The following is a 47383-nucleotide window of genomic DNA, read 5'->3' as shown; positions in this document are numbered from 1 at the left end:
AGCCGGTGGGTTGAGCGAAGCCGGTGGGTTGAGCGAAGCCGGTGGGTTGAGCGAAGCCGGTGGGTTGAGCGAAGCCGAAACCCACCAGCATACCAGGAGCGTGCCATTGCTCCTAAGAAGCCGCCTTAGCTGCTGTGCGCTGACGCCGACGTCCTACCGTTTTCACAGGTGCTTCCTCTGGATTTTGTAGTAAGAAAACCACTAGAGGACGGCTTTGAAGTTCGCGGCGAGTTAACCGTTCTAAATCCCGCTCAATTTTCTGTTGCAATCCTGTCCAGTCAATTTCTGGTTGTTTTTTGTCATCAAAGGATTTGGCAAAGTCTGTCCACCCATCGCTCAATGTTCGTTCAATCGTCTTAATCACTAACTGCTGAAGCAAGGATTTCTCCACACTGGCGACCACACCCCGCAGGTGTATTTCCGGTTGGGCGAGGAGTTTACCCTCCCAACTTACGGCGGCGGCGACAGTCACTACACCATCTCCTGCAAGCTGCTGACGTTCCTTAAGCACTTCATGATGCACGATACCTGATCGATCCACTAGCTCAATACCAGAGGGGACTTGACCGACAACGCTAATACTATCCTCAGTTAATTCCACCACATCCCCGTTATCGGTAATCACAATATTTTCCGCTGGTATACCCATACTTTGTGCCATTTTCCCATGTTGGATCAGCATCCGATGTTCCCCGTGAACGGGCATGAAAAACTTGGGTCGCGTCAAGGCGAGCATCAGCTTATGATCTTCTTGAGCGCCATGACCCGAAACGTGAATCCCTTGATGGCGTCCATAGATCACGTTTGCCCCTTGCATCATCAGGCGATCAATGGTGTTGACAACGGCGATTGTATTACCGGGAATGGGATTAGCAGAGAAAACAACCGTGTCACCTTCTTGAATTTTCAGTTTCCGGTGTTCTCCTTTGGAAATACGGGTGAGAGCAGCCAGGGGTTCACCTTGAGACCCAGTGGTTAAAATTAACACTTTTTCTGGGGGTAAACTATGGGCGGCGTGGAGTGGCTCAAATAAGCTATCGGGACATTTTATATACCCCAGATTCCGAGCTTGAGCAATAACATTGAGCATGGAACGACCGACAACCGACACCACTCGGTTTTGTTTTTGTGCCAGATTTAAGATGAGTTGCACTCGATGAACCGATGAGGCAAATGTGGTGACCAGGATTCGTCCCGGTGCTTGGGAGAAAATGCGATCCAGGTTGGGATAGACGGACGCTTCGGAAGGGGTGTGTCCGGGAACTTCAGCGTTGGTAGAATCGCTGAGGAGACAAAGCACTCCTTTTTCACCGTGTTCGGCTAACCTCTGGAGATCAAAGTATTCACCATCGACCGGGGTATGATCAACTTTAAAGTCTCCGGTGTGGATAACAACCCCAACGGGCGTGTGAATCGCTACGGTAAAACTATCGGCAATGGAGTGAGTGTTGCGAATATATTCAACCATAAAGTAAGAACCGATCCGCACCATGTCACGAGGACTAACCGAATTTAACTTTGTGCGATCGGCAACTCCTGCTTCCTCGAGTTTGCCTTTCAGCAGCGCCATCGCCAGTCGAGGTCCGTGAATGACGGGAATATCAAATTGCTTCAAGTGATAGGGAAGTCCACCAATATGATCTTCGTGACCATGGGTGACAATCATGCCCTTGATTTTATGGCGATTTTCCCGCAAATAGGTCATATCGGGCAGAACGATATTAACCCCGTGCATTTCATCATTAGGAAATCCTAATCCTGCATCCAAGAGAATAATTTCATCGTTGAACTCGAAAATACAGGTATTTTTGCCAATTTCATGCAGCCCACCTAAGGGAATTATTTTTAGAGCGGCTGAAGATTTATTACTAGTCAATTTGCCTCCTTTGAGATTTCTATTTCTCATTAATTACAACGTTAAACCTGAATTGAAAATTGCCGTTTTTTAGAAAATAAATTTTGGGCAATAAACTAATCTTAATCTAATCTAGACTAACTCAAGTTTGTTAGAAGTGGTAGTCATTCTTATTCGAGTTATGCGTGAACCTATCGAAAAGAAAGAACATAAGATCTGATCAATAATTGAAAACGGCTATCAAAAACCGACATGAAAGAACAAGGGGTTACCATTCAAAACGATATCCTTGGCTTAATGCCTGCTGTCATGAATTCAACTGGACTAACAAGTCGTTTTATTATGAAAACTGAGCTTGTTTCTAGAGTTTATCGATAAAAATATGGAATTATCTATCAATGATCACTCTAGCACCTCAATGGGCAAGGGGCAGATAATAGGCTACTTTAGCCAAACAATTAAGAGCCGTTCATAGATAAATGTTTTGTTTTATTTTAAGGGCAATTTAACTCTCCTAATATGAACATTGATGAGAATTTATAGTAAAGAAAGCTCTTGGAGAACCGTCTTGACTTGTTGTTGCAATTCCATAGGCAGATCACTCAATGGTGGACGCGGTGAACCGACATCCCATCCTTGGAGTTTTAATGCAGCTTTGAGTGGAATAGGATTGGCAGTACAAAACAAGACTTTAAATAAAGGAAAAAGCTTTAAGTGAATGTCTTTAGCTAGGTCTGTTTGACCCGCTTGGAAAGCCTGGATCATCTGCTGGAGTTCTCGACCAACTAGATGGGAGGAAACACTGACTACGCCACTTGCCCCTAGTGCTAATAAAGCTAAGGTAAAGGAATCTTCTCCTGAGTAAATGGCAAAATCCGGTGGTGTTAAACGTCGCACTTGACTGCCTTGCTCGAAGCTGCCACTTGCCTCTTTAATCGCTACAATATTGGGAATTTCCGCTAAACGGGCAACGGTTTCCGGTTGGAGGTTTTGACCCGTGCGGCTAGGTACATTATAGAGCATCACAGGCAAGTCAGGACTGGATTTGGCAATTGCCTGGAAATGATTATAGAGTCCCTCTTGTGGGGGTTTATTGTAATAGGGAACGACTTGTAATGAACCATCTACCCCTAGTTTAGCGACTTTTTGGGTAGCTGAGATCGCTTCTTGGGTGGAATTTGACCCTGTGCCAGCAATTACCTTGGCTTTACCCGCCACCGCTTTTTGCACCACCTGAAATAACTGGCACTCTTCATCCCATGTCAATGTCGGTGATTCACCCGTCGTACCACAGACGACGACGGTATCGGTACCCTGCTGTACTAAATGAGCCGCTAATTCCTCAGCAACCTGATAATTCACACTGCCGTCTTCTTTAAACGGCGTAATCATTGCCGTTAATACACGTCCAAAATTGACCACCCTTATTTCACTCCTCTTTGGTCATTAGTTATTGGTCATTGGTCATTAGTCATTAGTTATAAGCCATTGGTCATTAGTTATCGAGCTAAGCAACTCTCAACTAACGACAATAGACGCACAACTGCTTTGCCACAGGATTGAACAAAGGACAAATGACCAAGGACAAACAAATTAATAAGCCATCATTGCTGTTGCTGGCTTTAACCAATTCCGTTCCACCAACAACTCGGCAATTTGTACGGCATTCAAAGCTGCCCCTTTGCGAATTTGGTCACCACTCAACCAAATCTCTAATCCACACGGATGAGACAAGTCTTGTCGAATGCGTCCCACCAGTACATCGTCCTTACCCGTAGCATCTATAGGCATGGGGAAATAATTCGCCTGCCAATCTTCCACCAGTCGCACTCCCGGTGCATTGGCAAGTAGATCCTTGGCTGTGGCGACAGACATGGGTTGAGCAAACTCTAGATTAATCGCTTCTGAGTGAGCTCGCAGCACAGGAACTCGAACACAAGTAGCGCTGATTCGGATCTGGGGATCATTGAAAATCTTGCGGGTTTCATTAACCATTTTCATCTCTTCCTCACAATACCCCTGATCATTCAACGGAGAATTGTGGGGAAACAGGTTAAACGCCAAGGGGTAGGGAAAGCTTTCCGTTGGTGGCGTTTGCTCCTGCAAAATTGCCTGCGCCTGTACTTTTAGTTCTTCCATCGCCCGTCTACCTGCACCGCTAGCCGATTGATAGGTAGCGGCAATAATCCGTTGGACGGGTTGCACCCGATGCAGAGGCCAAACGGCTACTGCCATTAGTATTGTCGTGCAGTTGGGATTGGCAATAATCCCTTTATGCTTCGCCGCCGCTTCCGGATTGACCTCAGGAATAACCAGTGGTACATCAGGATTCATGCGAAAAGCACTGGAATTGTCAACAACCACAGCTCCCTGCTCAACTGCTTTAGATGCCCAAGCTTTAGATGTTGAACCACCAGCCGAGGCTAAAACCAAATCCACCTCTTTAAATGAATCTTCCCCCACGGCTTCCACCGATAGGGATTCGCCTCGAAACTGGAGAGTTTGTCCCGCCGACCGGGGTGAGGCTAAGAGTTTTAGATGGGTAAGGGGAAAGTTGCGGGTTTCTAGTAATTCCAGTAACTCGGCGCCGACTGCACCCGTTGCGCCCAGTATAGCAACGCGAACTTGACTAGACAAATGATCTACCTCCAATTTTTTTTAACACATCGATCCTGTTGAGAGTGATTTAACTGAGCCAGAAAGACCAAGTGAACTACCCAGCGCTCACCCTATCGGGTATAGCATGGGCTTCTGATTTCATTGGGGAATGCCTTAGTTTAGTACAGACCCGCCATGGCGCGTCTGTACGTCCACGCTTCGGTCTTATTTCCCCTCCCTCAGCACAGACGGCTGTCCCATCCGCCTGTATTATTCTGATGCCTTCAGCTCGGATATTTGCTGAAGCGTTACCATCTCTATCATGGTGAGTACCACAACCAGGGCAAGTCCACTCCCTCACTTCTAGCGGCATTTCATCAACCTGGTAGTAGCAGTTTGAACAGAGTTTAGAACTGGGAAACCATCTATCAATCTCTACCAAGACCTTACCCTCTTTCTCTAGTTTGTACGATAGAAAATTGACAAACATCCCCCACCCAGCATCCGATTAAGGAAATTATCTAATCTATATCCTGACAAAATCCATAAGATTTTAACAAAAAAGATGTTTATCTGTGATAACACGACAGACCTAGGTTCGCGCCAATTGACTGAGATATTGCCGTTGGCTTGCCCTTAAAGGGACAGATTAACGATAACAGTTCTCGTTCGGACTTGATGAGTAGGCTAGCTCAATGCATTAGTACAGGGTGACATAGATAACTCATTCGTCAAAATTATTTCCCAGCTTCCAGACGAAGCCGACTACGTCTGCTGGAGAAGGCTGCCCCAGTTCTCCCGGCTTCGACAGTGGAAAACGTCTGCCGAGCTGGTCTAGAGGGTAGATTCGCTGCTGTAGACGCTCTGAATGTACTATCATCAGATACGGAAACCCCTCCAGACAGACTCCATCTATGTCTCTTTTATACCCTGAAACAATGACTAGAACTCAAATTAACTAGTTGTCAGACTAGCATATCATGAGGTGTTTGGATTAGCCTGTGACAGCTCTACACACTGACTCTTACGAGTACAGCGTGGGCTTGTAGAGGAGCCTTTGTCATTAGCCTGAGTGTTTCGCTCTCTTACACAAGCACGCTCGTTATCCCAGGATAGATACTTGGTGAACGTACAGACTGTCTATGTTTGGTCGGGAACTTGTTCCAGTTTTGAACAATACGGTTCTTTGATTTTACATTCGGCGCTGTGGAGAGGGGAAGTGTTGAGAACAGAAAACTTAGGGATAACATGGGCGAGGAACACCACATCCATTCTGGATGCCATGCCACTATGATTGGCATTACTGGCGATTTATCCCACCTCTGCAACAGCAGTAGGGCGTGGGAAACCTATCGCCGGATTCGCTAAAGAGCTAAAATTCAGTTGTCTCCAAAAAAAGCGTCAATGAAAGTTACTCAGGAAAAACTCCCCAAGAGCCAACTCGGTCTGGAAATTGAGATTCCCGCCGAAACGACCAAGAAGGTCTACGAGAAGGTCGTGCAAAATCTTGCCCGCTCTGCCAACATTCCTGGGTTTCGCAAGGGAAAGGTGCCGCGTCAAATTTTGCTCCAGCGCCTCGGTCCGGGACGGATCAAAGAAGCAGCGCTGGAAGATTTGGTACAAAATAGTTTACGGGACGCCCTGAGCCAAGAAACCATTGAGGCACTGGGCAACTATAAGTTGGTTTCCACCTTTGAAGAACTGCTGAGTCAGTTCCAGCCGGGACAACCGTTAACATTCTCGGCATCGGTGGATGTGCCTCCAGAAATCAATTTGGGAGACTACAGGAATCTCAGCGTCAAAGCCGAAGAGGTTAAGTCAGACCCTGAGGCGGTGGATAAATTTTTGGCAGAACGTCAGGTTCAGCACGCCACGCTGATTCCCGTCGAATCGCGCCCCGCCCAAATGGGTGATGTGACGGTTGTGGATTATAAGGGTCGTTTGACACCTGAGGGAGAGGAATCTGTTGATATTTCTGGCGGTGAGGCGACTGACTTTCAGCTGGAACTCGAAGAAGGACGGTTTCTGGCTGACATTGTGCAGGGAATTGTGGGCATGACACCGGGGGAAACCAAAGAGGTGCCGGTGACGTTTCCGGAGGATTATCCGCGAGAGGATTTAGCCAGCAAGAGTGCTGTCTTTACTCTTACCCTCAAAGAACTCAAGGAAAAAGAGTTACCCGAACTCGACGACGACTTCGCCCAAGACATTAGCGAAGAGGAAACCATCAGCGAATTGCGCGACTCCTTGGCAGAACAATTTACCGAAAAAGCCGAGCAAGAAACCAAAACCAATAAAGAAAACGCTCTGATCGAAGCGCTGGTGGCACAAGTTGAGATTGACCTACCCGAAACCCTGATTGAGCGGGAAGTCCAGACGATATTAACCCAGACTGCGATCCAGATGGAGAACTACGGGATGGATCTGCAGAAAGTGTTTACAGCGGAAATGATGCCCCAACTGCGTCAGCGTTCGCGTCCCGATGCGATCGCACGCCTGCGCCAATCCCTTGCCCTTGAGGAACTGGCTAAACGGGAATCACTTACTGTGGATGATGAACAGATGGATGCCAAATGTCAAGAAGTGATGAAACAATTGGCAGGGCAAGATGTCGATCCGCAACGCTTGCGGGAGTACGTTAAAGCCGATTTGCTCAAAGAGAAAGCCCTTGAATGGTTGGAAGAACACGCTACCATTGAACTGGTTCCTCAAGGCTCACTAGCGACAGAAGAAACAACGGATACACCGGAAAATATCTCTGAGGCAAGTGAAGACGCCGCCGATCAGCCTGAAGCCACGGCTGATCAAGACAGCGAGGAAACATCACCCACCCCTGATGCTTCTGAACAAACGGCAGCGAGCGAATAAACTTGGGGTTTGGGGAGTTAACCCAGACAAAGCAGGAGCTCTCAGTCTTGGGAAAAAGATTTAATCGCCAACCTCAGCACTTATTGATGTTGCTAAGGCATAATGGTGAGTAGAAGTTAACGTGGGTTAACTCCCGCCCAATGTGTTCAAACCTGCCCGCCGGGAAAAACATTCACTTGTTGACACCAATACTTTACTCCTTGTTCTATGCTGCAATCCCAGTTCCCTGACCACTCATTTACAAGCTGGAGTTCCCCGGAAATTGACTCGGTTAGTACAAACAGTCATTCAAGCAACGTCGTACCGATGGTGATTGAACAGTCTGGCGTAGGGGAACGGGCGTTTGATATTTACTCGCGGCTACTGCGGGAGCGGATTGTGTTTCTGGGAACAAGAATCAATGATGTGGTGGCTGACTCGATCATTGCCCAGCTCCTGTATTTAGAAGCCGAAGATCCAACCAAGGATATCCAAATTTACATTCACTCCCCCGGCGGACCTATTCTCGGATTAGGGGGAGTGATTGCTGGGATGGCAATTTATGACACAATGCAACAGATTCGTCCCGATATTGTCACAATATGTTTTGGTGCGGCGACAGATATGGGCGTGATTCTGCTAACGGGAGGAACACCCGGAAAACGCATGTCCCTGCCCAATGCACGGATCATGATCAGCCAACCCCTAGGCGGCGCCCAAGGACAAGCCGTTGACATCGAAATCCAAGCCAAGGAAATTTTATATCATAAAAATCAGCTCAATGAGCTAATGGCGTATCATACAGGTCAACCTTACGAAAGAATCGCCACGGACACTGAGCGCGACTTTTTTCTGTCAGCAGCGGAAGCCAAAGAGTATGGTTTAGTTGACCAAGTTATCTCGCGAGAGAATCTCAAGAGCGACGCCACCGTCACTTCTATTAAGTAAGAGGCTCCTTATGTCTAAATACGACTCCCATCTAAAATGTTCATTTTGTGGCAAGTCTCAAGAGCAGGTTCGCAAGTTAATTGCTGGACCGGGAGTCTACATTTGCGACGAATGTGTAGATTTGTGTAACGAAATTTTAGATGAGGAGTTGCTCGATTCCAGCGCTCCGGCTCCCCAGCAAGTTCCTCGCTCGGAACCCCCACAAAAACGTCGCACTCGCACATCAGCTTTGTCACTGAATCAGATTCCTAAACCTCGGGAACTGAAAAAGTATCTTGATGAACATGTCATCGGTCAGGATGATGCTAAAAAAGTCCTCTCTGTAGCTGTTTATAACCACTACAAGCGCCTAAGTTTTCTCGAAGCCAAGGCAAAGGGTAAAGCTGGGGTAGACGATGCGGTGGAACTGCAAAAGTCTAATATTCTGCTCCTCGGACCCACTGGTTGTGGTAAAACATTACTGGCTCAAACCTTAGCGTCTGTACTCGATGTCCCCTTTGCTGTCGCCGATGCAACAACGCTGACGGAAGCCGGTTATGTGGGTGAAGATGTGGAGAACATCTTACTGCGGCTGTTGCAGGTGGCGGATTTGGATGTTGAAGAAGCGCAACGGGGAATTATTTATATCGATGAAATCGATAAAATTGCCCGCAAGAGCGAAAATCCTTCGATTACGCGGGATGTTTCTGGGGAAGGGGTTCAGCAAGCTTTACTGAAGATGCTAGAGGGAACCGTTGCCAACGTGCCACCTCAGGGCGGACGTAAGCATCCCTATCAAGACTGCATTCAGATTGACACAGGCAATATATTATTTATCTGTGGTGGTGCCTTTGTCGGCTTAGAGAAGGTGATTGAACAGCGTTTAGGGAAGCGCTCAATCGGCTTTATTCAACCGGGAGAAGGTCACTCGAAAGAAAAACGTGCGGCGGATTTACTGCGACATTTAGAACCCGATGACTTGGTGAAGTTCGGGATGATTCCGGAATTTATCGGTCGTATCCCGATCGCGGCTGTGGTTGATCCTTTGGATGAAGAAGCTCTGATCGCGATTTTGACTCAGCCGCGCAATGCTCTGGTGAAGCAATATCAGAAATTATTGAAGATGGATAACGTGCAGCTTGGGTTTACTGAAGACTCGCTGCGAGCCATTGCTCAGGAAGCGTATCGGCGAAAAACGGGAGCGCGAGCGCTTCGGGGTATTGTGGAAGAGTTGATGCTAGAGGTAATGTACGAATTACCCTCGCGTAAAGATGTGACTCGCTGTACGATTACCCGGGAAATGGTGGAGAAACGTTCGACAGCCGAACTGCTGGTGCATCCGTCATCCCTACCCAAGCCGGAATCGGCATAAACTTATCAGTGGTGGTATCAAAACGAATTAAGAATGCCTCTAGTTAACGTTCGCGGCGTCGATCATTACTATGAGTGGATTGGTGCGTCTCAGTCGTTGGATGATAAGCCTGTAATGGTTTTCATTCATGGGTGGGGCGGTTCGGCTCGGTATTGGCAAAGTACGGCTGAGGCGCTGTCGGATCAGTTTAATTGTTTGCTTTACGATTTGCGCGGATTCGGGCGATCGCGGCTTCCTCTAGAACCAGTCGGGTTACTCTATGAAATGGAGGACTATGCCCAAGATTTGGCCGCGTTGTTAGAGAAGCTCGCTCTCAAGCGCGTCTATATTAATGCTCATTCTATGGGCGCATCCGTGGCGACGATGTTTCTCAACCGCTATCCGGAGCAAGTGGAACGGGCAATTTTAACTTGTAGCGGTATTTTTGAATACGAGGAAAAATCCTTTGCCGCTTTTCACAAATTTGGCGGTTATGTGGTAAGGTATCGCCCACGCTGGTTTTTACGCATTCCCTTTGCTGGGGCGTTATTTATGGCGCGATTTTTACATCGTCCTCTACCGGGAACGGTGAGTCGGGCATTTTTGGAAGATTTTATCATGGCGGATTATGATGCCGCCTTGGGGACGATGTTAACGTCGGTGAGTAAGTATGCGGCGGAGGTAATGCCATCGGAATTTGCCCAGTTAACAGTACCGACGCTATTAGTGGCGGGGGAATATGATCAAATTATTCCCTCTGCCTTAGGACAACGGGCAGCCGCTTTGAGTGACAAGGTGGAGTATTGGGAAATTCCAAATACGGCTCATTTCCCGATGTTGGAAGCCCCGGATGTTTATCTCAAAGGGGTGCGGCAATTTTTAAAGGGTGATCAAGAGATAAAAATTTGACAATACGCGATGTAAAAATTGTTGTAGAGACGTTCCGGCGGAACGTCTCTATTATTAGGTGCGGTCAAAATATCAATAAACGTAACGTTACTTTACGCCATCAATAAGAGTGAGTTATGAGAATATAGGGCTTTATGAAGAGCGGGTTTTTCAGGGAAATGAGCGGATTATCTCGCCAATGCTGCCAGATTTGGAGTTAATGACTGAGATGGTGCTGAATGCGGGAGGATGAGATGAGGAATTGCTGTGATCAATATTGCTATAAATCCAGCTTGTATCGGTCGGTTGATTGGCTAATTCATTCTGGCATCTCTCTTATTTGATTCTTCGATAAATTTAGTTGTCTCAGCCTCGATATAAAAGTGTTTTTGGCAATACTTTCTGGTATCTCTCTTATCTGATTGTTCGATAAATATAGCTCTTTCAGGCTCAGCAGGGAAGTACTTTGAATAATACATTCTGGTATCTCTCTTATCTGATTGTTTGATAAAATAAGCCACCACCGGTTAGTGAGTTTGGTAATAAATTCTGGTATCTCTCTTATCTGATTGTTCGATAAAATAAGCCATTCTAGGTTAGCGAGTTTGGCAATAGTTTCCGGTATTTCCCTTATTGTTGGCTAAATTCAGCGATCGCAGATTCGTGAGTTGGGAAATTCCTGCGGGAATCTCTGTTAGGTGACTATTGGCTAAATTCAGCGATCGCAGATTAGTAAGGTGAGCAATTTCATCAGGAATTTTGGTAATACGTTTGTTTGACAAATTTAGTTCCGTTATTCCCTGGTGGATAGCTTGAGTAATAATTTTGAGTAATTCTGCACGAGTTAGTCCGCCCACTGTATCAATTAATACATTATTCTGTTCATATTCTTCTTGGTTAGTCATGCTGTTATAACATCAGTATTACCCGTGAAACCCTCGTTCTATCTAGTTTATTTCTGGCATCTGCCTCAAATTAGATAATACCCCTTGGAGCCTCTCCTTTTCTAGATATTGGTATACTACCCACAGGCATGAGCCACGTTTTGACCTGAATTGACCTAGGCACATTGATATGGAAACACTGGTAAGAAGCTTAAATAGCATTGTTGTAAATATCTGCCAATTGCTGGCACTTTTTGTGATTTCCATTGGTATTATCAAAGCCTTATTTATTTTTCTCAAGCACAATCTGATCAATTTTCAATCCGCCACAGCGTTCCAAGAAAGTCGCCTGCAAATGGGTTACTCATTCTCCTTGGGATTAGGCTTTCTCATCGGTGCGAGTATCCTGAAAACAACGATCGCGCCGAAATGGAATGATATTGGACAGCTAGCGGCGATTATCGCGATCCGAACTGTACTAAACTATCTATTGCTACAAGCGATAACCAACAGTTCCGAACCCATGGAAAAGTCCCCAGACAGCCAGGATGCAGACAACTCAAAGCTAGTCAGTTCAGTTGATCGCTGATACTTTACCAACCATCTCCCGATGATGGGCTTCCAGAAGATTGGACACATCGGGACCACTGGGGATAATTCCGCCGGGATTCAGCGGAAACAAATTCCCATAATAATCTCGCTTAACACTCTCCAAATCACAGGTATCCGCAACCCCCGGAAGCTGATACAAATCGCGCAGGTAAGGACCTATGTTTTGATAGTCTTTAATCCGGCGACGGTTGCACTTAAAAAGTCCATAGTAAACAATATCAAAACGGAATAGGGTTGTAAATAGACGCACATCTGCCAACGTCACTCTATCCCCACACAAATAGCGATTCGTTTCTAATACCGCATCAATTTCATTGAGTGTGGTAAACAGTTCATCACAGGCTTGATCATAAGCTTCTTGAGATTGGGCAAAACCGCAGCGATAAACCCCATTATTGACCCTGTGGTAAATCTTATCATTCCACTCAGCGATCGCGGACTTCAGATCCTCTGGATACAAGTCAAGTACGGAATTTTGGGGAAACTGATTAAACTGAGAGTTGAGCATAACAATAATCTCTGCACTCTCATTATTAACAATCGTCTTTGTCTGTTTATCCCACAAGACTGGCACCGTCGAACGCCCACTGTAACCGGATTGGGCTAACTGGTATAATTCGGGCAAGGTGTGACAGCCTGCTTCGGGTTTCTCAAACACCCAGATTCCCTGATCTGAAGAGGGCGAGACAATCGATACTCCGATAACCTCATCCAATCCCTTCAGCGCCCTAACAACAAGCGTCCGATGCGCCCAAGGACATCCAAGTCCCACAAACAGAGTATAACGTTTTGGGGCTGGTGGATAGGGATTTCCGGCGTCTGTACCAATCGTCTGTCTAAACTGACTCTCTGGGCGAATGTATTCTCCCTTTTTGCTGGGTGGTGCCAGTTTGGACATCATAATCTGCCACATTGTCGTCCAGACAAACTTGCCCAACCGAATAATCACGGTTGACGGGAGAGATTTTCCTTTAGGTTTCCAAGAAGACGTTGCCATGAGTAGAGGATTGAGCTTTATCCTTACTTTATCGAATAGCGGTGATTAACAGCGATCGCACCCAGGAATGATAGTCTAGCTACTGTTGGGTTTTCCTGCTGATACCAACTTGCAGTCAAAGAGGTAATCTGTCATGGTTCGCCAAACCCAGTGTAGCGAAGTATCTCGGAGATTCTTCCCTTCGCTGAGAATGACACGAACGCAACTTGGGATGATTACCCAACACAAAAGCACACCAGACAAACGTTAGATATGGCTAACATCACCATCCAATCCGCCACTGAACTTGACAACGGCTGGTCTTATCAGGTGAAACTAGAAAACAGTCGCGAGTATAACTACGACGTTACTCTAAGTCAGTCAGACTATAATCAATGGTCTCAATGTAAAGTGTCACCTGAACGATTAGTCGAGGCGGCGTTTGAATTCCTACTGGAACGTGAACCCGCCTCGTCTATTATGTCAAAATTTGATTGTTCCGTAATCCGCCGCTATTTTCCAGAAGTGGATAGCGAGTTACCGAAGAAACTTTAACGGTTAAAACTCAGGCTATTCATCATCTGGTCTAACACTTTTTTGTTGCGTTGATAGCGTTGACCTTGCCTATCATAAGTCGTCCCAATCAGATGTCTATAATCTCTGTTTAATTAATTCTAGCATTAATTTACTCTCCAACCCGTTTCAGCGCTTCTTGATAGAGCGATTGGCTGAGGCGAAATTTACCTTGATTTTGTAAGGCGTCTAGTTGTTCCTTTAGAGTTATAATCAAACCCTGTTGTTTCGCCCAAATTAGAATTCCCACCGTACCTAATACAGGTAAACCCATTTGCCGCGCTACTCGCCGTGCGTTCTTCTCATCTAGTAAAATAGTGTCTACAGGGTTTTCAGCAAAAAGAGCGATCGCTTCAGCTTCCCCTTCATCCAGTTCTATCCTTAACAGCGATATTACAGACGTGTTTGTCACTTGACGAATAGTCAGCCATGATGCTGAAGCCAAATCCTGTGCGCCGGGTTGTCCTTTTCCAGTTTCGACAACTTCTCTCCAAACGGCTTGAGGGAGAAACACACCATCAGGAAATCGCTGGTGCAACAGAGAAAGCTGCCCAATTGTACTTAGGGCAATTAAAATTGAAGAATTGGTAACGGCTCTCAACCCAAAGACTCCAGTGTTTCAAGGTCTGCTTCCAATTCTTCTAGATCATAGCTCCGTTCAATCCCTTCTTGACCTAACAACTCGTGAAATTGCCATTTAGTCATTTGTGCGAGTTCCCGGGCTTTGCCGAAGGATAGTATTCCCTTTTGGTATAATCGGATAGCGAGTTCCTGGCGCAGACGGGGAAGGCGTTCGGTTGGTGGTACTCGCAACGCTTCGGCAAGGTTATCGGGAATTTCTAGAGTTAGTTTGGTCATGGTAATTATCTAATTTTGACATTTTGCATTAATTCTACCTATACTATAAGGAATACTGCATAGATACCCGTAATTATAACATGGAATTCAGTAATTTTAATTCCTTTGATCCCCTCAAGGTTAAACTTACTACTGGTACAGAGGCTCAAGCCAATGCACTAAGAAGAGAAATTGAAAATATTTTGAAATCTTACGTCGGTTGGTATGACCCCTTTTGTGAAGCAATTCAAAATGCTATAGATTCTGTTTAAAAGCGCAGTAAACTCGGCGAAGACAATTATCAGCCTTCGGTCTGGATTATCATTAACATACAGCATTATAAGATAACTTCTCTTTTAGACAAAAATAACTTAGATCTTCGGCAGTATCATGGTGTTACGCACACTATAACTAGCTTAAGTACAGGACAGTTAGAGATGGAACTCATAGTTCTTGAAGAATTAATACACTATCTAAATGCTCCTGATGAAACACAAAAACAACAAGTTAATAAATATGAAGATGAATATTAATTTCCAAAAATAATTACACTTTCAGGAAAACAATTGAGACAATTACATTTAACAATTGCCACTTCATACAAGTCTAGGCATTGTGATACTCATTGCTGACTCTGAATCAGTACCAAGGAAGGTTGACAAAGCGGTAACGATCATCTTTCACAAGGTTTATAAGTATTTCTACTCAGAACCTATAAGGATTTCTGATAAAGCCTCTGGGGTTAATCGTGTAAAAATGAAGAAAAAATAAATCTTTTAATAAATCTTGCTGATACAGGAGTCAACATCAATGGTAGTACTCACCGATCGCACCCAGAAGCGATTAACCATGCAGACGGGCGAAATCGCGCCAGATACAACGGCTATCCGTTCCCTAGACTGGGATCGCGATCGCTTCGATATTGAGTTTGGACTGCAAAACGGCACCACCTATAACTCGTTCCTGATTCGGGGTGAGAAAATTGCCCTGGTGGATACATCCCATGAAAAGTTTCGTGAACTTTACTTAGATACCCTCAAGGGACTCATTGAACCCAGCCAGATTGATTATCTGATTATTAGCCACACCGAACCCGATCATAGTGGCTTAGTCAAGGATATGGTGCAACTTGCGCCAGAGATTACCGTCGTTGGGTCAAAAGTTGCCATTCAATTCTTGGAAGACTTGGTGCATCAACCCTTCAAACGGCAAATTGTGAAAAACGGCGACCAACTGGACTTAGGGAAAGGGCATGTGTTGGAATTTGTCAATGCCCCCAACCTGCATTGGCCCGACACCATCTTTAGCTACGATGCCGGAACCCAAGTCATGTTTACCTGTGATGCTTTTGGGATGCATTACTGTTCTGATAGCACCTACGACGAAGACATGAGTGCCATAGAAGCAGACTTCCGCTTCTACTACGACTGCTTAATGGCACCCAATGCCCGTTCCGTTCTCTCCGCCCTGAAACGGATGGATAAACTCCCAGAAGTAACCACCGTCGCCACGGGTCATGGTCCCTTGTTATCTCATCATGTCACCGAATGGTTGGATCGGTATCGGCGCTGGAGTCAAGCCCAGGCAAAAGCAGAAACCTCTGTGGTAGTCTTTTACGTATCCGATTACGGATATAGCGATCGCCTCTCCCAAGCCATTGCCCGAGGCATCACCAAAACAGGGGTGGGTGTGGAAATGATGGACTTAAAATCGGCTGATCCGCAAGAAGTCCAGGAAACCGTGAGTCGCGCCGGGGGAATGGCGATCGCGATGCCTCCCGCCTCCAATAAAGCCGCCACCGCCGCTGTGAGTACCATCCTCGCTGCCGTAAAATCAAAGCAAGTCGTGGGTATCTTTGAATCTTATGGGGGGGATGACGAACCCATTGACCCCCTGCTGAGTCAATTCCGCAACCTGGGACTCAAAGAAGGATTTGCCGCGATTCGGGTCAAAGAAACCCCAACCGAAGCCATCTATCAACTCTGCGAAGAAGCCGGAACCGATATGGGGCAACTCCTCACCCGCGATCGCGAAATTAAGCAACGTAAATCCCTGGATAGTGATCTCGACAAAGCCCTAGGACGGATCAGCGGCGGACTCTATATTATTACCGCCCAAAAAGGTGACATTAAGAGTGCCATGTTAGCCTCCTGGGTATCCCAAGCCAGCTTCAAACCCCTCGGCTTAACCATCGCCGTCGCTAAAGATCGGGCGATTGAGTCGTTAATGCAAGTTAGCGATCGCTTTGTGCTGAATATTCTAGAAGAGGGCAATTATCAGGCATTAATGAAGCACTTCCTCAAGCGGTTTCCCCCTGGTGCCGATCGGTTTGAAGGGGTGAAGACGCAAACAGCGACGAATGGATCGCCAATTCTCACTGATGCGTTGGCTTATGTGGAATGTAAGGTCGAAAGTCGGATGGAGTTGAGTGACCATTGGATTGTATATGCCTCCGTTGACGCTGGACGAGTGTCTAAGGCGGATGCGTTGACGGCGGTTCATCATCGCAAAGTGGGGAATTACTATTAAAACGCAGAGGTTCGCAGAGGTCAACGCAGAGGGGCGCAGAGGATGACTGAGAATGAGGTGTCGGGGAAGATCATTGGGTTGGCGATGAAGGTACACACGGCGTTGGGACCGGGTTTATTGGAGTCAGCTTATGAAGCCTGTTTGAGGTATGAACTGAACAAGGCTGGCTTAAACTTTGAACCTCAGAAACCATTACCGTTAGTCTATGAAGAGATTCGTCTTGAATGTGGATATCGAGTTGATCTCCTCGTCGAAAACAAAGTCATGGTTGAACTCAAAGCCGTTGACGCCCTGCATCCCATCCACACCGCCCAACTCCTAACCTACCTCAAACTCTCCCACCATAAACTCGGACTCCTAATCAACTTCAACGTCATCCATCTCAAAGACGGCATCAAACGAGTCGTCAATCACCTCTAACCCCCTCTGCGAACCTCTGCGCTTCCCTCTGCGCCCCTCTGCGTTAAAAAAAACCATTCACCCCAAACTAAACCATGAACTCTCCTACCCCTCGCGACGTTCAAGTCCTCCCCATCGCCTCCGACACCACTGTTCTCCGTTCCCGGACGTGGGATAGACTCAAATTTGAAATCGAATATGCCCTGCAACGCGGCACCACCGCCAATTCCTATCTGATTCAAGCGGATAGAATCGCCCTGATTGACCCTCCGGGCGAATCGTTCACCGAAATCTTTTTAACGGAACTGCAACGCCGGATTGACCCCAAACAAATCGATTATGTGATTCTTGGTCACGTTAATCCTAACCGAGGCGTTACCCTAAAAGCCTTACTCAAACTCGCCCCCCAGATTCAATTTGTCTGTTCCAATCCTGGTGCGATCGCGCTGCGTGGTATCTTAGATGCACCGGATTTAAAAATAACTGTGGTACGGGGGGATGAAACCCTGGATTTAGGCAAGGGTCATCATCTGCAATTTATCCCCACTCCCAACTCTCGTTGGCCCGATGCCCTTTGTACCTACGACCCCCATACAGAAGTTCTCTTTACCGATAAGTTATTTGGTGCTCATCTATGTGGTGATCAAGTATTAGATGAAGGTTGGACAACGATTAGCGAACACCGCCGCTATTATTTCGATTGCGTCATGGCACCCCATGCGCGACAGGTGGAAAAGGCGCTGGATAAGGTCGAGGAGGTGCAAGCAAGGCTGTATGCTACAGGTCATGGGCAATTGGTACGCTATAGCTTAATTCCCCTGACCCAATCCTATCGCCAGTGGTGTGAGAGGCAAAAAACCCAAGACATCACCGTCGCTCTGTTGTATGCTTCAGCTTATGGGAATACCGGTACCGTTGCCCAGGCGATCGCACGGGGGATGACTAAAGCTGGGGTTGGTGTAGAATCGATTAACTGCGAAATCGCTGACCCGGAAGAAATTCGCACCGCCGTGGAAAAGGCGGAGGGGTTTGTTATGGGTTCTCCTACTTTAGGGGGTCATGCACCCACCCAGATTCAAACGGCTTTGGGGATTGTCTTATCCACGGCGACGAAAACTAAACTGGCGGGTGTTTTTGGGTCTTTTGGCTGGAGTGGTGAAGCGATTGACTTAATTGAAAATAAGTTTAAGGATGCGGGGTATCAGTTTGGCTTTGAGACGATTCGGGTTAAATTTAAGCCCACTGAAGCCACACTGAAATACGCGGAAGAAGCGGGAACAGATTTTGCCCAAGCCTTGAAGAAAGCAAAGAAATCCCGTACTTCTCGCCAACCCGTCAGTGATGCCCAAGTTGCCCGCACAGAACAGGCTGTGGGGCGGTTAATTGGGTCACTTTGTATTATTACGGCGAAGCAGGGAGAACTGACGGGGGCGATGTTGGCAGATTGGATTTCCCAAGCCACGTTTACTCCACCGGGTTTAACGATAGCGGTGGCGAAAGACCGGGCGATTGAGTCGTTAATGTATCAGGGTGATCAATTTGTGGTGAATATTCTGGAGGAAGGGAAGCATTTGGGGTTAATGAAGCATTTCCTCAAACCCTTTGCCCCAGGGGAAGACCGATTTGCGGGGGTGGCGACGGAGACGGGTGAAAATGGTTGTCCGATTCTTAGCGATGCTTTGGCTTATGTGGAATGTACGGTGGATAATCGGATGGAATGTGGGGATCATTGGTTGGTTTATGGGGTGGTGACGAATGGCAAGGTGTTATCGGATGGGGTAACGGCTGTGCATCATCGGAAGTCGGGGACACATTATTAGTACAAGGTGATGGGGGGATGGGGTATTTTTTTAACGCAGAGGAACGCAGAGGGAAAGCGCAGAGGAACGCAGAGGGGGTTAGCGGTTGAGATGCAAGTTTTATCGGTATGGAGAAGATAAAGTTGGGTTGATAATTGAGAGGCGTTCAGGAGGAATGCCTCTATGTTTTACTTGCCACGAATGGCTATTACTGGACATATCCTAGAGGATGGCGGTTGGGTCAATGTCAAGATAGAGGTTAAGGCTATGGGATAGGAGACTGATGGGATGGAATTGATTAGCGGGTTAGGAGGGTTTGTTTTTGTCGCCGCCCTATCGGGGATTATTGGGAATAAGGCGGATTTGGGGTTAGATACTTTAATCAGGATGATGAATCGCCTGAAACCTGGAGAGACGCCGACGATACAAAGGGCGGTGGGGCGGGCGTTTTTGTTGGCGCAGCAAAGTTTGGTGGAAGACTGTCGGAGTGAATTGATTGGTGAGAATAAAAGTATCTGGGATTGTCCACCTCAGTACAAAAATGAGGTAAGTTGGCTAGACCACAAGTTAAACCAGCTAAAGGCGGATTTGCAGAAGCTGGAAAAAGGGGAATTTAACGAATTAGCGGCGACACCTGTAGCGGATATTGACTCCCTGTTAACCTCAGATGGGGCGTTGGTTGGGGATACGGTTCAGGTGGTACGTCAGCAACTTAAGGTAATTTTACAGCAGGAGCATGCGATCGCACTTTACCAAACCAAGGCTGTAACTCCCCAAGATGGCTTGTTTGAACGGATGTGTGCCTGTTTTGCAGTGGAGATGCAGCAGAATCCGGTACTGCGGGAGATGATTCAGGGACAATTGCTAACTCAGATTAATGCTAATTTGAAACGCCAGCAGGTGACGGTTGAGGATATCGAAACGTCTCTGACAAATCTAGGACGAGATATGGGCGAAATTAAAGGTTGGTTAGAACGCATCCATAACCAGTTATCTACACATCCGGCGGTTCCGCTTCAGTTTCAATCCCTAATTGCGGAGAAGACAGAAGGATTTATCGGGCGCGAGTTTGTATTTCGGGCGATTCAGGACTTCTTACAGCAGCAGCCCAATGGTTATTTTATTATTGAAGCTGATCCCGGTGTGGGCAAAAGTGCCATATTAGCCGAATATGTGCGACAGACCGGATGTGTGGCATACTTTAATGTGCGATCGCAAGGCATCAATCGCGCTGATGATTTCCTCAAGAGTGTTTGCCGTCAGTTAATTGAACGCTATCAGTTACGCTATGATTTGCCCTTGCATCCAGAAAATACCCGCGATGGCAATTTTTTAGCACGACTGTTAACCGAAATTGCCCCTCACCATTCCCCCGTCGTGATTGCGGTGGATGCGTTGGATGAGGTGGAGATGAAGAGTCAGACGGATGGGGCGAATGTTCTCTATCTTCCCCAGTCTTTGCCCAATGGCGTTTATTTTATCTTGACAAAACGCCAGACTGATGTTTCCTTAACGGTGAATAAGCCCTACCTGTTCAAGTTAATGGAGTATGGGGCAGAAAGTTTACAAGACGTACAGCGTTATATTGAGCAACAGGTAAAGAAAAAGCCCTCGTTACACCAGTGGGTAGAGAATCAGGGACAAGACACAGCCACCTTTATCACCACTCTGGCACAAAAGAGCGATCGCAACTTCATGTATTTGCGCTATGTCTTAGAAGATATCGAGTCTGGCGCGTATCAGGATTTAAATCTTGCTAACTTACCCCAAGGTTTACAGCAATATTATTACCAGCATTGGCAACGCATGGGGATGAAGGATAAACCGTTACCGCGAACTAAGATTAAAATCGTCTATGTTTTAGCGGAAGCCCGGAAACCCGTATCATCCTCACTGATTTCCCAATTTGCGAAGGAAGATGAATTAACCGTGCAGGAAGTTTTGGATGATTGGGATCAATTTTTACGGGAGGAACAGATTGAAGGACAAACCCGCTACAGTATTTATCATGCCAGTTTTCAGGATTTTCTCCATCGTAAGGAGATAGTTAAAAAGGCGGGGATAACGATTCGAGATATTAATACCTTAATTGCCGATAATTTAGCCGAGGAATTGGGATTGTAATTGAACGTAGGGGCGCACTGATGTGCGCTAAAGCCAGTAGGGTGGGCATTGCCCACCTTACCCCTATCAATAGGATTTGAATCCTCAAATTGCATAAATTATATTTTGAGTAATAATTCCCACCTCACCCCTATCTGAGTTATTACCAGTACAACCAAATTACAGATTATACAATTGAATTTTTTAGGAGACACAGCAATCATGACCATCACATCCCAAAAAATGACGCTTGAGGAGTATCTTAACTATAACGACAGGACAGATACTCAGTATGAACTGGTTAATGGGGAATTAATCGTTATGCCACCAGAGAGCGATTTAAATCAGCGCATTGTCATGTTTTTACTGAGCCATTTTCTCCAACAAGGAATTCCCTCCTATCGCTTGCGAATTGGGGCGGAAATTGTGGTGAGTGGTTCACGAGCAACAACGCGCTTACCCGATTTAATGGTACTTTCTGAGGAACTGGCAACGGCGTTAGAGGGGGCAAGTCGGTCTACAATAATTATTGATATGCCCCCGCCTCAGTTAGTGGTTGAGGTGGTGTCACCGGGACGAGAAAATTCAGACCGAGATTATCGGTACAAACGTTCTGAATATGCAGCGCGGGGGATTGCTGAATATTGGATTGTTGACCCACTACAACAACGGGTTACAGTATTGGAGTGGGTAGAAGGGCTTTATGAGGAGAGGGTTTTTCAGGGTAATCAGCAGATTATCTCACCGATGCTACCGGATTTTGATTTAACGAGTGAGAGAGTGATTAATGCTGGAGGTTGATATTAACTCACCTGTTCAGTTTGTTATTATTGATCCATCAACTGTTGTTACTGGTTACGTCCTTTAACCTCTAGCTTGATGCCGCCAGGTACACCATTACGGCGTACTCTAACTGGTCATAGCGCAGTGGTAAATTCTGTAGCCGTGACACCAGATGGCAAACGAGTGGTTTCCGGTGCTGAGGATTACACTCTCAAAGTCTGGGATTTGGAGACTAGGAAGATTGTTGCCAGTTTTAAGGGAGATGGTGAGTTACTTGCTTGTGCTGTTGCACCTGATGGGATCACAATTGTTGCAGGTGAGGCATCAGGGCGGCTACATTTTCTGCGGTTAGAAAATAGCAACGCATTTGGTAGCGAATGTAACGGATAAGTCAAATTTGAGCGATCGCCTGATTGCAGATTAGATCAGCCAAACAAAGATTATCAAACACCGTCTCTTTACCTGCCGATCGCGGTATAATATATTCAAACTAAACAGTCGTGGCAGTAATGTTACAAAGAAATGATCAGGCTGAATTAAACATTACCACCTAATAGTTGTTCAGCCGTAAGTTCGAGGCGAGGAAATATCCCCGATTGAATCAAATCGCTGCAAACAAACTCCACCGCGTCATACCAACCTTCGACTAACGTGAGAACCGTGACTTTAGCATTTAGAGGATCAACAATCCAATATTCAGGAATATCTAAAACGCTATATTCGGCTCGTTTTGCACGATAGTCGGTGCTTTTCGTTGATTCGCTGACGACTTCAACAACGAGTAGAGGTGGGGGTTCATTTAATTCAATAACGGCTTCGCGATTTTGCAGGTTACGCCACTGTTCTAGAGGAATCACAACGACATCGGGAATACGAACGGTATCCCATCTACCAGCGCGGGGAGAACGCACACCGACGACTCCAGCCAAGGCTGTCCATTCTTGTCCTACTTGAGCGCATTGGTTATCAAAGGTGCGTTCCAAGAATTTTAAAATGGCTCCATGTTTTCCAGTACCCAAGCTCATCGGGACTAGCTCTCCATTAACCAGTTCATAGCAAGTGTCTGTCCCGTCGTCATACTTCAAGTATTCTTCAAGAGTCAGGCGGTTGGTGGTTGTCAGCATGGCAGGTTGGGGAAGAGTATATCAAGTGGCGGTCAACTATAACAACTAGAGCAGTGGGCAAATAACTGGGGACAAGAGACGTTGCATGCAACGTCTCTACTAAATTCTGATGCTGCTATTGAACAGACCCCAACTAGATTGCTTGCAATTAGTTGGGGATTCTCCCCTGCTGTTACCACGAAGAGCCGCTGTTCTCGGTGGACATCAGGAACTTTTGCCTTTATGCCCCTCCTCGCCATTTCTGAATCGGAGTTAAGACTGAAAAGCCATAAAAACGCACTCTTATTTTTACCCAGTAGATGCGTTATTGTAACAAATAATCTCTACTGGAACCCCCTAATCTTAAGTTTTCTAGGTTCTGTAGGTCGTGCCGAACAAATAAATGCCGCCGTACCTGTCGGAATTATACCAAAATTGTTAGTGTTTCGCTTTCCCCCACCTAAATCTTGCGATTTTAGATGGGGACTGCGCTCAACTTTTGTTCAAATTTAGATGGTAATCGCTGTACCATCAAACTTGGTCAGTGAGAAACAGCCATCCTCGTTATAGGTCAGCTTTTGCTCCTGCAAAATCCCGATCGCGATCGCTTCTCCCAATTTTATCGATTCTGTGTAGTCTGTACGCCAGTGTACACCTGCCATATTGCGACCAATGGAAATATTTGCCGCTACCTTATTCAATTCCCCGCCTACAGTGAGAACCTCTGTACCAGGTCCACTATAAGGCATGTAACAAACCAATTCAGTCCCATCCTCATTCGGCACCACTGGGTTGGGAATCTGATAGGACTCATCAAACCACGCCTTCAATATCGTTACACAAGCCCCCGCTACTGTCGCATGTCCTGCACCATAAGCAGGATGAGTCGGTGATCCTTCCGGAAACACTTGCGGTAGCAGATAAGTACCATTCTTATCAAACATCGCTTTAAGTGCCTGAGAATTGAGAATCTCTGGATGAATCGGATACTCCGCCTGTCCCGTCATAAGATTGTGAATCAGTCCACCAAAGGCTTCAGGGCGCAGCCGCCGATGTACAAACCATTTTTGATACCAAACTGCTTTTAAGGCTCGCGTCGCCACTTCTGTGACTAAACTGAGGATATGCGGTCCCCCATAAGTCCCAAATCCATCCTGATTCTCTGACGAAAGATATGGATTCCCCCGATCAAACGGTGCCTTCATATCCAACAAAATCAAACAAGCATTCAAATAGGCTTGATAGAGCGCATCAAAATGCACATAATTGCCTAAATCCCGCATATTCCGGATATAGCGTGGCACTTTGTCAAATTTATCCTGACCACTGAAATCAAAGCCATTTTGCACCGCCAACCACGTTTTGGAATCGGTCATAAAGTCTTTATTGGGAACAACCGTCCGTTGGCGTTGGCTAATTGTCTGGGTGCCATATTGGATATCTTTGAGCAAAAATTGCGAGATAAAAGGACCCACCACATCTCCTGGCGTAGACCCTCGGAAAATCACATCCGGTGTCACCTTCCCATCTTCTTTCGGTCCCCGGAAATCTGAGCAGTTTGATAGTTCTGCGGCAGCTTTTTCAATGTCACCGTTATCGTTAAAGTCGGTAAAATTTACATCTCGTAACAGCGCCATCCAGTAAAGTTCTATGGCTTCACAAGCATTTTCTGCACCATCAATACGGGGAGCTGGGCGAATCGCCAATGACTGAGCGTCGGGTCCTTCTAAATCAAAGGCTAACCCGGCTTGCGGATTGATAAACCGACGACAACCACGGGGTTTCTTTTTATCTTTCTCAGAACTCGATTCAGATAACTCTAATTTGCCGCGAGTACAGCCCCGTGGTATTGCCTCAAAATCGTCAGGATTTCCACTACACAAAGCTTTGAGTAAAATTCGGTAAGCTTTGGGGTCTACTTCTCCAAAATCATTATGGGGTAAACCTTTTGAATAATTAGCAATATAACTGAGTTCGTTATTAGCATTCCGGTAAGCCGACTCCTCAGCATTATTTAAATGGTCAGGATGGGGGCGCAAAAATGCAATTTCAGCCGCTTCTTCACGAACCTGGCGAGCTACGCTGCGACGGGAAAAGATTTTCTTCATATTAATCTATTCTTGGGACAATAAGCTTTATCCTTCAATAACAACGGCAACCTATCCGGACGATTTCCAGGTCTGATTCAACCTAAAATTTTCCAGCTAACCTTGATCGACCTTCGACACACGGACGACAAGTACGCGGTTGCTCAAGTAAGAAGATTAGACTAATAGTAGATGCTTAAATAACGAGCTGTCCATTACCCACATCTTTCTTTACAATTCTCATTGCACTTGCTCCCTGGAATTTTACCAGTGATAAGAGGGAAATGGGTAAAATGCCAGGATTACAGGTTACGAAAATGGGAGGCTACCTGATGCGATCGCTCACAAAAATGTGTATAACGATGTAGAGACGTTGCATGCAACGTCTCTACAATTGTCGAGGAAGACGGTTATCAGGGGATGGTATCATCCTGAAACCGAGGCGGCGGTAGCGGGTTGGTGTTGAATATCGCGTACCGAATCACCTAACTCGCGTACATAAGCGGCAAATTCGAGCAAAATGCCATCAGGATCAAAGAAATAAAACGAGGAAATAAAAGTTGTTTCGTCTACTTCAGGGACAAAACCCGATGGAACATCCGCATGGTGTAAAATTGGCGTCACCTTTACACCCTTAGTAATCGAATAGATTTGACGGTGAAATTGGGCGCACGCCATGCGCCCCTACAATGCTAATCCACCAATTAAGGTGTGCCACGCCACTACAGGTCTACAGGTGATTATTTTTTTGTGCGTTAGTGAAGCGATAACGATAAAGTTTGGATAGAGGATACTATCGCTGCTCGCTCCGCAACATGTTTAAACGCTTCTGGAACCTTCTTTTTCGAGTCATCATCCTGCTTCTGGGGTTGTGGCTAGCCTGGGATTTGCTGGCTCACCTAGTTGCGGAAATTTTATGGTTCATTGAGCTTGACTATTTATCGGCGTTCTGGTTACGCTTACTGACTCAGCTAGGGTTGTGGGCGTTTGTGGGTTGCTTATCCGCCGGATTTTTACTCAGTAACTTGTTTCTCGCCAATCGGCTAAAGTATCCCGCCGCTATCGCCAAGGAGATGGGTAACCCCACGAGGATACCTCCGGGGAATACTCAACTCAAGCCGACGATACCAATGACTCCTACACAAGACTCCACACCCTTCAACATTCAAAAGGGAGCCTTAGCGCTGAGGTTAGGATTACTTTTACCACTCGTGCTATGCCTCGACGTAATCGTGGGGGTAATGCTACTACATTACGGCGAAGTGGCTATCTCCCTTTGGCAAGCTGATTTTAATTTGCCCAGTGTAACGCCATCACTACCGCCCCCTTTTGATTGGAGTTCCATAGGAAATATAGTGCTACAGTTGCTGGCACAAATTATACAACTTATTGTCCTAGTAATCATTGTCATCGCATTGGTGATTAATTCTCAGTTCTGGTTAACGGCGATAGCTGTTGCTTTTTCAGTGGTTTTTGCCTTAGTGGTATCGGGACAATGGGGCAGGATTTTGCAGTATTTTCAGCCAACAGCCTTTAATGCTAATGAACCCCTCTTTGGCACGGATATTAGTTTCTATGTATTTAAACTTCCGGTGTGGCAACTGTTGGACTTTTGGTTGGGGGGATTATTTCTGTTCGGTTTAGTTGCCGCAACCTTAACCTATTTGGTATCTGGAGATAGCTTGTCTCAGGGGCGTTTTCCCGGATTTTCTGGTCATCAACTTTATCATTTACACGGATTGGGTTCCTTGGCGATGGCGACGGTGGCGTTTCATTATTGGCTATCGCGCTATGAACTGTTGTATTCCACTCGTGGCGTTACCTATGGTGCCAGCTATACAGATGTTAACGCGCAGTTACCTATTAATACAGGATTGAGTATTTTCGCCCTGGGGATTGCTCTATTTTTACTCCTTAGACCGATAATCGGTTTTAAGTTGTTGCACAAGAGTGGCTTGGGCACACTTTCCCTATTGGGATTGTATGTGATGATGGTCGCGATCGCAGGCTGGCTAATTCCGGCAACGGTGCAACGGTTTGGCGTGCAGCCGAATGAACTGGAACGGGAACGTCCCTATATTGAACGGAGTATCGCCCTGAGTCGAGCCGCCTTTGACCTTGATAGTATTAATGTGGAAATCTTTGACCCTGAAGGCGAACTCACCAGTGCTGATTTAGATGAAAACATTTTAACGATTCGCAATATCCGCCTCTGGGATGCTCGTCCCATCCTGCAAACTAATCGTCAGCTACAACGTATCCGCCTCTACTACGAATTTCCCGACGCTGATATTGACCGCTACAGGCTACCCTTAGAAGTCAGTGGTGTTCCCCCTTCTTTTGATGGAGAAGAAGGCGATGAATTAGAAGCAGAAGACACAGATACTTCTCTAACCGTACCCGCACCCAGTTTCACCCTTGAAAAGCAACAGGTGATTATTGCACCCAGGGAATTATCCTACGAATCCGTTCCCGAACAAGCCCAAACCTGGGTCAACCAACACTTAGTTTATACCCACGGCTATGGCTTTACCATGAGTCCCGTGAATCGGGTGGGTGATGGGGGATTACCTAACTATTTCGTTAAAGATATTGGCACTGGTGCTGATCCTGGTGTTGGTGGAGATTTATCCACCTCTAGTGAACTGATTCGCGAAAGTATTCCCATTGGGGCACCCCGAATTTACTACGGACAACTCACTGAAAATTATGTGATGACTCCCACCAATGTTCAGGAATTTGATTATCCCAGTGGTGAGGATAATGTTTACAATACCTACGATGGCGATGGTGGGGTCAGCATTGGTTCACTCTGGCGTCGGCTATTATTTGCTGAGTATCTCAAAGACTGGAAAATGCTGTTTACGGACAACTTTACGCCAGAAACTAAGGTATTATTCCGTCGCAACATCAACCAACGAATTCGCGCGATCGCACCGTTCTTGCACTATGATCGTGATCCGTATATCGTCACCGTTAATCCTCAGGGTGGGGAAACCGAAGCCGAACAAACCTATCTTTACTGGATTGTTGACGCCTACACCACCAGCGATCATTATCCCTATTCCGATCCTGGTGATAATGAGTTTAACTATATCCGCAACTCCGTGAAAGTCGTCATTGATGCCTATGACGGCAATGTTACATTCTATGTTGCCGACCCCGACGACCCAATTATTCAAACCTGGACAAAGATTTTTCCCACTTTATTTCAACCTCTAGATGCCATGCCTCCGGCGCTGCGGCGTCATATTCGCTATCCGGTAGACATCTTTACTGTTCAGTCTGAACGGTTACTCACTTATCACATGACTGACCCCCAAGTATTTTACAACCGGGAAGACCAATGGCGGATTCCCCAGGAGATTTACGGCAGGGAGTTGCAACCCCTGGACCCGTACTACCTGATTATGAAACTACCCACCGCCATCGATGAGGAGTTTATTCTCCTACATCCTTTTACACCTCAGGCACGTAATAATTTAATTGCTTGGTTAGCAGGGCGTTCGGATGGTGAGAATTATGGCAAGTTATTTTTATATCAGTTTCCCAAACAAGAACTGATTTACGGACCTGAACAAATTGAAGCCTTAATTAATCAAGATCCGGTAATTTCTCAGCAAATCTCACTGTGGAATCGTCAGGGTTCACGAGCAATTCAGGGGAATTTGTTAGTGATTCCGATTGAGCAATCGTTGCTTTATGTCGAACCGCTTTACCTAGAAGCCGAACGCAATAGCCTACCTATCTTAGCGCGGGTAATTGTTGTCTATGAAAATCGCATTGTCATGGCGGAAACGTTAGAAAAGGCGCTGCAGGGAATCTTTCAGCAACCGGAACAAGAACCCGCCCCTACGATTATCCGTCCCCTAGAGGAACCGCTTTTGCCGTTAGAGGGGGGGTAATATTTTTTCTATTATGTCTATGTCTCCTGTAGGGGCGAGTCGCTGAACTATCGTTACGGGGAAATCCATTAATTTACTCGACTCGCCCCAGTATCGTGAAAGGGGAAAAGATTAATTAGTTCCAGGAATCCTCATCGCTAGTTCACTCGGAAAGAAACGGTAACGTGGTGGGTTACGGCGGATATAAGATTGAAGGGTTTGTTTTCTCAATTAAGTACCGCCTAACCCACCCTACAGGTTAAGGTTAAATCAAGATTAAAACGTCAATGTAACTCGGATAGTGCCAACATAAATCGTATTATTATCATCATTGTGTTCTGGATTAGTAATCACAAAAACTCCTGGAGTAATCGCGATATCGTCATTAAGGGGAAAACGGTAAAATGCTTCTAGATGTAAAGCTGTATCCCGATCCTCAAAATCCGTACCCAGTTCATTATCAAGAATCTTCGGCGGTTGACCAATTATAATACCTGCCAAACTATCTTCTTTGCCAAAATCAGGCAAAGCTAACACCATTGCCCAGGTTAAAATATTAGCATTGGGTTGATCCGGTAAGTCCTTAGCCTGGGCTTGAATTAAACCAATTCGTCCGCCTAAAATAAATTCTGGATTGACTCGTATGGAGGCTTCAGCCGCGAAAGAATTAGCCATTACGTCTTCAGCATCGCGATTAAACGGATCACTGGTTAATTCGCTACCTGTTCCCGTATTAAAACTATTCGAGGAACGGGCATAAGTGAAACTTAAAGACGCGACTTCATGAGGTTGCCAGGTTAATTGCGCGATCGCAGCATAAGTATCATTGCCCAAAATCCCATTATCAGCTTCATTCGCATCGATCGCAACATACCCCAAGGCTAGATTAACAGACTCACCCAAGTCTTGAGAAATGCCAATTCCTGCCCCTTCTCCTTGACGGCGAATGGGATTCTCTCGCCCAAAGGTAGAAATGGAACCATCTCCACTCCCGCTAAATAGAGGATTGACGGTGGGGATTAAATCACCTAACCCAATCCCTACTGTACCCAAACTCACTTGGGTTTGGGGAGTGACTAAAAATCGGTACTCTAATTCATCAATTTCGACTTTATTGTCATCATTTCCATCAAACCCCAAATTCGCCATTTGTGTGCCTGTTGCGTCTTGAAATTCGGGAATAGAACGACCTTGTAAACGAATTTGTAGTCTATCTTTTCCGGTAAAACTCGTTTCTAATGTGAGGCGAACGCGATTGCCAAATGTAAGATTGTCGTCAATGGGTTCACCACTTCCATCGGCTCTTTCTGTACCCTGAACTCCACTGAGCGCAAAAATAACTTCTCCTTCTAATTCAGACGTGGTAGAAAATTGCTGAGATTCTAATTGAGTTGTGCTAGTTTCTAGGTTGTATAACCGTTCTGTAAGTGTGCTTAATTCTACAGCAAAATCCTGTTGTAACCGTTGCAGGGTTTCTAGATCATTTGCGGAAACTGAGTTTGTTGTACTGTTGACATTTTGTTGATAAATGTGATCTAGACAAGCCTTTAATCCAGCGGCAAATTCATAGCGAGTCAGGGCTTGATTCCCTCGATAGGTGTTATTGGGGTATCCGGTGACACAACCATAGCGATCAATGAGCGATCGCAACGCCTGAAATGCCCAATCATCAGCACTGACATCGGATAGCTCAGACACGGGTGTAATGGCGTTCATCCCCAGATTAGTGGGTTCCTCTATGATGGAACTATTGTGATTAATATCTGTTGGTAGAAACTCCTTGGCTAGAGTGGTATTTGTTCCCATCATAGGACAAAGTAAAACAGACATCACAAGCCCTAGTTTTTGAGATAAACGTTTTACAATCATCTTCCATTTAAAACTTAGCTAGAGTTGGTTGACTTCTGAGGTGACACAGTTAATTTAGATCAGCATTACATCCAGAAACTGTAGGGGCGCCCACCGACATGCGCCGGATTTAATCGTAAAATTTATTCCACAGTTTTAGCTGGTTAATACTATCTATAAAAACTGCCCCTACATTCGGGAAAAATTAAAATGTTTCGCCAGACGTTGTTCGCACAGTTCTAATATTGTTTCGGTAAATTGACACCGTTCCGGAAACTGTGTGCTGATGTAAATATGTCGCACCAAGGTCAAGGTTGTATAAGACTGGATTGCAGGAATAAGGGCTTCACCTGCGAGCTGAATAAATCTCTCTGCTAACGCATTTTCTCGATCCATTAATGCCTCTGGATTCCCCAACGTCCGCAAACTTTGCTCGGTGATATGTCCAATAAAATTACCAATATCTAAGCCAGGATTGCCTTGACAATATAAATCCAGATCCAGTAAATAAAGGCGAGTGTCATCAACAATAATTTGCTCAGAATAAAAGTCGCGATGAATCCCTAAACGTTGCAGTTCTGGGGTCATCGCCGCCACGCGATCGCACCCAGCTATAACTTTCTCCAAACGGTTTTGCCACTGAGGTTTGAGTTGAGCGACTAGGGGGAGACGTTCGTGCAAAATTCGCAGTTCATCTGCCATTGTGTGGCGACGCTGGGGCGAAATTTTGGCTTGATGTAATTTATGGATGGCTTCGGCAATGTGTTTAGCTAAGGGAATTCCATTGGTTTGGGGAAGTAAGTTTGTGGCGGTTACTCCGGGAACTTTGCGCTGAAGCCACATCTGAAATTTGGGAATTACTCCGATGGGTTCGGGTATACTAATGCCATCGTTACTATTGTCTATAAATCCTCTATGCCAAAGGGCTTGGTTGAGTTGATAGCTTGTAAAATCGGTGCCTTTTGCCCGTACTTTACCGAGCAGGGTGATGGGAATGGTGGAATGATTAGGGTTTGTTAGGTTGTATTCAATTAAGCAGCGACGTCCAGGTTTGTGGCGAATGACTTTAATGGCACAAAGGTTGCTTTTTTGAAGGGGTTGTGGTATGTTTTTGGTAAGTTCTTGCTGGACGGTGATTGGGTTAAGGGCTGCGGTAAGGAATGACAGGTTTGGATCGGTGGTGATGTTGAATGGATCGATTACTGGAATGGTCATGAGATTGACGATTTTAGATTGATGCTTTACTTGTGATTGGGGTTAAATTGGTGGCGTCGAAATGATGTTTTTTTAACGCAGAGGTACGCAGAGGTAAGCGCAGAGGGGCGCAGAGGTATTGGGGGGATTGGGATGAAGGGTTGGGGAAGTTGGAGGAATAAGGGGAAATGATTGGAGTGCTGTGTTAATAGTTATTGTTTTCTTGTCCTTTGTAAGTTTATGTCTTGCCTTCTGCTTTCTTTATCGGCTGGAGATTGCATCTGATATAAGCTGGTATATTTTCCATTGAGTTGCATGAGTTGAGAATGGGTTCCTTGTTCGAGTATTTGTCCGTTTTCCATGTAGAGAATTAAATCAGCACGAGCGGCGAGGGTTAAGTCATGGGTGATGAGGAAGGTGGTGCGGTTTTTGGCTACGCTTTCTAGGGCGGTAATGACGGCTTTTTCGTTATGTTTGTCTAAACCTGTGGTGGGTTCATCGAGGATGAGAATGGGGGCTTTGCGAATGGCGGCTCGCGCTATGGCTAAACGTTGACGTTGTCCCCCGGAGAGGGTGGAACCTCGCTCACCTAAGATGGTGTCGTAGCCTTGGGGAAGCGCTTCGACAAATTCATGAGCATTGGCAAGACGCACTGCTGCTTCAATCTCGGCGTGGGTAGCATTGGGTACTCCATAGCCGATGTTTTCCCAAACGGTGGCGGCAAAGAGTAAACTGTCTTGCATGACGACACTAATTTGAGTCCGCAATGATTTGATGGTATAGTCACGAATATCTCGTCCATCAATCATGACTCGCCCTTCGCTGGGGTCATACAGACGCAAAAGTAGGCTCACAAGTGTCGATTTACCACTCCCAGAGGTGCCCACGAGAGCCACTTGTTGTCCCGGTTTTACGTCTAATTCAATCCCTTTGAGTAAGGAATTACCGGCTTGATAGGCAAAGCTAACGCAATCAAATCGAACAACTCCTTGAAATGGAGGCGCGACAATGGCAAATGGGGAATCGCTAATCTCTGGTGTTTCATCTAAAATGTCTAAAACACGCTCCCCAGAGGCTACCGCTTTTGATAGTCGCCCGGTATATTTAGCAAAGTTCTGTATCGGTTTAAAGGCTTGTTTGAGATAGGTTAAGAAAACTAGAACATCTCCAGGGGTGAGATTATCTCGTAATGCTAACCTAGCACCGTACCACAGGACAATGGCTGTACCAATGGCAATGATCACATCCACAGTACGTTCTAAGCTAGCGGATAAGCGTTGGGTTTTTACACTTTCCTTGAGACTGCGATGATTGGCTTGGGAGAAGACATTGGCGAAAGCGTCTTGGAGGGAAAGGGCTTGTACCAATTTAATCGCACTAATTGACTCGGCTAGAGTGGCGGCGACAGCCCCCTCACGCTGACGCTGCTGACGCGAGGCTTGCTGGATTCGCTCACTCAGACGGGTGGCGGCGAACCAAAAGAATGGTAAGGTGATTAATGCTAGTAATGTTAGATCGCGATCGATCCAAACCATGATCCCAATCATACCCAAGAGTGTCAGAATACTGACGATAAGGGGCATGACGGCGGTTAGGACAATTTCTTGTAATCGGGTTGTATCGGTGCTGATTCGCACTAATAAATCACCACTTCTGGCTTTAGTATGGTAGGAAAGAGATAGGCACTGAAGATGGCGATACAGTTGTTCGCGAATTTCAGTTAAAATACGGCTACTTGCTAGGGCTAAACTCACGGTACTCCAGTAAGATGCCATTGCTCGCAGTGCGGTGATGGCGATTAACCCTAAAGCCGAGAGAGTTAGCAATGTTACTGGTTCAAAACGATTTAAAATACTAATATTTGCATCAGGAGTATCAATTAAAATATAGTCAAAAACAAACTTCAGGGGCCAAGGTTCAAGTAATCGCAACACTACCTCAGCGAATAGAGCGAATCCCGCCGTGATTAAGAGTAAACTTTGTTTCTGAAGATAGGGGGCGAAGCGATGTAATATTCGCCAAAAACTAGGAATAGATTTTTTTGTCATTTGTCTTATGTCATTCGTCATTCGTCATTCCCAATCGGCTTCCCCTGTTCCCCTAGAAGGGCGGGTTTTGTCAAGTTATCAGTTTGGTGCAAAATGTTATCTGTCAAACCCGCCCCTACACCCTCTGCTCCCTCTGTCATACCCGCGATTTCTAATAAACGTTTCGCGATCGCATCCCAGGTATGATGGTGCTGTATCGTCTGTCTGGCGGCTTTTCCTAGCTGTTTGCCTAATTCAGGATTATGGTAGAGGCGCTCTAGGGTTGCGGCTAACGCCACGGCGTCACCTGGAGGACACAATAAACCATTAATTTCATCCTCAATTAATTCTCTCAATTGTCCAATACGACTCGCCACCACGGGTAATCCGGCTGCCATATATTCATAGACTTTTAACGGTGAAAAATAGAAGTCAGATTGGTGCGGATAAGGGGCAACTGCAACGGTCATTTTCGCCAGAAGTACCGGAATTTTATCAGGAGTAACGGCTCCGGTAAAATGAGTGGCATCTAATAATCCGCGTGCTGACAATTCTGTGACTAAATTCTCCCGTTCAGGTCCATCGCCGACAATCAGTAGTCCCGTATTCCTATAGTTTTGATGCAGGGTGTCAAAGGCTTCGACTAAAATTGATAATCCATGCCAAGGCTTAAGCGTGCCAACAAATCCCACGGTGAATGTTTCCTGCTGAATCGATAATGGCGATTTAATATCACGAAAAAAACGCTCTGGGTTAACACCATTGGCAATCACATGCACTCGTTGATCCACTTCTAGATATGCTTCTAGATAAGTCTTAATTTCTTCAGAAACGGCAATAATTGCACTCGCCGTACTAAATACGCGCTGCGCTACTTGTTCAGCACTGGTGCGATTGACTAATCCCCGATGTTTTGCCTGTTCTTGAATTAAGGGAGCATTGACTTCTAAAAGTCCTGGTATTCCCATAGACTGGGCATACTCCATCCCGGCAAAACTCCACAGAGAGTAACGCTCATAAACTAAGTCAAAAACACCGTTTTTTTCCAGTGTTAGACGCAGATTCCTATTAGCAGATAGGGCAGCTTGTTCACGGACAGCTATTTCACCTTTGGGAATAGACGGTAAACGATGAACAATCATAGTTTCTAAACCGGGTGGCGGCTCACCACCGATTCGGGTGGCAAATAACTCAACCTGCATCCCTAGTTTTAGCCAAGCGCGAATCACCTCTTGAACATGAATCGAGCAGCCTTTTTGACCAAAAACCGGAATACCTGGATCAGCGCAAACGTAAGCAATTCGCATAATTTATATCCTCAAGAAACGATAAAAAAGGACATTGTCGGGGCGGGTTTTACAATTTAACTTTATTCTTGATCCTGATGTCCCTAAACCAGCCCTGTATCAGGGATAAAATAAATGTGGCTGTAGGGGCGGGTTTCACAACTTAAGTTTATTCTTGATCCTGATGTCCCTAAACCAGCCCTGTATCAGGGATAAAATAAATGGGGTTGTCGGGGCGGGTTTCACAACTTAAGTTTATTCTTGATCCTAATGTTAATAAACCCGCCCCGTTCCAAGTCTGGAATAAAAGGGTTATTTGACTAATGACAAGATATCCTGTAGGGTTTCGCTATCGCTCAACCCAACCTACTTCTACTTAAACGTTTTGTGCAAAACTAATATGATCTCCTGGGTGAGACTGGTGCGAGATATGATCAGAAACTACCGGAAAATAATTTAACTTATCTGGATTAACGACTTGATTAAAAATATTTCGCAAAGCAGCAGTATTACGATGAATATCAAACTCTGACTCAATTAATTGCCGCGCTTTAGTTGCCAGTTTCACCCGTAAACTTGGATTAATCAGTAAGCGTTCCAGGGCATTTGCCAACACCTGAGAATCATGTTGAGCTACCATCAATCCCGTATCTTCATTACGCACAACTTCTGGAATCCCCGTTACATCAGTCGCCACACAAGGCGTACCCAGCGCCATCGCTTCCAGTAAAACTGTTGGTAAACCCTCACGATTTCCATCACTGCCAATAATATAAGGTGCAGCAAATACAGCCGCATTCTGGATATGCTCAAATACTTCATTTTGAGGACGTGAACCGATAATTTCAACGGTTGATTGTAAACCGAGGCGTTGAATTTGCTCTCGCAGAATCGCTGCTAATGAACCTGCTCCAATAATTTGACAATGAAACGAACAGCCGCGATGGGCAAGAATGGCACAGGCGTCAATTAAAACCGAAACCCCTTTTTTCTCCACTAATCGACTGACTGAAAGAATTGTGGGTGGGCGATTTATGGGAGATTTATACGCCAATTGCTTTAAATTTAAGCCATTATAAATTCGCTGGATATGGGCGGCGGCTGTACTGTATGTCTGTTGTAAATAGTTGAGATTATAGTCACTAACCGTAATCACACTTGCCGCATCTTGCAGCTTCCGTTTCATGTCTTCTGGTTCGACACTTTTATGGAAAATATCCTTAGCATGAGCGGTGAAAGTGTAGGTTATTCCGGCAAAGTGGGCAGCCAGACGAGCGACACTGGTTGCCACTGTACCAAAGTGAGCATGTAAATGATGAATGTTTTTTAACCGAACCTCTCGTGCTAACCAAGCGGCTTGATAAACGGTACTGGCTTTTTCCCCTTGAGCAAACTCTAACTTTGCCCAAAAATTGGGGATAACTTTACTGGCTTCCTGAAGTTCTGCCCAGAAGAAGCTAGCGGCTGTTGGGTTAAGGCTATTGAGAGAATCACTTACTCGCCCTTGGATGGGTTTACGAATATAGTAAACGGGAGCGCGGACTTGAGAGATAATATTTTGAAAATGAGTCTCAGCCGGAGGGCGCAGGGCAAATATTTCTATTTCTAATCCAGCGGCTTCATGGGCTAAAATCTCATTGACGACGAATGTTTCTGAGTAGCGCGGATAACGCTTGAGGACATAACCAATGCGGTTTAATTGTGTGGAAAGCATCATTTGAATGGGGGATTGGGTAAATTGTGAATGTGTAGGGGCGGGTTTTACCGATAACGCTCCGGCTCAAACCACTAACTGACTAAACCCGCCCCGATTTGATCCGTTTTATCCATCAACGACATCACCGGAGCATTAGCCATGGAAACAATGGGGGAAGCCACGACGGATTCGAGGAAGTGAGGCAAACGTGCAAGCCCATGGAAATCGATGCGATCGCGTCGGTGTGTCGATGTTCCGATAGTCCGCGACAGCCATTCACTTAAGGCGGTGGGAGTGACATCATCGGGATGCAGCATATCAATTAATCCCAAATCCTGTAACCGTTTAGCCCGAATTAACTGTTCCCGTCGCGGTTTGACTCGTGGTACAATTAGCGCGGGTTTGTCAAAGGAAAGAACTTCATAAGTGGTGTTGTAGCCGCCCATCGTAATTACACAATCCGCCCGATTCAACAGTTGGGTTGGTTCAGCCAGAAACTCCAGCACTCGTAAACGGGGATGTTTCGCCGCCATTTCGTGTAAGTGTTGACGCACTGAAAGGGGCATAAATGGACCGGTTAAAATCACCCCATTGGTGTCTGGAGGTAAACTCACTTGGGCAAAAGTTTCAGCTAGCTTATCCCCATCTTGTCCTCCGCCAACCATACAGAGCGCCAACCGCCCAGGGGGGAGGTTCAGTCTCGCTAAGAGGTCAACGTCAGAATTATCCACAAATTCCAGTCGTTTGCGCTGGTCAAAACAGCCAGTATACTGTACTTTAGCCGCTATATCTGGGGAAAATTTACAATCCTCAACCAGATCTGAGATTCTAGGATCACCGTAAATCCACACGGCATCATAATATCTGCGAATAATTTCTTCATTAGCCGCCTGCTGCCATTCGTGTTGTACTTTTATCGGATCATCGAGGACATCCCGTAAACCCAGAACACAACGGGTGTCTGTTTGAGTATGCAAATACTCTAGGGTTAAATCTAATTCTCGAATTGCCCCTCGTGGCACATTATCGACAATGAAGACATCCGGTTGAAAGGATTCGACAGTAGCCCGAATAATATTAGCGCGGAGATTGACAATGTGCTGAAGCGAGAGATCCAAGCGACGGGATTGATACTCTCCATTCGTTCCTTTATGCAGGGCGGGAAGCGCCACATAGTCTACGCCATCAGGGATATGCAGATTACTTGCCTCACTCATGCCACTAATCAGCAGAATGTCTGTGGGTAAAGCAGACTGGGCAAGGGTTTGGGCAATTAATAAGTTGCGTCGCTTATGACCCAAACCCATCGTATCATGAGAGTACAACACCACCCGCAATTTCCGAGTTCTCACCCTATTCGGCTGGACAATCGCTGGAGCTAGATGGGAAAACCAGCCAGTATGAGCTGCATCAGTCGCACCACTGGTTCGCTCCTCTAAATGAAGATGTGGTTGAATCCTTAAGGTTGGCGACTCAATACGGGAATATCCTTGTGTGTGTAAATAACTTCCGAGTCTTGGCTGGTGTGCTGACATCGTTCTCTCCTTGTACTCCAAGCTTTGTGTGAGCTGTTGAATCAGCCTTTGATGGACGTAGGATTAGAAACTCGGATTTCTACACGAAATGTGCTTTACGTTTACTTAACTTTAATTTAATTAAGCTTTGTTAAGAGTACATGAGACTTTCATGAGAAATCTTTCATGTTTGTCAAACTGTAGAGACGTTCCATGGAACGTCTCTACATGGATTGTTTATGAATTTGTACAGGTAAAGCGTCTGATCAAGTGCGGAGGCGATAACCCATCCCTCTGACGGTTTCAATTAAGTCACTCCCTAACTTCTTACGCAGATATCCAATATAAACATCGACGATATTGGAACCCGGATCGTAATCATACCCCCAAACATGACTGAGTAACCGCTCTCGACTCATCACTTGCCCTCGATGGCGTAACAGGGTTTCTGCAAGGGTAAATTCTCGCGCAGATAGCTCAACGAGCTGACCCTTGACATAAACCTGACGAGTCAGTAAATCTAAAGTAACTTCCCCTGTACTCAGTACCGTCTCCTCTTGGGCTTTGGGCAAATAGTTATTACGCAACCGCAGGCGCACCCGGGCTAAGAGTTCTGCAAACTGAAAGGGCTTCGTCATGTAATCATCAGCCCCTCCCTCCAATCCAGCCACCTTATCATGGATGTCATCACGGGCGGTGAGAATAATAATCGGGATCTGTTCTCCTTGACCCCGTAACTCCTCTAGGATCTGTAAACCATCTTTGCCTGGAAGCCCCAAATCCATGATCAGCAGGTCAAATTCGTGGGAGAGAACCATAGCCAGCGTCTCCCCCGCATCGGTAGCGACGCTGGTGGTAAATCCGTTAGATCGCAGCCCCTTCTCGATAAATGCGGCAATCCGGGGTTCATCTTCAGCAATCAGAATTCGATTCATCGGGTAGGATATCCTGTTTTGGCTCTAGAGGGATAACAATTGTAAATTGAGTGCCAGCACCAAGTCTGCTTTTGAGTTTCACTTGACCCTGATGCGCTTGGGCGATCGCTTGAACGATAGACAATCCTAAACCCGCGCCTTCAGAACAACGACGACTATTAGGGAGTCGGGCAAATCGCTCAAAAATCCGCTTTTGGTTAGCTAATTCAATTCCTTTTCCAGTATCGCGAACCCAGAAATAGGCGTTGTGGCGATTGATCGCAGAACCCAAGGCGATTTGCTCTCCCGCCTTGGTGTGTTGGGTAGCATTTTCAGCCAGATTCATGATTGCTTGCGTGAGGCGCTGACGATCGGCGACAATTCGACCAGACGCGATCGCATCCAATTGCCAGTCTCGTTCGGCTAAGGCTTTGGCTTTAGCAAAAAGTTCCTCGGTGAATGAGTCAATATCTATTGTTTCAACGTGTAAAAAATCTCGCCATTCTGCTTTCGCCAACAGGAGTAAATCATTAACAAATCGGTTCATCCGATCCAATTCATCCAAGACTAATTCTAATGTTTCCTGTTGGGCTTTTGGGTCATCGTCCCATAATTCCAGATGACCTCGGATAATGGTAATTGGTGTCCGCAGTTCGTGACTCGCATCATTGATAAAGTCTCGTTGGCTGGTAAAAGCTCTTTGCACACGATCCAGCATTTGATTCAGCGTGATTGTCAGTTCAGCCATTTCACCGTAGCCTTGTAGAGGAATACGTTGGGTCAAATCCGTTTCACTAATCGAACGCGCCGTTTCTGTGATCGAACGTAGGGGGGCTAACACTCGTCCAGCGGCAATCCAAGCCACGACGAAAGCCGCAACCATGACGATCAAGGTTACCTCAATAATCACCACAATCACTTCATTAATTTCTTCCTCTTCACCCGCGATGGAATTGGCGACAATGAACAGTCCCCGAAGTTCTCCACCGATTTCCACAGGTTTGACATAGTAAAGGATAGAACCAACAGATGTTTCTTCCTGACCTTTTGTCGATTTTGTCAGATTACTCCAGCCTTTAAGTAGCTCTGAATCCGGTTGCAGCGGAGCGGGTAGTGCTTTTGGGCTGGATTTGTAGAATTGACCATCCACAATTGTCAGCAGAAACTCTCCGTCATTGGGAATATTACGGGATAGAAATACATCAAATAAAGTGGTTATATCATCGTCAAACGGCTGACCAGTAAAGGGGTTTTTTCCTTGTTGGAGTAATTGCTGAAACTCCTGCATCTCTTGGATGAGATAGCCGTCGATTCGTTTGTATACCTCCTTAAATAGAACTTGACGAATCAGCCCAACTGATGTAGCCGTAAAGCAAACCATTAGCAGGACATACCAGACAAGAATACGAGTTCGTGCTTCCCAAAATAGATGACGCCAACCCCAACACCTTTTAGTTTTACTCGCCTCATGATTTTGCTCAAAGTTGGCTGAGGTGAGGTTGTTACCCAGCTTAGTCACGTCTGTTCCCTGGTCGTTCATGAGTTACAAAACCTGATGTTGATTTTAGCGAATTTGATAATTCAGATGCTGTCGATAAAGTCATAAATTTCTACTTTTTATAAATTGTTTAAAATTTAATACCAAAATAAGGTAAACTAAATTTGAGTTGGGTGTAGGGGCGGGTTTCACCACTATCGTTTCTTACCTGACCCAGATGTAACTAAACCCGCCCCGACTTGAGGGTGTATGTCAACTTTGTAGGTACTGACTTAAGGTTGGTGGGTACTGCCCACTCTACTGGACTGACACAACTAAAATTGTGGGATAGATTTGACGATTAAATGGGGCGCACACCGTGCGCCCCTACAATTCTAATCCACCAAATAAGGTGTGCCACGCCACTACGGCTTAAGGTTAAATTGGGTCTATAGGACACAAATAAGTCAAACAAGCGTGAAAGAAATTAATGTATACTGCCAACAAAACAGTGAGCGACTCGATCGCTATCTTGCCCAACAATTACCCGATCTATCTCGTTCTCGAATCCAAAAACTGATTGAAGAAGGGAATGTGCAGCTCAACGATAACCTCTGCACCTCAAAAAAAGCCACGATTCAACCTGGAGACTCTATCCACCTCACTATCCCCGACGCCAAACCCTTAGAGCTAAAACCAGAAGCAATTCCCCTGGATATCCTCTATGAAGATGACCAAATCCTGATTGTCAACAAACCCGCTAACTTAGTCGTGCATCCCGCCCCTGGACACGAAAACGGCACACTTGTCAATGCCCTGCTTGCCCATTGCCCCAACTTAGCTGGAATTGGTGGCGTACAACGTCCCGGAATTGTCCATCGTTTAGACAAAGATACCACCGGCGCGATCGCGATCGCCAAAACTGACCACGCCCACCACCACCTACAAGCCCAACTCAAAGCCAAAACCGCCGGTCGAGACTATCTCGGCGTTGTCTATGGTTCTCCCTCAACCGAGACAGGTACAATTGACCTGCCCATCGGACGTCATCCGAGCGATCGCAAAAAAATGGCAGTCGTTCCCCTAGAAAAAGGTGGACGCTCTGCAATTACCCATTGGCAGATTAAAGAACGCCTGGGCAACTACACCCTAATCCACTTCCAACTCGAAACCGGACGAACCCATCAAATTCGCGTCCACACTGCCCATATCGGACACCCTATCATCGGGGACCCCGTTTATAGTAAAGGTCGAGATATCGGCGTCAATCTCCCTGGACAGGCACTTCATGCATGGCGACTGCGGTTACAGCATCCCAATACAATTGCCCGTCCCCTCTCTCCTAACCAAGGAGACCAAAGGACGGGCAATAAACCTGGGGACTGGATTGAGGTCATTGCCCCTCTCCCCCCAGCCTTTAACACACTCCTAACCGTACTGCGACGGCGTGCTTCATCCGTTCCCTTCCCTAACGCTTAGGTACACGGGACATGTAATCGATATTCTGGGCAGACACGCGGGGAAGTGGATTGGGTTGGGCATTAACTCCCCGTGCCATATCCAGGAAGTTCGTAGGATCACCTGCTTTAGCCTGCTTGTCTTGCGGGACAAAGCGGCGTACTTCGTTCTGCCAAATAATTTGGGGGAAGCCCAGTTGAGCGCGGTAGTAGCCGTCGTAGCGGGGTGATTTAATGTTAAAGGGTCTTTCACCTTGACGGCGACCGGGCAATACACGACGCCGTTGATAGGGAACGGTGTCATAACCAAAGTTGGTCAGGTACTCTTCGCTGTTGAGTAGTTGATCAACAAAGCCCTTAATCCCCTTGGTCGCCACAACGATAGACCAAGCAATTTTTTCGCGTTCGTTGTAAACATCGCGCCCTAATACCCGTTGCACGCACTGTTCAACAAAGCGATAATTGCTGTTTTTCTCGTAGAAGCTGTTGTAGAAGGTTTTCGACAGCAGCAAGCCACGAATGAAATCCCGCACCGTCAGTTGACCGTTGCGGAGTTGGGATTCTAGGAACCGTTCCCGATCCCAAGCAAAAGCATAGAAGAAGATCTGACGGTATGCCGCTTCGATCAATTCATCCATGTCTGTGCCGAACAGGATGTTCTCTGTTGTGTAAATCCTTGGTTGCTCATCCCCCGGTACTTCATAACCAGCGACACGCTGATTTTGACTTACCGGAGTGTAGCTTAATAAAGGTAGCGCCACGTTTAAATCTCCGTAATCTTAGAAAATCTTACAAACCTTAACTTTCAAATATATAACAGATTATGTAACCTTCTTACAAAATTAGTCATTAGTCATTGGTCATTGGTCATTGTTCATTGGGAATCTTTTCCCTCATCTCCTCCGCACCTGTGCTCCCCCATCTCCCCGTTCCCAACTAAAAGTAACCCATCCAGAACGCCAAGGGATTTGCTAGTGAGCGACAGTGGGGCCAATTTCGCAAATAGTTTTCCAAATCAGGTTGCCAGACTGGAGGTCTTAATCCAAGTCCTAAGCAAAGATGAGACAAAACTTCAAAAAACCGCCGATCATGACCGGGAGATCCTAAATGAGCATGGGCATATTCATGGACGACGATACCTAACCAATCGGGCGGTGCTGTTCGTCCCACATCAATGAGGATGGTAACTGGATTGAGGAGAATGTTACAAAAGCCATCAATCCCATACTCCTGGGCTAACGGCGCTGCCCCGATCTGGATCGGACGACGCAATTCTGGATGAAAACAGTCATGACAGGCGTTGAGACAAGAATTGAGTTCAGCGTTGACTGTATCAATGTTATAACCAATCCAGGTACAGATGCGATCGCGTACCCGATGATTATCACTGATATCAACCATACGTGGCTCTAATGCTAGCTGACGTACAGCCTCTAGGTACTCATAGCCACGTACCAACGGTTCATTTATACTCTGGGATTTCTCCACCCAATACGGACTCACTTTGTCTCGCTGCTCAAACATTTCGTGACATGCTCCCACACCAAATCAAAGATTCTGGTGTGAGCTTCCAAGCTTCACAAATTGGATTTCCTGGTTTTTCCCGTTCGGCTGACGCTCACGGCGGAAGCCTTGCGGGATTTCGACACTTACCTAGACTCAGACGAGTACATTTGGGTCTCCGGTAGACCGTCTGCACAGGCAGTTTCCATTCCCGCTAGCCCGGCGGTACTGATTAGTTTGATTTGCGTTGGTTGTTGATTATCAAATTCGAGAATCAACTCACGGTGCAGCAATTTCAACTAGCTTTGTGAGCAGATGTATCGAAGGATGATGTCAATTTACCACATTGATCTTGGGGGAGTCCAGTGTATCCCAACGCCCAATTAAAAATTATGGCGTGGGTCTTATTGCTCCCCCTCTCCCCCCACAATTAGATAAATTCTAACTGCTGATGGGGTGACAAGCAAGCTGAAACCACTACCAATCAAGCTTTCAGGACTTTACCCCCATAGAGACATTTTGACAGGTTTCCCAATTTCCCAAATAATGATAGATAAGTCTGATGAAAATGATAAGCACTTGTAGCGGATAAAAAACTGCCAAAAAAGATACAAAAAAATCTAAATATATATTTACACTTACTTACAATTTGTTACTATTGTTTTTAGCGAAGAGATTTTATGCCTGCCCTAGAGAGTCCAAAACAGCTCAGGACAGGCGCTTACGTAGCATTTTGATAAATTTTCCTACTAGGAGAGTCTTATGCCTTTTACCATTGATTCAGCTCGTAGTATATTTCCTGAAACCCTAACAGCCGATGCTGTACCAGCCACGATTGCCCGTTTCACTCAACTTAACGCTGAAGATCAATTAGCTTTAATCTGGTTTGCTTACCTGGAGATGGGAAAAACCATCACCATCGCTGCGCCAGGAGCCGCAAGCATGGTGCTTGCAGAAGGAACCTTGAATCAAATTCGGCAAATGTCTTTCCAAGAGCAAACTCAGGTCATGTGTGACTTGGCAAACCGCGCCGATGCGCCGATTAGCCGTACTTATGCCAGTTGGTCGGCTAATATCAAGCTGGGCTTTTGGTATCAGCTAGGACAATGGATGGAACAGGGGACAGTCGCACCTATTCCAGAGGGTTATCGGCTATCCGCCAATGCAGCCGCCGTGCTACAAGCCATTCGTAACTTAGATCCGGGACAGCAAATTACGGTGCTGCGGAATGCGGTTGTGGATATGGGGTTTGATCCGAGTAAACTGGGTAGCTACAAAAAAGTCACTGAGCCAATCGTTCCACCTAAGCAAATGTCCCAACGGACGTCGGTGACGATCCAGGGAGTTGACAACCCGACGGTGTTGAGCTACATGAATTACATGAATGCCAATGACTTTGACGCCCTGATCCAACTGTTCACTGATGATGGAGCGCTGCAACCTCCGTTCCAAAGACCGATCATTGGTAAAGACGCCGTCTACCGCTTCTTCCGGGAAGAATGCCAGAACCTGAAGCTGATGCCGGAACAAGGTGTTTCTGAATCGGCACAAGAGGGTTATACTCAGATCAAAGTCACAGGTAAAGTTCAAACTCCTTGGTTTGGTGCCGGGGTGGGAATGAATATGGCATGGCGGTTCTTGCTTAACTCTGAGAACAAAGTCTACTTTGTGGCAATTGATTTATTAGCCTCGCCGAAGGAGTTACTCAACTTAACTCGGTAACAACTCTAAAAACTGTACTCATAAGAGTCAGTTTGAACTTCTAGAGGAGCTTATCTAAAGCCATGTTGAGTAGGAGTAAATCGTAGCACGTTGTAAATGATTGAGTGAGCACTCCCTGCTCTTATGGGTTGGGAGTGTTCAAAACACTGGACAATGCAAGTAAACGAAACTATTTGGTCTGACGTAGAGCAACAAATCGCAAAAGATGCTTTTGAGAAAGCGTATCAACGAGAAACTAATGCTTTGATCACACAGGTGCGGGAATACGCCAGTGGAATTACTGAACTCGATCAGGTTTGGCGTCTGCACGATTTTTTGAGTGCAAGGCGGCACGATATTGATGGTAAGTACGACTATGACTATTCCGCTCTCCTGTTTCTTTTCGCTAGGTTAGTTAAACAAGAGTGGCTAAAACTGGAAGATTTGAGCGGTCTAGATCAGAGCAAACTGGCTAAAATAACTGCCCTGGCTCGGATGTAACCTTCCGCTTTGCTATAATCTGAATGTTTAAATCCGGAAACCCGGATGCCTTAGTTAGCAAACTTAAAGGACTTTTAGTAGTTTTGGAATTACCACCTCTCAAACCTATCGAGCCGCCAGGAGAACCGCCCCCTGTTCACAGCAATTGGTACTTGGTCAATGTTCGCCATAAGAAACGTGATTTATTTTTGAGATGTCTGAATGTTGTTATCGAAAAAAATCAACTGAACGATCTAATTTTAGCGGTTGAAACTCCTGATGATTCAGTGTACGAAGATATCGTTTTACTGAATTTGGCTAGCTTTAAAGCTGTGCAAACCCACATTCAAACGATTGAGTCCTGTCAGAGAATCGAACCGAAACCATTACCACAAGCACAAGTAAGTCTAATGTTGGCAGCGAGCAGCTAGATGATGGATTGTAACTGTGCGATCGCGCGGTTCAATCGTGCTTGTACCACCCGATCCGACTCTTGAGTCAACGCCTGTTGTAAGGGAGGCATAACTTCTGGCTGGGCAATATCTTGTAAGGACGCGATCGCAGCATAACGCAGCGCCCAATCCTCTGGTGTCAGTAACGCCCAGGTCAATTTGTCTATGGCTTGACTAATAATTGCTGCATCCTTGGCTAAACTGCCAATCCTTCCTAACCCGCGTGCAGCTACGCGCCGGACATTTCCTTGACAGTGATTCGCGACGGATGTGCCGACGATATCCTCTAACAAACTCAGCGCCTTTGGGTCACCAATTCGCGCTAAAGCCTGAATGATATGGGCTTGCACAGCCTGGTCACCCGAGGCTTCAAAGGCGGCAATTAAAGGATTAACGCTGGCTGACCCCAATTTCACTAACCCGTCTACAGCGGCGGCTGGGACAGCCGGATGATGATGACTTAATGCCCCAATTAAGGCTGTGATTACGTCATCGCTAGCAGGCTGCGCTTGAGCAACTAACGTCTGAATCGCTTCTACGGCTTCGTTAGGCGTAGCCGCTTGTTTTAATTTTTGTCCTTTGTTATTTGTCATTGGTCATTGGTCATTGGTCATTGGTCATTGGTCATTCGTCTTATGTACAGTCGGGGCGGGTTTAGTTACATCTGGGTGTAACCGAAAAGATAGTAGTGAAATCCGCCCCTACACAATCTCCCCCATCTTCTGATAACTGATAACTGATAACTGATAACTGATAACTGATAACTGATAACTGATAACTGATAACTGATAACTGATAA

The 47383-nt window shown here is 46.0% G+C and carries 42 protein-coding genes; 18 read left to right on the top strand and 24 right to left on the bottom strand.

Annotated features, from left to right (window positions below):
* Positions 1-112 precede the first annotated feature (112 nt).
* The 5 genes from ACLGGO_RS22700 to ACLGGO_RS22680 form a co-directional block, all read right to left on the bottom strand.
* Positions 113-1906, bottom strand: a complete 1794-nt coding sequence (locus ACLGGO_RS22700) for a ribonuclease J (protein WP_446421007.1) — start codon at positions 1904-1906, stop codon at positions 113-115.
* A gap of 486 nt (positions 1907-2392) precedes the next feature.
* Positions 2393-3277 carry a 4-hydroxy-tetrahydrodipicolinate synthase gene (dapA, locus tag ACLGGO_RS22695; RefSeq protein ID WP_446338172.1) on the bottom strand — a complete coding sequence of 295 codons (885 nt, stop codon included), beginning with the start codon at positions 3275-3277 and terminating at the stop codon, positions 2393-2395.
* Positions 3278-3448: 171 nt separating this feature from the next.
* Positions 3449-4492, bottom strand: coding sequence for an aspartate-semialdehyde dehydrogenase (locus ACLGGO_RS22690; RefSeq protein WP_446338173.1), 1044 nt, complete (start codon positions 4490-4492; stop codon positions 3449-3451).
* A 76-nt stretch (positions 4493-4568) separates the two neighbouring features.
* Complete coding sequence (locus ACLGGO_RS22685; RefSeq protein ID WP_446421006.1) at positions 4569-4943, bottom strand: zinc ribbon domain-containing protein; 375 nt, start codon at positions 4941-4943, stop codon at positions 4569-4571.
* A gap of 650 nt (positions 4944-5593) precedes the next feature.
* Positions 5594-5737, bottom strand: a complete 144-nt coding sequence (locus ACLGGO_RS22680; protein WP_446338174.1) for a hypothetical protein — start codon at positions 5735-5737, stop codon at positions 5594-5596.
* A 120-nt stretch (positions 5738-5857) separates the two neighbouring features.
* Between ACLGGO_RS22680 and tig the strand changes: the two genes are divergently transcribed.
* The 4 genes from tig (at position 5858) to ACLGGO_RS22660 (ending at position 10487) form a co-directional block, all read left to right on the top strand.
* Positions 5858-7321: a trigger factor gene (gene tig / locus ACLGGO_RS22675; protein ID WP_446421005.1), complete on the top strand. Its 1464-nt coding sequence runs from the start codon at positions 5858-5860 to the stop codon at positions 7319-7321.
* A 207-nt stretch (positions 7322-7528) separates the two neighbouring features.
* Positions 7529-8248 carry an ATP-dependent Clp endopeptidase proteolytic subunit ClpP gene (gene clpP / locus ACLGGO_RS22670; protein WP_446338176.1) on the top strand — a complete coding sequence of 240 codons (720 nt, stop codon included), beginning with the start codon at positions 7529-7531 and terminating at the stop codon, positions 8246-8248.
* Positions 8249-8258: 10 nt separating this feature from the next.
* On the top strand, positions 8259-9599 hold the full coding sequence (clpX, locus tag ACLGGO_RS22665) for an ATP-dependent protease ATP-binding subunit ClpX (protein ID WP_446338177.1): 1341 nt from the start codon (positions 8259-8261) through the stop codon (positions 9597-9599).
* Between the two features lie 33 nt (positions 9600-9632).
* Positions 9633-10487, top strand: coding sequence for an alpha/beta fold hydrolase (locus tag ACLGGO_RS22660; RefSeq protein ID WP_446421004.1), 855 nt, complete (start codon positions 9633-9635; stop codon positions 10485-10487).
* A gap of 298 nt (positions 10488-10785) precedes the next feature.
* Here the strand turns inward: ACLGGO_RS22660 and ACLGGO_RS22655 are convergent, their stop codons facing one another.
* Together ACLGGO_RS22655 and ACLGGO_RS22650 are read right to left on the bottom strand one after the other, a co-directional pair.
* Positions 10786-11079: a leucine-rich repeat domain-containing protein gene (locus tag ACLGGO_RS22655; protein ID WP_446421009.1), complete on the bottom strand. Its 294-nt coding sequence runs from the start codon at positions 11077-11079 to the stop codon at positions 10786-10788.
* Complete coding sequence (locus ACLGGO_RS22650) at positions 11063-11371, bottom strand: leucine-rich repeat domain-containing protein (protein WP_446421003.1); 309 nt, start codon at positions 11369-11371, stop codon at positions 11063-11065. Before ACLGGO_RS22650 ends, ACLGGO_RS22655 begins: the two co-directional genes overlap by 17 nt.
* A 169-nt stretch (positions 11372-11540) precedes the next feature.
* Here ACLGGO_RS22650 and ACLGGO_RS22645 point away from each other — a divergent pair, with 169 nt between their 5' ends.
* Positions 11541-11939: a DUF1622 domain-containing protein gene (locus ACLGGO_RS22645; RefSeq protein WP_446338181.1), complete on the top strand. Its 399-nt coding sequence runs from the start codon at positions 11541-11543 to the stop codon at positions 11937-11939.
* On the opposite strand, the gene ACLGGO_RS22640 is transcribed toward ACLGGO_RS22645, so the two are convergent.
* Positions 11925-12959 (bottom strand): glutathione S-transferase family protein, encoded by a 1035-nt coding sequence (locus tag ACLGGO_RS22640; RefSeq protein WP_446421002.1) that lies wholly within the window; start codon positions 12957-12959, stop codon positions 11925-11927. The two genes, ACLGGO_RS22645 and ACLGGO_RS22640, sit on opposite strands and share 15 nt — an antisense overlap.
* 252 nt (positions 12960-13211) lie before the next feature.
* Between ACLGGO_RS22640 and ACLGGO_RS22635 the strand changes: the two genes are divergently transcribed.
* The gene (locus ACLGGO_RS22635) at positions 13212-13493 is read left to right on the top strand and encodes a hypothetical protein (protein ID WP_446421001.1); all 282 of its coding nucleotides are present in this window, start codon (positions 13212-13214) and stop codon (positions 13491-13493) included.
* Between the two features lie 130 nt (positions 13494-13623).
* Here the strand turns inward: ACLGGO_RS22635 and ACLGGO_RS22630 are convergent, their stop codons facing one another.
* Positions 13624-14112 carry a DUF3368 domain-containing protein gene (locus ACLGGO_RS22630; RefSeq protein WP_446421000.1) on the bottom strand — a complete coding sequence of 163 codons (489 nt, stop codon included), beginning with the start codon at positions 14110-14112 and terminating at the stop codon, positions 13624-13626.
* Positions 14109-14369: a UPF0175 family protein gene (locus ACLGGO_RS22625; protein WP_446420999.1), complete on the bottom strand. Its 261-nt coding sequence runs from the start codon at positions 14367-14369 to the stop codon at positions 14109-14111. The genes ACLGGO_RS22630 and ACLGGO_RS22625 overlap by 4 nt, the downstream gene beginning before the upstream one ends.
* An 80-nt stretch (positions 14370-14449) precedes the next feature.
* Between ACLGGO_RS22625 and ACLGGO_RS22620 the strand changes: the two genes are divergently transcribed.
* From ACLGGO_RS22620 to ACLGGO_RS22590, 7 genes are all read left to right on the top strand, one after another.
* Complete coding sequence (locus tag ACLGGO_RS22620; RefSeq protein ID WP_446420998.1) at positions 14450-14620, top strand: hypothetical protein; 171 nt, start codon at positions 14450-14452, stop codon at positions 14618-14620.
* A 538-nt stretch (positions 14621-15158) separates the two neighbouring features.
* A complete protein-coding gene (locus ACLGGO_RS22615) occupies positions 15159-16877 on the top strand; it encodes a diflavin flavoprotein (protein WP_446420997.1) in 1719 nt (572 codons plus the stop codon).
* A 42-nt stretch (positions 16878-16919) separates the two neighbouring features.
* On the top strand, positions 16920-17297 hold the full coding sequence (locus ACLGGO_RS22610; protein ID WP_446338188.1) for a GxxExxY protein: 378 nt from the start codon (positions 16920-16922) through the stop codon (positions 17295-17297).
* A 74-nt stretch (positions 17298-17371) separates the two neighbouring features.
* Positions 17372-19096, top strand: a complete 1725-nt coding sequence (locus ACLGGO_RS22605) for a diflavin flavoprotein (protein ID WP_446420996.1) — start codon at positions 17372-17374, stop codon at positions 19094-19096.
* A gap of 267 nt (positions 19097-19363) precedes the next feature.
* Positions 19364-21199 carry a hypothetical protein gene (locus ACLGGO_RS22600; protein WP_446420995.1) on the top strand — a complete coding sequence of 612 codons (1836 nt, stop codon included), beginning with the start codon at positions 19364-19366 and terminating at the stop codon, positions 21197-21199.
* 201 nt (positions 21200-21400) lie between these two features.
* On the top strand, positions 21401-21979 hold the full coding sequence (locus tag ACLGGO_RS22595; protein WP_446420994.1) for a Uma2 family endonuclease: 579 nt from the start codon (positions 21401-21403) through the stop codon (positions 21977-21979).
* A 78-nt stretch (positions 21980-22057) separates the two neighbouring features.
* Positions 22058-22351, top strand: coding sequence for a WD40 repeat domain-containing protein (locus tag ACLGGO_RS22590; RefSeq protein WP_446420993.1), 294 nt, complete (start codon positions 22058-22060; stop codon positions 22349-22351).
* Positions 22352-22497: 146 nt separating this feature from the next.
* Here the strand turns inward: ACLGGO_RS22590 and ACLGGO_RS22585 are convergent, their stop codons facing one another.
* The 3 genes from ACLGGO_RS22585 to ACLGGO_RS22575 form a co-directional block, all read right to left on the bottom strand.
* Positions 22498-23085 carry a Uma2 family endonuclease gene (locus ACLGGO_RS22585; RefSeq protein ID WP_446338193.1) on the bottom strand — a complete coding sequence of 196 codons (588 nt, stop codon included), beginning with the start codon at positions 23083-23085 and terminating at the stop codon, positions 22498-22500.
* Positions 23086-23573: 488 nt separating this feature from the next.
* Entirely contained in the window at positions 23574-25172 is a 1599-nt protein-coding gene (locus ACLGGO_RS22580) for a vanadium-dependent haloperoxidase (RefSeq protein WP_446420992.1), read from the bottom strand.
* A 405-nt stretch (positions 25173-25577) separates the two neighbouring features.
* Complete coding sequence (locus ACLGGO_RS22575) at positions 25578-25829, bottom strand: hypothetical protein (RefSeq protein WP_446420991.1); 252 nt, start codon at positions 25827-25829, stop codon at positions 25578-25580.
* Positions 25830-25966: 137 nt separating this feature from the next.
* Here ACLGGO_RS22575 and ACLGGO_RS22570 point away from each other — a divergent pair, with 137 nt between their 5' ends.
* On the top strand, positions 25967-29056 hold the full coding sequence (locus tag ACLGGO_RS22570; protein WP_446420990.1) for a UPF0182 family protein: 3090 nt from the start codon (positions 25967-25969) through the stop codon (positions 29054-29056).
* 255 nt (positions 29057-29311) lie between these two features.
* Here ACLGGO_RS22570 and ACLGGO_RS22565 read toward each other — a convergent pair whose 3' ends face one another.
* The 8 genes from ACLGGO_RS22565 to ACLGGO_RS22530 all read right to left on the bottom strand — a co-directional run bounded on the left by ACLGGO_RS22565 (position 29312) and on the right by ACLGGO_RS22530 (position 41054).
* Positions 29312-30904 carry an iron uptake porin gene (locus tag ACLGGO_RS22565; RefSeq protein WP_446420989.1) on the bottom strand — a complete coding sequence of 531 codons (1593 nt, stop codon included), beginning with the start codon at positions 30902-30904 and terminating at the stop codon, positions 29312-29314.
* A gap of 168 nt (positions 30905-31072) precedes the next feature.
* The gene (locus ACLGGO_RS22560) at positions 31073-32098 is read right to left on the bottom strand and encodes a phosphotransferase (protein ID WP_446420988.1); all 1026 of its coding nucleotides are present in this window, start codon (positions 32096-32098) and stop codon (positions 31073-31075) included.
* A gap of 191 nt (positions 32099-32289) precedes the next feature.
* A complete protein-coding gene (locus tag ACLGGO_RS22555) occupies positions 32290-34125 on the bottom strand; it encodes an ABC transporter ATP-binding protein (RefSeq protein ID WP_446420987.1) in 1836 nt (611 codons plus the stop codon).
* 17 nt (positions 34126-34142) lie between these two features.
* Positions 34143-35411, bottom strand: a complete 1269-nt coding sequence (locus ACLGGO_RS22550; protein ID WP_446420986.1) for a glycosyltransferase family 4 protein — start codon at positions 35409-35411, stop codon at positions 34143-34145.
* A 355-nt stretch (positions 35412-35766) separates the two neighbouring features.
* The gene (locus ACLGGO_RS22545) at positions 35767-37104 is read right to left on the bottom strand and encodes a glycosyltransferase (RefSeq protein WP_446421008.1); all 1338 of its coding nucleotides are present in this window, start codon (positions 37102-37104) and stop codon (positions 35767-35769) included.
* A gap of 74 nt (positions 37105-37178) precedes the next feature.
* Positions 37179-38621: a glycosyltransferase family protein gene (locus ACLGGO_RS22540; RefSeq protein ID WP_446420985.1), complete on the bottom strand. Its 1443-nt coding sequence runs from the start codon at positions 38619-38621 to the stop codon at positions 37179-37181.
* A gap of 245 nt (positions 38622-38866) precedes the next feature.
* Positions 38867-39535, bottom strand: a complete 669-nt coding sequence (locus tag ACLGGO_RS22535) for a response regulator transcription factor (protein WP_446420984.1) — start codon at positions 39533-39535, stop codon at positions 38867-38869.
* Complete coding sequence (locus tag ACLGGO_RS22530; protein WP_446420983.1) at positions 39513-41054, bottom strand: sensor histidine kinase; 1542 nt, start codon at positions 41052-41054, stop codon at positions 39513-39515. Before ACLGGO_RS22530 ends, ACLGGO_RS22535 begins: the two co-directional genes overlap by 23 nt.
* A 414-nt stretch (positions 41055-41468) precedes the next feature.
* Between ACLGGO_RS22530 and ACLGGO_RS22525 the strand changes: the two genes are divergently transcribed.
* Positions 41469-42470, top strand: a complete 1002-nt coding sequence (locus ACLGGO_RS22525; RefSeq protein ID WP_446420982.1) for an RluA family pseudouridine synthase — start codon at positions 41469-41471, stop codon at positions 42468-42470.
* Here the strand turns inward: ACLGGO_RS22525 and ACLGGO_RS22520 are convergent.
* Both ACLGGO_RS22520 and ACLGGO_RS22515 read right to left on the bottom strand, forming a co-directional pair.
* Positions 42460-43209, bottom strand: coding sequence for a phycobilisome rod-core linker polypeptide (locus tag ACLGGO_RS22520; RefSeq protein WP_446338205.1), 750 nt, complete (start codon positions 43207-43209; stop codon positions 42460-42462). The two genes, ACLGGO_RS22525 and ACLGGO_RS22520, sit on opposite strands and share 11 nt — an antisense overlap.
* Positions 43210-43384: 175 nt before the next feature.
* Positions 43385-43972, bottom strand: coding sequence for a hypothetical protein (locus ACLGGO_RS22515; protein WP_446420981.1), 588 nt, complete (start codon positions 43970-43972; stop codon positions 43385-43387).
* Positions 43973-44713: 741 nt separating this feature from the next.
* On the opposite strand from ACLGGO_RS22515, the gene ACLGGO_RS22510 reads away from it, so the two are divergent.
* From ACLGGO_RS22510 to ACLGGO_RS22500, 3 genes are all read left to right on the top strand, one after another.
* On the top strand, positions 44714-45673 hold the full coding sequence (locus tag ACLGGO_RS22510) for an orange carotenoid protein N-terminal domain-containing protein (protein ID WP_446420980.1): 960 nt from the start codon (positions 44714-44716) through the stop codon (positions 45671-45673).
* 153 nt (positions 45674-45826) lie between these two features.
* Positions 45827-46153 (top strand): hypothetical protein, encoded by a 327-nt coding sequence (locus ACLGGO_RS22505; protein ID WP_446354776.1) that lies wholly within the window; start codon positions 45827-45829, stop codon positions 46151-46153.
* 23 nt (positions 46154-46176) lie between these two features.
* On the top strand, positions 46177-46563 hold the full coding sequence (locus ACLGGO_RS22500) for a chromosome segregation ATPase (protein WP_446354778.1): 387 nt from the start codon (positions 46177-46179) through the stop codon (positions 46561-46563).
* Here the strand turns inward: ACLGGO_RS22500 and ACLGGO_RS22495 are convergent.
* Positions 46560-47177, bottom strand: a complete 618-nt coding sequence (locus ACLGGO_RS22495; protein ID WP_446420979.1) for a HEAT repeat domain-containing protein — start codon at positions 47175-47177, stop codon at positions 46560-46562. The genes ACLGGO_RS22500 and ACLGGO_RS22495 overlap by 4 nt on opposite strands.
* Positions 47178-47383: the final 206 nt, after the last annotated feature.

This window comes from Coleofasciculus sp. (assembly GCF_046565525.1).
GTDB lineage: Bacteria > Cyanobacteriota > Cyanobacteriia > Cyanobacteriales > Coleofasciculaceae > Coleofasciculus.
The sequence above is the reverse complement of the archived record's forward strand: the minus strand, read 5'-3'. Positions and strand labels throughout refer to the sequence as shown.

Coding starts and splice junctions, on each gene's coding strand:
- ACLGGO_RS22645 (WP_446338181.1), top strand. CDS start 11,541: ATGGAAACACTGGTAAGAAGCTTAAATAGCATTGTTGTAAATATCTGC.
- clpP (WP_446338176.1), top strand. CDS start 7,529: ATGCTGCAATCCCAGTTCCCTGACCACTCATTTACAAGCTGGAGTTCC.
- ACLGGO_RS22615 (WP_446420997.1), top strand. CDS start 15,159: ATGGTAGTACTCACCGATCGCACCCAGAAGCGATTAACCATGCAGACG.
- ACLGGO_RS22600 (WP_446420995.1), top strand. CDS start 19,364: ATGGAATTGATTAGCGGGTTAGGAGGGTTTGTTTTTGTCGCCGCCCTA.
- ACLGGO_RS22700 (WP_446421007.1), bottom strand. CDS start 1,906: ATGAGAAATAGAAATCTCAAAGGAGGCAAATTGACTAGTAATAAATCT.
- tig (WP_446421005.1), top strand. CDS start 5,858: ATGAAAGTTACTCAGGAAAAACTCCCCAAGAGCCAACTCGGTCTGGAA.
- ACLGGO_RS22660 (WP_446421004.1), top strand. CDS start 9,633: ATGCCTCTAGTTAACGTTCGCGGCGTCGATCATTACTATGAGTGGATT.
- ACLGGO_RS22625 (WP_446420999.1), bottom strand. CDS start 14,369: ATGACCAAACTAACTCTAGAAATTCCCGATAACCTTGCCGAAGCGTTG.
- ACLGGO_RS22590 (WP_446420993.1), top strand. CDS start 22,058: ATGCCGCCAGGTACACCATTACGGCGTACTCTAACTGGTCATAGCGCA.
- ACLGGO_RS22640 (WP_446421002.1), bottom strand. CDS start 12,959: ATGGCAACGTCTTCTTGGAAACCTAAAGGAAAATCTCTCCCGTCAACC.
- ACLGGO_RS22560 (WP_446420988.1), bottom strand. CDS start 32,098: ATGACCATTCCAGTAATCGATCCATTCAACATCACCACCGATCCAAAC.
- ACLGGO_RS22540 (WP_446420985.1), bottom strand. CDS start 38,621: ATGTCAGCACACCAGCCAAGACTCGGAAGTTATTTACACACACAAGGA.
- ACLGGO_RS22685 (WP_446421006.1), bottom strand. CDS start 4,943: ATGTTTGTCAATTTTCTATCGTACAAACTAGAGAAAGAGGGTAAGGTC.
- ACLGGO_RS22515 (WP_446420981.1), bottom strand. CDS start 43,972: ATGTTTGAGCAGCGAGACAAAGTGAGTCCGTATTGGGTGGAGAAATCC.
- ACLGGO_RS22610 (WP_446338188.1), top strand. CDS start 16,920: ATGACTGAGAATGAGGTGTCGGGGAAGATCATTGGGTTGGCGATGAAG.
- ACLGGO_RS22575 (WP_446420991.1), bottom strand. CDS start 25,829: ATGGCGTGCGCCCAATTTCACCGTCAAATCTATTCGATTACTAAGGGT.
- clpX (WP_446338177.1), top strand. CDS start 8,259: ATGTCTAAATACGACTCCCATCTAAAATGTTCATTTTGTGGCAAGTCT.
- ACLGGO_RS22510 (WP_446420980.1), top strand. CDS start 44,714: ATGCCTTTTACCATTGATTCAGCTCGTAGTATATTTCCTGAAACCCTA.
- ACLGGO_RS22495 (WP_446420979.1), bottom strand. CDS start 47,177: ATGACAAATAACAAAGGACAAAAATTAAAACAAGCGGCTACGCCTAAC.
- ACLGGO_RS22545 (WP_446421008.1), bottom strand. CDS start 37,104: ATGCTTTCCACACAATTAAACCGCATTGGTTATGTCCTCAAGCGTTAT.
- ACLGGO_RS22650 (WP_446421003.1), bottom strand. CDS start 11,371: ATGACTAACCAAGAAGAATATGAACAGAATAATGTATTAATTGATACA.
- ACLGGO_RS22635 (WP_446421001.1), top strand. CDS start 13,212: ATGGCTAACATCACCATCCAATCCGCCACTGAACTTGACAACGGCTGG.
- ACLGGO_RS22605 (WP_446420996.1), top strand. CDS start 17,372: ATGAACTCTCCTACCCCTCGCGACGTTCAAGTCCTCCCCATCGCCTCC.
- ACLGGO_RS22535 (WP_446420984.1), bottom strand. CDS start 39,535: ATGAATCGAATTCTGATTGCTGAAGATGAACCCCGGATTGCCGCATTT.
- ACLGGO_RS22570 (WP_446420990.1), top strand. CDS start 25,967: ATGTTTAAACGCTTCTGGAACCTTCTTTTTCGAGTCATCATCCTGCTT.
- ACLGGO_RS22505 (WP_446354776.1), top strand. CDS start 45,827: ATGCAAGTAAACGAAACTATTTGGTCTGACGTAGAGCAACAAATCGCA.
- ACLGGO_RS22500 (WP_446354778.1), top strand. CDS start 46,177: ATGTTTAAATCCGGAAACCCGGATGCCTTAGTTAGCAAACTTAAAGGA.
- ACLGGO_RS22595 (WP_446420994.1), top strand. CDS start 21,401: ATGACCATCACATCCCAAAAAATGACGCTTGAGGAGTATCTTAACTAT.
- ACLGGO_RS22550 (WP_446420986.1), bottom strand. CDS start 35,411: ATGCGAATTGCTTACGTTTGCGCTGATCCAGGTATTCCGGTTTTTGGT.
- ACLGGO_RS22555 (WP_446420987.1), bottom strand. CDS start 34,125: ATGACAAAAAAATCTATTCCTAGTTTTTGGCGAATATTACATCGCTTC.
- ACLGGO_RS22680 (WP_446338174.1), bottom strand. CDS start 5,737: ATGGCATCCAGAATGGATGTGGTGTTCCTCGCCCATGTTATCCCTAAG.
- ACLGGO_RS22585 (WP_446338193.1), bottom strand. CDS start 23,085: ATGCTGACAACCACCAACCGCCTGACTCTTGAAGAATACTTGAAGTAT.
- ACLGGO_RS22620 (WP_446420998.1), top strand. CDS start 14,450: ATGGAATTCAGTAATTTTAATTCCTTTGATCCCCTCAAGGTTAAACTT.
- ACLGGO_RS22530 (WP_446420983.1), bottom strand. CDS start 41,054: ATGAACGACCAGGGAACAGACGTGACTAAGCTGGGTAACAACCTCACC.
- ACLGGO_RS22565 (WP_446420989.1), bottom strand. CDS start 30,904: ATGATTGTAAAACGTTTATCTCAAAAACTAGGGCTTGTGATGTCTGTT.
- ACLGGO_RS22580 (WP_446420992.1), bottom strand. CDS start 25,172: ATGAAGAAAATCTTTTCCCGTCGCAGCGTAGCTCGCCAGGTTCGTGAA.